Annotated in this window: 56 protein-coding genes, 1 pseudogene and 2 riboswitches (1 of these 59 only partly in view); of the genes and pseudogenes, 21 read left to right on the forward strand and 36 right to left on the reverse strand. The window is 65.6% G+C overall.

The features are described from left to right. A partial coding sequence (locus tag E3O23_RS07100; protein WP_134489544.1) for an IS3 family transposase occupies positions 1-529 on the forward strand: 529 nt, incomplete at its 5' end. Between the two features lie 337 nt (positions 530-866). After that, positions 867-1,754 carry an alpha/beta fold hydrolase gene (locus E3O23_RS07105; RefSeq protein WP_134489545.1) on the forward strand — a complete coding sequence of 296 codons (888 nt, stop codon included), beginning with the start codon at positions 867-869 and terminating at the stop codon, positions 1,752-1,754. Positions 1,755-2,255: 501 nt separating this feature from the next. On the opposite strand, the gene E3O23_RS07110 is transcribed toward E3O23_RS07105, so the two are convergent. From E3O23_RS07110 to E3O23_RS07120, 3 genes are all read right to left on the reverse strand, one after another. Next, complete coding sequence (locus E3O23_RS07110) at positions 2,256-2,627, reverse strand: hypothetical protein (protein ID WP_166790440.1); 372 nt, start codon at positions 2,625-2,627, stop codon at positions 2,256-2,258. A 473-nt stretch (positions 2,628-3,100) separates the two neighbouring features. Then, positions 3,101-3,174, reverse strand: a riboswitch (cyclic di-GMP riboswitch). A 421-nt stretch (positions 3,175-3,595) separates the two neighbouring features. After that, entirely contained in the window at positions 3,596-4,018 is a 423-nt protein-coding gene (locus tag E3O23_RS07115) for a hypothetical protein (RefSeq protein WP_134489549.1), read from the reverse strand. 258 nt (positions 4,019-4,276) lie between these two features. Continuing rightward, positions 4,277-6,925, reverse strand: coding sequence for a sensor domain-containing protein (locus tag E3O23_RS07120; RefSeq protein ID WP_134489551.1), 2,649 nt, complete (start codon positions 6,923-6,925; stop codon positions 4,277-4,279). Between the two features lie 92 nt (positions 6,926-7,017). Here E3O23_RS07120 and E3O23_RS18680 point away from each other — a divergent pair. Further along, positions 7,018-7,110, forward strand: a pseudogene (locus E3O23_RS18680) (ATP-binding protein); the annotation flags it as partial. Positions 7,111-7,430: 320 nt separating this feature from the next. Here E3O23_RS18680 and E3O23_RS07130 read toward each other — a convergent pair. Then, a complete protein-coding gene (locus E3O23_RS07130; RefSeq protein WP_134489553.1) occupies positions 7,431-8,159 on the reverse strand; it encodes a hypothetical protein in 729 nt (242 codons plus the stop codon). Beyond that, positions 8,156-8,800 carry a helix-turn-helix domain-containing protein gene (locus E3O23_RS07135; protein ID WP_134489555.1) on the reverse strand — a complete coding sequence of 215 codons (645 nt, stop codon included), beginning with the start codon at positions 8,798-8,800 and terminating at the stop codon, positions 8,156-8,158. Before E3O23_RS07135 ends, E3O23_RS07130 begins: the two co-directional genes overlap by 4 nt. A gap of 491 nt (positions 8,801-9,291) precedes the next feature. Here E3O23_RS07135 and E3O23_RS07140 point away from each other — a divergent pair, with 491 nt between their 5' ends. Both E3O23_RS07140 and E3O23_RS07145 read left to right on the forward strand, forming a co-directional pair. Further along, complete coding sequence (locus E3O23_RS07140) at positions 9,292-9,882, forward strand: recombinase family protein (protein WP_134489557.1); 591 nt, start codon at positions 9,292-9,294, stop codon at positions 9,880-9,882. A gap of 436 nt (positions 9,883-10,318) precedes the next feature. Continuing rightward, complete coding sequence (locus E3O23_RS07145) at positions 10,319-10,789, forward strand: hypothetical protein (protein WP_134489559.1); 471 nt, start codon at positions 10,319-10,321, stop codon at positions 10,787-10,789. Between the two features lie 233 nt (positions 10,790-11,022). Here the strand turns inward: E3O23_RS07145 and E3O23_RS07150 are convergent, their stop codons facing one another. Together E3O23_RS07150 and E3O23_RS07155 are read right to left on the reverse strand one after the other, a co-directional pair. Further along, the gene (locus tag E3O23_RS07150) at positions 11,023-11,262 is read right to left on the reverse strand and encodes a hypothetical protein (protein WP_134489561.1); all 240 of its coding nucleotides are present in this window, start codon (positions 11,260-11,262) and stop codon (positions 11,023-11,025) included. 193 nt (positions 11,263-11,455) lie between these two features. After that, a riboswitch (cyclic di-GMP riboswitch) is annotated at positions 11,456-11,529 on the reverse strand. A 667-nt stretch (positions 11,530-12,196) separates the two neighbouring features. After that, the gene (locus E3O23_RS07155; RefSeq protein WP_241983367.1) at positions 12,197-12,901 is read right to left on the reverse strand and encodes a TetR/AcrR family transcriptional regulator; all 705 of its coding nucleotides are present in this window, start codon (positions 12,899-12,901) and stop codon (positions 12,197-12,199) included. 128 nt (positions 12,902-13,029) lie between these two features. On the opposite strand from E3O23_RS07155, the gene E3O23_RS07160 reads away from it, so the two are divergent. Beyond that, positions 13,030-13,662, forward strand: coding sequence for a GntR family transcriptional regulator (locus tag E3O23_RS07160; protein WP_134489563.1), 633 nt, complete (start codon positions 13,030-13,032; stop codon positions 13,660-13,662). Beyond that, positions 13,659-14,129: an OsmC family protein gene (locus tag E3O23_RS07165; RefSeq protein ID WP_134489565.1), complete on the forward strand. Its 471-nt coding sequence runs from the start codon at positions 13,659-13,661 to the stop codon at positions 14,127-14,129. Before E3O23_RS07160 ends, E3O23_RS07165 begins: the two co-directional genes overlap by 4 nt. 737 nt (positions 14,130-14,866) lie before the next feature. On the opposite strand, the gene E3O23_RS07170 is transcribed toward E3O23_RS07165, so the two are convergent. The 5 genes from E3O23_RS07170 to E3O23_RS07190 form a co-directional block, all read right to left on the reverse strand. Then, entirely contained in the window at positions 14,867-15,517 is a 651-nt protein-coding gene (locus E3O23_RS07170; protein WP_134489567.1) for a hypothetical protein, read from the reverse strand. A 406-nt stretch (positions 15,518-15,923) separates the two neighbouring features. Beyond that, positions 15,924-16,157, reverse strand: a complete 234-nt coding sequence (locus tag E3O23_RS07175) for a hypothetical protein (RefSeq protein WP_134489569.1) — start codon at positions 16,155-16,157, stop codon at positions 15,924-15,926. A 279-nt stretch (positions 16,158-16,436) separates the two neighbouring features. After that, positions 16,437-16,691: a DUF3263 domain-containing protein gene (locus E3O23_RS07180; protein ID WP_134489571.1), complete on the reverse strand. Its 255-nt coding sequence runs from the start codon at positions 16,689-16,691 to the stop codon at positions 16,437-16,439. A 179-nt stretch (positions 16,692-16,870) separates the two neighbouring features. Next, complete coding sequence (locus E3O23_RS07185) at positions 16,871-17,542, reverse strand: hypothetical protein (protein WP_134489573.1); 672 nt, start codon at positions 17,540-17,542, stop codon at positions 16,871-16,873. Positions 17,543-17,964: 422 nt separating this feature from the next. After that, the gene (locus tag E3O23_RS07190) at positions 17,965-18,543 is read right to left on the reverse strand and encodes a hypothetical protein (RefSeq protein ID WP_134489575.1); all 579 of its coding nucleotides are present in this window, start codon (positions 18,541-18,543) and stop codon (positions 17,965-17,967) included. A gap of 504 nt (positions 18,544-19,047) precedes the next feature. On the opposite strand from E3O23_RS07190, the gene E3O23_RS07195 reads away from it, so the two are divergent. From E3O23_RS07195 to E3O23_RS07205, 3 genes are read left to right on the forward strand one after another with little or no spacing between them, the layout of a single operon-like run. Further along, positions 19,048-20,049, forward strand: coding sequence for a coiled-coil domain-containing protein (locus E3O23_RS07195; protein WP_134489577.1), 1,002 nt, complete (start codon positions 19,048-19,050; stop codon positions 20,047-20,049). After that, complete coding sequence (locus E3O23_RS07200) at positions 20,049-20,342, forward strand: helix-turn-helix domain-containing protein (RefSeq protein ID WP_134489579.1); 294 nt, start codon at positions 20,049-20,051, stop codon at positions 20,340-20,342. The genes E3O23_RS07195 and E3O23_RS07200 overlap by 1 nt, the downstream gene beginning before the upstream one ends. Next, the gene (locus E3O23_RS07205) at positions 20,339-20,875 is read left to right on the forward strand and encodes a DUF1643 domain-containing protein (protein ID WP_134489581.1); all 537 of its coding nucleotides are present in this window, start codon (positions 20,339-20,341) and stop codon (positions 20,873-20,875) included. The genes E3O23_RS07200 and E3O23_RS07205 overlap by 4 nt, the downstream gene beginning before the upstream one ends. A 366-nt stretch (positions 20,876-21,241) precedes the next feature. On the opposite strand, the gene E3O23_RS07210 is transcribed toward E3O23_RS07205, so the two are convergent. Together E3O23_RS07210 and E3O23_RS07215 are read right to left on the reverse strand one after the other, a co-directional pair. Beyond that, positions 21,242-22,357, reverse strand: coding sequence for a CU044_5270 family protein (locus E3O23_RS07210; protein ID WP_134489583.1), 1,116 nt, complete (start codon positions 22,355-22,357; stop codon positions 21,242-21,244). After that, the gene (locus E3O23_RS07215; protein WP_241983368.1) at positions 22,323-22,919 is read right to left on the reverse strand and encodes an RNA polymerase sigma factor; all 597 of its coding nucleotides are present in this window, start codon (positions 22,917-22,919) and stop codon (positions 22,323-22,325) included. The genes E3O23_RS07210 and E3O23_RS07215 overlap by 35 nt, the downstream gene beginning before the upstream one ends. Positions 22,920-23,344: 425 nt before the next feature. Between E3O23_RS07215 and E3O23_RS07220 the strand changes: the two genes are divergently transcribed. From E3O23_RS07220 to E3O23_RS07235, 4 genes are all read left to right on the forward strand, one after another. Then, positions 23,345-24,052 carry a hypothetical protein gene (locus E3O23_RS07220; RefSeq protein WP_134489585.1) on the forward strand — a complete coding sequence of 236 codons (708 nt, stop codon included), beginning with the start codon at positions 23,345-23,347 and terminating at the stop codon, positions 24,050-24,052. Then, complete coding sequence (locus tag E3O23_RS07225; protein WP_241983369.1) at positions 24,049-24,567, forward strand: RNA polymerase sigma factor; 519 nt, start codon at positions 24,049-24,051, stop codon at positions 24,565-24,567. The genes E3O23_RS07220 and E3O23_RS07225 overlap by 4 nt, the downstream gene beginning before the upstream one ends. Before the next feature lie 199 nt (positions 24,568-24,766). Next, a complete protein-coding gene (locus E3O23_RS07230; RefSeq protein WP_134489587.1) occupies positions 24,767-25,993 on the forward strand; it encodes an MraY family glycosyltransferase in 1,227 nt (408 codons plus the stop codon). Positions 25,994-26,179: 186 nt separating this feature from the next. Beyond that, positions 26,180-26,689: a hypothetical protein gene (locus E3O23_RS07235; RefSeq protein WP_134489589.1), complete on the forward strand. Its 510-nt coding sequence runs from the start codon at positions 26,180-26,182 to the stop codon at positions 26,687-26,689. Between the two features lie 552 nt (positions 26,690-27,241). On the opposite strand, the gene E3O23_RS07240 is transcribed toward E3O23_RS07235, so the two are convergent. Further along, a complete protein-coding gene (locus E3O23_RS07240) occupies positions 27,242-27,736 on the reverse strand; it encodes a WapI family immunity protein (RefSeq protein ID WP_134489591.1) in 495 nt (164 codons plus the stop codon). A gap of 131 nt (positions 27,737-27,867) precedes the next feature. Here E3O23_RS07240 and E3O23_RS07245 point away from each other — a divergent pair, with 131 nt between their 5' ends. Continuing rightward, complete coding sequence (locus tag E3O23_RS07245) at positions 27,868-28,293, forward strand: hypothetical protein (protein WP_134489593.1); 426 nt, start codon at positions 27,868-27,870, stop codon at positions 28,291-28,293. A gap of 178 nt (positions 28,294-28,471) precedes the next feature. Here E3O23_RS07245 and E3O23_RS07250 read toward each other — a convergent pair whose 3' ends face one another. Continuing rightward, positions 28,472-29,905: a DUF2079 domain-containing protein gene (locus tag E3O23_RS07250; RefSeq protein WP_134489595.1), complete on the reverse strand. Its 1,434-nt coding sequence runs from the start codon at positions 29,903-29,905 to the stop codon at positions 28,472-28,474. Between the two features lie 232 nt (positions 29,906-30,137). Here E3O23_RS07250 and E3O23_RS07255 point away from each other — a divergent pair, with 232 nt between their 5' ends. The 4 genes from E3O23_RS07255 (at position 30,138) to E3O23_RS07270 (ending at position 32,831) form a co-directional block, all read left to right on the forward strand. Continuing rightward, positions 30,138-30,629, forward strand: a complete 492-nt coding sequence (locus E3O23_RS07255; protein WP_134489597.1) for a GNAT family N-acetyltransferase — start codon at positions 30,138-30,140, stop codon at positions 30,627-30,629. 100 nt (positions 30,630-30,729) lie between these two features. Next, positions 30,730-31,359: an RNA polymerase sigma factor gene (locus E3O23_RS07260; RefSeq protein ID WP_166790441.1), complete on the forward strand. Its 630-nt coding sequence runs from the start codon at positions 30,730-30,732 to the stop codon at positions 31,357-31,359. Next, the gene (locus E3O23_RS07265) at positions 31,356-32,447 is read left to right on the forward strand and encodes a CU044_5270 family protein (RefSeq protein ID WP_134489601.1); all 1,092 of its coding nucleotides are present in this window, start codon (positions 31,356-31,358) and stop codon (positions 32,445-32,447) included. Before E3O23_RS07260 ends, E3O23_RS07265 begins: the two co-directional genes overlap by 4 nt. 168 nt (positions 32,448-32,615) lie before the next feature. Continuing rightward, entirely contained in the window at positions 32,616-32,831 is a 216-nt protein-coding gene (locus E3O23_RS07270) for a hypothetical protein (protein WP_134489603.1), read from the forward strand. A gap of 98 nt (positions 32,832-32,929) precedes the next feature. Here the strand turns inward: E3O23_RS07270 and E3O23_RS07275 are convergent, their stop codons facing one another. The 15 genes from E3O23_RS07275 to E3O23_RS07345 all read right to left on the reverse strand — a co-directional run bounded on the left by E3O23_RS07275 (position 32,930) and on the right by E3O23_RS07345 (position 50,263). Next, the gene (locus E3O23_RS07275; protein WP_134489605.1) at positions 32,930-33,931 is read right to left on the reverse strand and encodes a hypothetical protein; all 1,002 of its coding nucleotides are present in this window, start codon (positions 33,929-33,931) and stop codon (positions 32,930-32,932) included. Beyond that, the gene (locus tag E3O23_RS07280; protein ID WP_134489606.1) at positions 33,928-34,281 is read right to left on the reverse strand and encodes a PadR family transcriptional regulator; all 354 of its coding nucleotides are present in this window, start codon (positions 34,279-34,281) and stop codon (positions 33,928-33,930) included. Before E3O23_RS07280 ends, E3O23_RS07275 begins: the two co-directional genes overlap by 4 nt. A gap of 101 nt (positions 34,282-34,382) precedes the next feature. Continuing rightward, a complete protein-coding gene (locus tag E3O23_RS07285) occupies positions 34,383-34,679 on the reverse strand; it encodes a hypothetical protein (protein ID WP_241983370.1) in 297 nt (98 codons plus the stop codon). Positions 34,680-34,748: 69 nt separating this feature from the next. Further along, complete coding sequence (locus E3O23_RS07290; RefSeq protein WP_134489608.1) at positions 34,749-35,228, reverse strand: GNAT family N-acetyltransferase; 480 nt, start codon at positions 35,226-35,228, stop codon at positions 34,749-34,751. A 97-nt stretch (positions 35,229-35,325) separates the two neighbouring features. Next, a complete protein-coding gene (locus E3O23_RS07295) occupies positions 35,326-36,090 on the reverse strand; it encodes a hypothetical protein (RefSeq protein WP_134489610.1) in 765 nt (254 codons plus the stop codon). Between the two features lie 147 nt (positions 36,091-36,237). Next, positions 36,238-36,600: a GntR family transcriptional regulator gene (locus E3O23_RS07300; RefSeq protein ID WP_092321677.1), complete on the reverse strand. Its 363-nt coding sequence runs from the start codon at positions 36,598-36,600 to the stop codon at positions 36,238-36,240. Next, positions 36,597-37,568, reverse strand: a complete 972-nt coding sequence (locus E3O23_RS07305; protein ID WP_134489611.1) for a hypothetical protein — start codon at positions 37,566-37,568, stop codon at positions 36,597-36,599. Before E3O23_RS07305 ends, E3O23_RS07300 begins: the two co-directional genes overlap by 4 nt. Positions 37,569-38,279: 711 nt before the next feature. After that, the gene (locus tag E3O23_RS07310) at positions 38,280-39,242 is read right to left on the reverse strand and encodes a DUF4131 domain-containing protein (RefSeq protein WP_134489613.1); all 963 of its coding nucleotides are present in this window, start codon (positions 39,240-39,242) and stop codon (positions 38,280-38,282) included. Continuing rightward, positions 39,239-39,991 carry a ComEA family DNA-binding protein gene (locus E3O23_RS07315; RefSeq protein ID WP_134489615.1) on the reverse strand — a complete coding sequence of 251 codons (753 nt, stop codon included), beginning with the start codon at positions 39,989-39,991 and terminating at the stop codon, positions 39,239-39,241. Before E3O23_RS07315 ends, E3O23_RS07310 begins: the two co-directional genes overlap by 4 nt. A gap of 161 nt (positions 39,992-40,152) precedes the next feature. Then, positions 40,153-42,744 (reverse strand): leucine--tRNA ligase, encoded by a 2,592-nt coding sequence (leuS, locus tag E3O23_RS07320; RefSeq protein ID WP_134489617.1) that lies wholly within the window; start codon positions 42,742-42,744, stop codon positions 40,153-40,155. Positions 42,745-42,824: 80 nt separating this feature from the next. Then, positions 42,825-44,294 carry an anthranilate synthase component I family protein gene (locus tag E3O23_RS07325; protein ID WP_134489618.1) on the reverse strand — a complete coding sequence of 490 codons (1,470 nt, stop codon included), beginning with the start codon at positions 44,292-44,294 and terminating at the stop codon, positions 42,825-42,827. Between the two features lie 35 nt (positions 44,295-44,329). Next, entirely contained in the window at positions 44,330-46,090 is a 1,761-nt protein-coding gene (gene cydC / locus E3O23_RS07330) for a thiol reductant ABC exporter subunit CydC (protein ID WP_134489620.1), read from the reverse strand. Beyond that, positions 46,083-47,834: a thiol reductant ABC exporter subunit CydD gene (gene cydD, locus E3O23_RS07335; RefSeq protein WP_134489622.1), complete on the reverse strand. Its 1,752-nt coding sequence runs from the start codon at positions 47,832-47,834 to the stop codon at positions 46,083-46,085. The genes cydC and cydD overlap by 8 nt, the downstream gene beginning before the upstream one ends. Positions 47,835-47,839: 5 nt before the next feature. Further along, a complete protein-coding gene (gene cydB / locus E3O23_RS07340; protein ID WP_134489624.1) occupies positions 47,840-48,844 on the reverse strand; it encodes a cytochrome d ubiquinol oxidase subunit II in 1,005 nt (334 codons plus the stop codon). 9 nt (positions 48,845-48,853) lie between these two features. Next, positions 48,854-50,263 (reverse strand): cytochrome ubiquinol oxidase subunit I, encoded by a 1,410-nt coding sequence (locus tag E3O23_RS07345; RefSeq protein ID WP_134489626.1) that lies wholly within the window; start codon positions 50,261-50,263, stop codon positions 48,854-48,856. Between the two features lie 90 nt (positions 50,264-50,353). On the opposite strand from E3O23_RS07345, the gene E3O23_RS07350 reads away from it, so the two are divergent. Both E3O23_RS07350 and E3O23_RS07355 read left to right on the forward strand, forming a co-directional pair. Continuing rightward, complete coding sequence (locus tag E3O23_RS07350) at positions 50,354-50,740, forward strand: BlaI/MecI/CopY family transcriptional regulator (RefSeq protein ID WP_134489628.1); 387 nt, start codon at positions 50,354-50,356, stop codon at positions 50,738-50,740. Between the two features lie 40 nt (positions 50,741-50,780). After that, complete coding sequence (locus E3O23_RS07355; RefSeq protein WP_134489630.1) at positions 50,781-51,737, forward strand: M56 family metallopeptidase; 957 nt, start codon at positions 50,781-50,783, stop codon at positions 51,735-51,737. Between the two features lie 134 nt (positions 51,738-51,871). Here the strand turns inward: E3O23_RS07355 and E3O23_RS07360 are convergent, their stop codons facing one another. From E3O23_RS07360 to E3O23_RS07380, 5 genes are all read right to left on the reverse strand, one after another. Beyond that, on the reverse strand, positions 51,872-52,795 hold the full coding sequence (locus E3O23_RS07360) for an ABC transporter substrate-binding protein (RefSeq protein ID WP_134489632.1): 924 nt from the start codon (positions 52,793-52,795) through the stop codon (positions 51,872-51,874). Then, positions 52,796-53,536: an ABC transporter permease gene (locus E3O23_RS07365; RefSeq protein WP_134489634.1), complete on the reverse strand. Its 741-nt coding sequence runs from the start codon at positions 53,534-53,536 to the stop codon at positions 52,796-52,798. Further along, positions 53,533-54,249: an ABC transporter permease gene (locus E3O23_RS07370; RefSeq protein ID WP_134489636.1), complete on the reverse strand. Its 717-nt coding sequence runs from the start codon at positions 54,247-54,249 to the stop codon at positions 53,533-53,535. The genes E3O23_RS07365 and E3O23_RS07370 overlap by 4 nt, the downstream gene beginning before the upstream one ends. Next, the gene (locus E3O23_RS07375) at positions 54,246-55,127 is read right to left on the reverse strand and encodes an ABC transporter ATP-binding protein (protein ID WP_134489638.1); all 882 of its coding nucleotides are present in this window, start codon (positions 55,125-55,127) and stop codon (positions 54,246-54,248) included. Before E3O23_RS07375 ends, E3O23_RS07370 begins: the two co-directional genes overlap by 4 nt. 118 nt (positions 55,128-55,245) lie before the next feature. Continuing rightward, on the reverse strand, positions 55,246-55,914 hold the 3' portion of the coding sequence (locus tag E3O23_RS07380; RefSeq protein ID WP_241983371.1) for a TetR/AcrR family transcriptional regulator. 18 nt of this gene lie beyond the right edge of the window; only the last 669 of its 687 coding nucleotides appear in the window; the start codon falls outside the window, past its right edge; it ends in the stop codon at positions 55,246-55,248.

Consider the following 55,914-nt stretch of genomic DNA (forward strand, 5'->3'; position numbering starts at 1 on the left):
TGATCTCGTGAAGCGGAAGTTCACCGCGACACGCCCGAACCAGCTGTGGCTGACCGACATCACCGAACACCGAACCGATGAGGGCAAGCTCTACCTCTGCGCGATCAAGGACGTCTACTCGAACAAGATCGTCGGCTACTCGATCGATTCGCGGATGAAGGCGTCCCTGGCCGTCGCCGCGGCCCGGAACGCGATCGGCCAGCGCACCATCAACGGCACGATCCTGCATTCCGACCGCGGGTCCCAATTTCGCTCCAACGCCTTCCTGCGGGTGCTGAAGAACAACGGCATCACCGGGTCGATGGGGCGCGTGGGCGCTTGCGGCGACAACGCCGCGATGGAGTCGTTCTTCGCGCTCCTGCAGAAGAACGTCCTCGACCGGCAGCGCTGGGCGACGAGGGAGGAGCGGCGCCTCGCGATCGTGGTCTGGATCGAGCGGACCTACCACCGGAAGCGCCGGCAACGCCGCCTTGGCAAGCTCACCCCGATCGAGTTTGAGACAATACACATGGCCCTCACGGCCGCCTGAAACCACTAACCACTTGAGTCAACTGAACTCGGGGCAGTCCCTCGATCCACCGGTCGGCTATGGGGTCGTGTCTGATTTCGGGTTGAATCAGTCGGGTGCGCTCGGGCGGGATGCCTCGATGACCGGCCAGACGTAGGCGCGCGAGTTGCTCGGACCAGCCGCGCGCGAGTACGGTGACCACTCCGGGGCTCCCGGTGCAAAGTATTTTTCGCGCCATCCGCTGACCTGGACATTTAGCGCAACGCTTAGCCAGCTGAAGAACAGGGCACCCCTTGACCATCTGACCAGCTGCCTCGGCGCGATAGCGCACAAGCGGGAACACGCACCCCGGAAGACCATGACCACAGAACTATTCGCCACCCTCCCCGACGGGCGCCGGCTCGCCTACTTCGATCTAGGAGACCCGGACGGCCACCCGGTCATCCACTCGCACGGCGCGCCAAACGGCAAGCTGGAGACAGCATTCTTCGACCTGGATGGCGCAGCGAAACGTAGCGGCATCCGCCTGGTCGCCGTCGACAGGCCGGGAGTGGGCGGTTCCGACCCGGCACCGGGTCGCACCCTGCTCGGCTGGGCGGACGATGTCGCCGGCCTCGCGGATGCTCTCGGCCTCGACCGTTTCGCCGTGTTCGGCTACTCCATCGGTGGCGCCTCTGCCCTCGCCTGCCTGCATCGTCTGCCCGACCGGCTCACTGCTGTGACCATCGTGTCAGGCGTGGGACCGGCAGACGTGGCGGGAATCGCGGTCCGCCGATCGAAGGATGTCGCCCGTGTCATGCATTTCGCGCGCAACTGGCCTCGGATCACGAGTCTCGTGCTTGCCTTCATGAAGTTCGGCACCAAAACGCCCGAGAAAATGATCGCGGCATCGGCTAAGGGCATGCCGGCCCCGGACCGCGCCATCGCGGATCGACCGGAAAGTGCCGCCCCCTTCGCAGCGTTCATAGCGGATGCCCTCCGCAACGGTACCGACGGAGTACGCGATGACCTGCGCCTGGCTGCGTCACCGTGGGGTTTCACCCCGGTCGAAAGCAAAGTGCCGGTTTCCATTTGGCACGGCACCGCAGACACCAACGTTCCGGTCGCCGCCGCACAGTGGCTATCCGGTCTCCTGCCCAGTGCGACCGTGACGCTCGTACCCGAAGGCGGCCACATCTCCGTACTCGATGAGCGCGCCGAGGAAGTCCTGCTGCAACTCACCGAGATGCAGGCGTCCGCCGGCTGAATTCGCAGGGAGGCGCCGAGGTCGGACCGTCCTGCCCGATCATCCGTGGATCAGCCATGAAGTTCCGTTGGCGGCTCGTACTGGGCGTCGCCTCCCATTCGAACTGAACGCGGGGTTGAAGGTTACCGCGCTGGCCGCCGTAAGGCTCGGGAACCGTCAGCCGCTCGTCAGCCAGCTGGGCGAGCCCCGGTTGATCCGGGAGTTCGGGGCAACCCTGATCAGCACTGCTGAGCATGCCGCAGAACTCACCGGCGGGTAGACCCGGGTGCCGGTCGGCCGCCCGGCCGGGCGGTGAGGGACCAGGCGCCCCTCACACTCCCCCGCCCGCCCGGCTGCGCCGGAAAAGTGCCCCTGGCGGAGCTGTTTCTTGTCCGTTTTTTCCTTTCGGCAGCCGATCGTAGTTCGCTCCCGGCCCTGCGTGTCTGGTTTCCCGGACGCGGTCGCTGCGCTCCCTTGTTTCGCCAGGGAGACCAGGCACTTCGGTCCAAAATCTGTCCGGGTTTATGTGGTGGTGGCGATTTCGTGCCTGTCGGAGTCAAAGTCAAAGTCGGGGTCAAAGTCGGTGACGGCGCCGGTTTCGTAGAAGGCGAATGGTTCGGGTGGGGTGAGGGTTTGGGTGCGGGCACGGAGGTAGGCGAGCGCCGCGGCGGTGTCTGCTATTTCCCCGGGTGATTCCTCGGGGATGCTGATGAGTTCACTCTGGGGGCCAACGACGAGTTTTACGGTCATTGGTTTCCCTGTGCTGTTCACCGCGGGGAGTTCGAGTGTTTCCGTGGTTTGGCTGATTCCGAGTGCGATGACCAGCGGTAGGAGTGCATCTGCGACGGCGGCTGTGGTCAGGAATGACGCTCCGCTGTATGAAATTCTTCTCATCGCTTTCGTCTCGGGCGTGCATGTGGAAGTCCCTTGCGGTGAGCACACGTGGGATACCTCCAATTGCATTTCGATGCCTGGCGTTGGGGTGGATTCACGGGCGCGGTGCCTGGCGATCGTGGGCATTGCCGCGTCGGAGACTGAGTTGATGTCCGCGGTGTTTGTCACTGTGCAACCACGTCTGGTCCCACGGGCTGTCGCGGGGTATTGCGGGTGCGCGCGAAGACCGAACCCGAATCGGCCCCCGCCCGCACTTCAGCGTCAGGTCGACATCAGTGGTCGCCGTGACTGCTCGCTGATTCGTTGTCGATTTATGGTTGCCCGGCGACGAATCAGTGTCGTGGCGGTGTCGGTGTCGGTGAGGGCGCGTGAATGTTCAGCGCTTCCGCTTGGCCAATAATTCAGGCCTACCGGTCCGGTGCGAAGGTCAGACTCGAGGAATGGAAAGCTCATTTGGTGCCGGTCCTTTTTCATTCGGTGGGACGGCTAACCCGAAGGTCCCGTGCTTTTGCGACCCCGCCTCTCCACGGGTGTGCCTTTGCGACTGGCCTATGGAACCGCCTCGCCTTTATATGACCACCTGCGCTGAACATAGCACCGGGGTGAATGGTTTGTGCCGACGATTGTGGGAACCGTACCCCCAAAGAGAGGGTCGCCGGTGCGTCAGCTGTGGGACGGCACCCGGCAGATTTGTGGCACCGCCGTGCGATTATCGGCCGGCATTCACGGTCCGCCGGTGATTGCCAGTCCGACGCGGACATCCTCCTCCTGAACTCAGGAGAAAAATGAAATCCGCCAGGAACGAATTGAGGTTGCGCTGATGCCTTCCCAGTGAGCCTGTTGAGGAGCACACTTCTCTCATTGACCCGGGCCGACACCGTATGGGGCGGGCAGAAGAGACCAAACCCGAAATGGTCCCCGGTGCAATTTGGGTCAGGGTGACACCCGAATGTCCCCTGACCCACTCCTCAGAACACGACGTCGAAACCCTGCCAACAAGTCGGCATTGTGACGGACGCGAAGACATCGCCGTCTACGTCACTCAAGATGCCGAGGCGGAAGAGGCCCTGCCTGGTCGCCGGCATCGTGTCGCGGTAATGAGCCCAGCTCGCCCCTGTGCATTCGTCTCGGGCAACACAGGCCGACGCTAGATCATCGAAGTCGGTGGTCGTGAGGTCGTCCAGGGGCCGCCCCGAGCCGATCAGAAGCCGAAGGACGATTTGGGACGCCATCGCTGAGGTGACTCGCTCGCTGCATCCCTGACCGCGGGCTGCGGTCGTGAATGCGACCACGTCATTCTCCAGCGGGGTGCCGCCGATCTCCCGCCAGACGCTGCTGAACTTGCGGCCGAGGAGGTAGTCATAGCCGGGTTGCAAGGGCCGGGTCAGCATCAGGAATGTTAGGAACGGCCGTAATGACTGGCTCGCTGAAAGCCGAACCTCCAAGGGTCAAACCGCTTGTACTCAGATTGTGGGCCCGGAGTCAGGCCCGTCGCTGTCGGGTCCACGCATGAGGCCGGTTCGCCACCGGGGGTGCCAGCGGACTGCAGTGGACGGGTTGCCGGAACTCCCGACTGACTGCGAGACAATGTCGCGGGCATGTGCTTCCTCGATGTTGGGCTGTGGCAAGTCTCGTAGACACTTCTTTGGTCAGAGACCCCTACGCTGCCCCCGACCGCCGCTGGGCGCCCCCAGCCACTCCGGGATCTCCTCCGGCGCAAGCGGCCGGGACCACAGGAACCCTTGGGCCAGACGGGATCCGATCCGGCGCAGCTCCCGCAGCTGCTCCGCGGACTCCACCCCCTCCGCGATGACGTCAAGGTCCAGCGCTCTGGCGAGACTGACGATCGCATCGACGATCGACGAAGCGTGCGGGTCGTCCCCGCCCAAACCCTTGACGAAGGACTGGTCGATCTTGATCGTCTGCACCGGCAGACGGCTCAGGTAGCTGAGCGCGGCATACCCGGTGCCGAAATCGTCAATGGACAGCCGCACCCCGAGTGAGCGCAGCCCGTGCAGGGTTCCCATCGCCGCCTCAACATCGTTCATCACCATGGTTTCCGTAATTTCGAGGTGCAGTGCCATCGGGTCCAATCCGGTCTGCGTGAGGGCGTCCTCGACAACCCCGAGGAAGTCTGGATCCTGCAATTGCAGGGTCGACAGGTTCACGGAAATCGACAGGTCTTCAGCCCCGGGGGCCTCCGTGCGCCATTTCTGTGCTTGTGCGAGAGACTGCCGCAGCACCCACTCGCCGATCGGAATGATCATGCCGGTTTCCTCCGCGACCGGGATGAACTCAATCGGCAAGATCAACCCGCGCTGCGGGTGCACCCACCGCACCAGCGCCTCGAAGCCAACGACATCCTCGGTCGACACCTCGACGATGGGCTGGTAGTAAACGCGCAACTCGTCCTTGTCCAGGGCGCGCGCTAGTTGGGAATCGAGGTCGAGCCGACTCGACGCTTTGCGGTGCATCTCCTCGCTGAACACCATTGCTTGCGCGCGACCGTTATCCTTCGCCTGGTACATCGCGGTATCCGAATTGCGGAGCACGGTCACCGCTTCTTCGTCCCCGTTGGCGAGCACAATGCCCACGCTGACGGTGACGAACACCTCCCGGCCCTCCAACACGAACGGTTCCTTACCCGAGGCCGCGATTCGCGTGACCAGCCGTTCGGTGTTCTCCCGTGTCATGTTCTCGCAGACAATGACGAACTCGTCGCCGCCGAACCGGGCTACCGTGTCGGTGGGCCGCACCATGGACTGCAGCCGCCTGGCCATCTGCACGAGCAGCTGGTCGCCGGCCGTATGCCCCAGGCCGTCGTTGACGATCTTAAACTGGTCGGCATCGAGGAGGAGCACGCTGACCTGACCGCCGGATTCTCTTGCGTCGGCGAGGGAACGGTCGAGACTCTCGGTTAGCAGCAGCCGGTTGGCTAGGCCGGTCAGCGGATCGTGGAAGGCCTGGTATTCGAGCATCTCCTCGGCCTGCTTACGGGAGGTGGTGTCCTGCAACTGCACGAACGTATATGCCGGTTCCCCGTCTCTCCCTGGCACGAGCGAAACGGTCTCCTGCACCCACACCACGTCGCCGTCCGGCCGCAGATACCGCCGTTCTTTGTGGACGGACTCGGTCTCGCCGGATCGCAGGCGAGCGGATCGCCCGGACCGGTCCCCGGTGTCCTCCGGGTGGAGGAAATCCTGGGTCCGCTTACCCAGAACCTCATCCTCCCTGCGCCCGAGGATCTCACACACGGCCGGGTTGACCCGCTGGAACCGCCCGTCAAGATCGGCCATGCCCATGCCGATCGGCGAACGATCGAAACCAAGGTGGAAATTAGTCTCGGCCTCCCGGCGCTTCGCGACCGCCAGATACAGATCCGTCACGTCCATGGTCGTGCCAAGGATCCGGGCGGGCGATCCATCCTCGGCGTATTCAAAGCTCAAGATTGACCGCACCCAGCGCATCTGGCCGGACGGGAGCACAATGCGGTAGCCAAAGTCCAACGCAGGTCCGCCGGAGTCAAGCTTCCGCCACACCCCTTCAACCCGGTCTCGATCATCGGGATGCACAGCAGCGAGCATCAGTTCCCGCGACGCCGGCTGTGTTTCGTCGACCCCGAGAATCCGCCAGTACTCAGCGGACCACGACTGTTCACCGGTGGCCATGTCGATCGCGAAGCTGCCGACATGCGCCGTCTGCTGTGCTGCGGCCAAACCAAACCGGTCGGCCTCCTCTGCCGTGTAACCGAACATGGAGCCGGCCGCCGCCTTCCACGTCGTAATCGCACCGTCGACGGCATATCGGAAGATGGCGTCGCTCGACGACTCGACCAAAGTCGACAGCATCCGCATGTCCGCTTCGGTGCGTTTGCGATCGGTAATATCACGGATGGCGCTTGAGAAGAGCATTCCCTGGTCGGTCTTGAGCGGGCTGAGCGAGATCTCGACCGGGAACTCCGACCCGTCCCGGTGCCGGGCGAGAAATTCGAGATTCGAGCCCATGTCCCGCACGTGCGGGGCGTCGGCGTAGCGCGTGAGATGCCCGGCATGCTGGGCACGGAACCGTTCCGGTAAGAGCATCTCAATGCGCTGACCAAGCATCTCCGCACGGGAATGACCGAAGAGCCGCTCCGCCTGCGCGTTGACCAATACGATCTCGCGGTCGGTGTTCACGATGACCATGGCATCCGGCGCCGCTTCGAGGAGCCCGCGGAATTGGTTGATGGACTGCACACGCGCACCCAGCGCCTCGATCACGTCTGGATGCGTGCCATCGGCTACCACGAAGTCTCCCACGGGGGCACGCTATAGCGGTGCCCGCTCGCCTCAGCATACTGTGACCCTGCAGGCGTGTGCAATCGTGGCCTCACCCAACCCTGACACGTAGGGACGCGATCATGGACCGGATCATCCACAACACGATCTGGGTCGAGACCGGCAACTACAACATGCGCGAGCACACAGCACTCGCCACCGCCTAGCCACCGTGACGGAGGGCGTCAGCGGCACCATGCCACCCGACCACTGGCGCTCTCTCGCACGAACCCCGGCGCTGAACCGCACGAACAGGCGGCGCTCAAGGCTTCAAATACTCACTGCGATTATCGGGGGTAAGAAACCACCCCCTTGAACCGAGATGAGGCTGAGCAGAAAAAGGGGCTGGGGACCTTCGAGTCGGGCTGTCCACGCGGCCTGGCCGGCCCGGCCGGCCCGGCCACCTGGCCAGCATGACCAGCTGGGGCACTCAGGCCGGACAGCCCTCTTCCGGCCGACCATCCGGCCACCGGCCACCGGCCGCCTTCTACGCGCCTAGCGCGACGAGCAGCCGTTCGATTCCGAGGTCGGACCCGTCGATGGCAGGGATGATGGTCCCGTCCATGCGGATGGCCCCGATCGCGTTCTTGAGCCGCTCGCGGTCCCGCTTGGTTATCTGCGCCGCCAGCAGGTCGCCACGGGCGATGAGGGTGGTGAGCACAGCGAAGTCTATGAGGTGCCGTTTGACGCCCTGGTCAAGCGGGACGGTGAACGCGGCAGCTTTGAGGACGAGCGCTCCGAGCAGGTTCGGCCGCCAGATCTGCGCCTGGCGCCCTTCGTGGCTGACGGTGACTATCTCAGCCCGGTCGATTGCTTGATTGGATCCTCGGGCTTCCAGGGCGGTGCCGCCGGTGACGCCGCGCCGGGCTGCCGCCCTCTCACCGACGTGTTCGGGGATGAGGAGGTCGATGGTGGCATCACCGCGGGTCCACCGGTGCTGATGACCTTCGGGGCTTTCGCCGGCGGACTCGAAGCCGATGTCAACGAGGGCCTTGGTGACCTGATGGAGGATGGTGGGCTGCGCGCGCACATCCAAGACGGCGTCCGCGTCGTCGGTCGGCCGGTTCGGCGTGATACCCCGTTCAATGCACCAGAGGTGCACCATCTGGCCGCCGACCAGGCACCAGTTGTTCGGCACCTTCTCGGCCAGGTCGAAGAGGGCGTGCCAGGCCAGCGAAGACCTCTGACCGAGCACCGGCATTTCGATGACGGTCATCGGTTGCTCAGCAGCTCTTTGACCCGCTTGCTTTCGCGTGGACCGGCGTGGTCGGCGAGGTCAGCGAGGACCAGTCCGAGCGGCGCTCGCCCGTCGGCGTCCGCTTGGACGCGAGCAAGATGGAGCCAGACATTCGGCATCTTCGCCTCGACCAACAAGTACTCGCTTATCAACCCATCGGCGAACTCGGGCGCGACATAGCCTTCAACCTCATGCTCGCTGCTGAGGCCCGCGCGGTCGTCACTGATCCCGGAGAGGACAATGCGCTTGTCGCTGCGGAGGTCCGCTAGATCACCAGCGTTCGCGTGCAGGGCACGGACCGGTGCGCGATTCCGGAGCCAGCTGGCAAGGAGGGGCGCCGGCGCGGCGTTTTCGAGCAGGGCAGCGCACTTGCGGTCCAGAAGCCAGCGGGCCTTCGCCTCCATGTTCTCTGGTTCGATGCCGGACAGCAGAGCGATGAACGACCATGAGTTGGCTGGGCTCAGCGGGCGGGAGAGCGGAGGCTGCCGGCGGAGTTCTGACTCGTCGATCCCCCAGCTCGAGCCGATCTTCTCGGCATCGACCTTGCCCTCGCGGATCAGCTGGTGCACGCGCGCGACGGAGATGTCCTGGCGGGCGGCATACTCTTTCACACTCAACATGTCACAAGGGTATAACCGCTGAAAGGCTTGTGACAAGTATCAGAAAGAATGGGCAAGGTGACGGCTCATCGGAGAATGAACGCGTTCGTGCGGATCATCACAGAGGCCAGCGAGCTGCCACGGAGCACCTTCGCCGTCTATCCAGACTCTTCGAGAGCCTCATCCAGCTCACGAGGCTTGTCGAATTCCTCTGCGGTTGGACCGCACGTCACCACGCAAAGCCGTGCTGCCACCAGACACTCTCGCCTTCCGGTGACCGCGAGCGACCGCAACCCCGTCACGGGCGCGAACCAGGTGGCGCAGACCATCTTCGGCAGCACTGCGTAGACGAGCCCATCAGCAGGGCCCAGCCTGGAACGGGTGACCGGGCTGGCCGATCGCGGTCCGTCCATCAGGGTGTACCCCATCGAGCAGGTCGAAAACCCTGAGAACTGCGTCCAACAGGGTGGGTGTCCGATATGGTTGGACAGAAGCGACGGGGGATCCAAATCATGACTGGACACAAAGGGCAGGTGGTCGGGTACGTGCGCGTCAGCGCCGCCGACCAGAACGAAGCGCGGCAGGTCGAAGCACTCGGCACATTGGACAAGATATTCTCCGAGAAGGTTTCGGGCAAGAACGCCCACGACCGAGTGCAGCTCCAGGAAATGCTCGCGTACGTGCGCGATGGCGACAAGGTACGGGTGAAGTCACCGGACCGCCTGGCCCGTTCGACGACAGACCTTCTCGCGCTCGTCGAACAGCTCAAGGGTAAGGGCGTCGCTCTGGAGTTCGTTGACAACCCCGCCTTGAATTCGGACACCCCTCAAGGGGAATTCATGCTCACGGTTCTCGCCGCCATCGCTCAGTTGGAGCGCAAGACCATCCGCGAGCGGCAGGCAGAAGGCATTGCCATCGCCAAGCGGGACGGAAAGTACGAGAAGGCTCCGAAGCTCGCACTGGAGCAGATCGCAGAAGCCCGCGAGCGAGTCGACGCTGGTGTGCCGAAAGCGTTGGTGGCCCGAGACCTCGGGGTGTCACGACAGACGCTCTACGCCGCGCTGAACAGTTCCGGGAAGTACGCTGCGTTGGCGGGAATCTAGAGCAGTGTTGCCTCCCACGGACTAGGGCGAGCACCTCTGCCGGAGTGTGGCGGCAGCTGCCGGCCGGAGACGTTCCTGGCCGCCGTCCGTTGGCGCGGGCGAGCCCCGAGCGCGGCCTCTTGCACTTTCCGCGCTTGCACACAACTCATCCGCACCGAGGTCGACACTCGTTGTCGTCCCGTGCGGGGAAACCCTCAGCGGGACATCGGATTTGTCCGCAAAGCGGATTCCCTACCGGACTGCTTGATCTTTGATAGCCAGGCGAATCACGCGGGTTGTCGTATACCTGGGCTTGAGTTCCACTCGTGCGACGGTGGTGGGGCGGAGACGCTGCGACTTATCGCGCTTGATGCGGGACTACAAGTGGAAGGCGGGATCGCCGAGAGCCATAGGATGAGCGTAGTAATCCACATCTCTACTCTGGGGGAATCACAGCATGAACCGTCGCATCGTTGCTCTGACCATCGCTGTCGTCGCAGTACTGGGGCTCACCGCTTGCTCGGGAGGGTCGGACGACGCCCCGTCCAGCGAACCGGCTGCCACGTCGGCTCCTGCCGAAGACACGAGCACCGAGCAGACGGTCGCCGAAGCCTGCGTGAGCATGGCTGGACCGTTGCAGGAAGCGGCTACCACGATCTCCGAGGTCGCCAATGCTGCCTCCGACCCGCAGTCTGCCGTTGACGCCTGGACCGCCAACGTCGATGCATTCCGCACCGTCTCGGAGTCCGTGACCACCCCGGAGGTCAAGGCGGCCGCGACCGCGGTGTACGAAGACACCGCCGCCGTGCGTGACGCGATCGCGAAGATTTACGTCGATGGGGACACGGGCGCGGTGACCGAACTCACCACCGCGACCAGTGACATGCAGACCTCGTACATGGCGCTGAACACGCTCTGCGCGGGCTGATCCAACGAGAGGTCTTGTAGTCCTCTCTTCGGCCGGCGCACCGCTCAACCACTCGACGGATCAGAGGCTCTTCCCACGAGGAGACGACCCTGGTCGGCCTATCGGCAGTCGATACGCCGCCCGGTGGTTCAGACGATGACGCCCAGCCGCCAGGCGCCCGTATGTCGAACCCTCTGCGGGACCGCGCTGAAAGCGCCGGCCTCGAGGACCGGGATGCCCGGCGCACCAATCGTTCAATCGCCGGGTTTCCCTTTCACCGGCGTCGCGACCTGCTTTGCATCTGCGCCGCGCCTGCTAGTGAGCTCATACGTCGTTCCGTCGCAACCGTCGCCGAGCCACATGCCAAAGGCCACCTGCCCATTGACATCAATCGGGTCGACGAGAACCGTGGGTAGCTGACCGTATCGATTCGGTTCAAGGATCACCGCCGATATCGGTTCCAACGAATCCACACCGTAAAGAGTGACGGTCATCGTGCTTTTGGCTCTGAGAAGAGTGCCGGTCCAAACTCCATCGCTGTCGGTGATCGAACTTGGTGCGCGTCGTTTTCGGCTCGGTAACCGCGTGAATGCTGCCAGGACCCATCCGGGAAGTGCGCGTGGTCCCGGCTCAGGCCGAGCACATGACTCGACAAAGGGGAAGTTCATCTGGCATTGGTCCTATTCGTTCGGCGGGCCGGCTGACCCGAGGGTCCCGTGCCTTTGCGACGCCGCCTTACGACGGGTGTGCCTTTCGCGATCGACGTGAGTACCGCCACGCCAGCGGCCTGCGACCGCCTGGGGTGAACGTAACAGCCCGATCTTCGTTGTGGAGAGCCCCAGAACGGGGTCTCCGCAGGACGTGACCCGAGTGGAGTAAGCGAATCCCTTCCGGTCGCGGGCTTCGGGGCGTAGAGTCCCGGAATGGACGACCTCGAGCCCCTCTATCCACCGAACTGCCTAAACTGTTCGACCAGATGCGAAACGTCAGGGACAACTGCTCACCCCTACTGGGTGTGTCCGGGTTGCCACACGGCGGTGCTGTCCAGATTCTAGACAGATGCGGCGGTCGCGGACTTACAGTTACGTTCCTACGCAAGCACGTCGCTTTTGCGCTCGAGATACACACTGAAGGAGAAGGATAAAGGTGAGCTTCCACCCCCGATGTCAGGGAACGGGATGCGAAGGTGGCATGCGCGTGCTCGACCCCTCAACGCTGACCCTCTTGGACGAGGAAATCTGGTTCCAATGTGAGCAATGCGGAACCCACACGCATTCGGCGAACCTGGATGTCGACGACAACAACCGTTGGAGCCATCGTGTGGTGTGCTTCGTGAGTTCTTCAGTCGCTACTCACTGACCATCCCACTGGCTCTGTGCAGCTTCCGGATTCGTTGGGTCTCGCTGACATCGGAGTCGTTTTTCTGAGCTAGAGAACGGTGGGCTGTACCTCAGCCCAAGCTCGGAGCGTCGGCGGGGCGCCGGCGCTCGGCCCATAGAAGCCAGCCAGGTAGTCATGCATGATGCGTCGGCTCTCAGCGATGAACCGCGGGTCGCCCTGCGGGTTGGACTGGAACGCGCGCGACAGAAGCGCGTCGGCTATCTCGACGGTGATCTCCAGTCGAAAGATCAGGTCCGGACCTGCCGGCAGTCCGAATTCGTCGACGAGCACGTTGGCGAGCTGGCGGGCGAAGAAGCCAGCGACGTCGTCGGTCGCGCTGATGGGTGCTCGGTCGCGGTCGGCGAAGTGCAGGATGCGGAAGCCCGGCTCGAAGCGGTAGAGGCCGACGAACGCGGTGACCGCGCAATCGACGGCATCCCACCAGGTCTTCGGTTGCCTGGCGCCTAGTTCCTCGGCGACGCGCTGTCTGCAGCGCAGCACGGCGCGTTCGCGTAGGGCGTGCAGTACGGCCACCCGATCAGGGTAGTACCGATAAACGGTGCCGATCGATGCGCCGGCACGCTCGGCGACCATCGCCGTCGTGATGCGGTCGAAGCCCACCTCGTCGACGACGGCTGCGGCGGCATCCAGCAGCGCAGAAAGACGTGCGGCACTGCGCTGCTGCATGGGCTCGGTGCGAATTTGCTGGCCCGGGGCCCCGGGCTCATGACCAAAGGCGCCATTTAGCGACACTTATCCTCCTTGACGATTCAGCACAACACTAGAGGAGTGACTCCTGGTGAACCGCGAGGCGAGGTTCAGTGCCGTCTCCCTCACAAGAATGTATCCATTGGCAATTCCTTGCATGCAATAATTCTGGGATGAGCGTGTACACGGATATTCGAGCCATGGTCCTTGCGGGCGACTTCGACGAGGACTCGAGGGTGAGCGAATCGTCGCTGGCGGCTCGCCTGTCTGTCAGTCGGACTCCTGTGCGGGAAGCGCTCCAGCGGCTGGATGCCGACGGACTTGTGCACTCACAAGGACGCGGCATTCGCGTGCGCGTCCATCGTGATGCCGAGCTTGCCGCAGTGTTCGAAGCGCGTGCCGCACTCGACGGGTACGCGGCAGCGACGATCGCAACCCGCAACGGTCTCGGTGAGATCGCGCCAGCTCGCATCGACGAACTCCTGACCCTTGCGGACACCGCGCATGGACAGACCATGACCGGAGACCTTACCCTGGCGACAGGTCAGAACCGGGCCTTTCATCAAGGAATTGCAGCTTTGGTGGGAAATCCCGTCATTGTGCAAACGCTTGACCGTTTTTGGGACCAGATCTTGGTCTCTACCCGTCGCGGCCTGGACGAACAGTCGCGGGCAGAGGCGGTCGATGCCGAGCACCGACGCGTCCTCGATGCCATCAGGCGTGGAGACTCAGCCGCCGCGTACGCAGCCGCCGCCGAGCACGCCATGACTACTCGCGACATCACGACGGAAGGGAACAAGAAATGAGCAAGCAGCACGCCTACGCCCTCGATCTTCACTGGACCGGCAATCGAGGTAACGGAACGACCTCGCCACGCGCCTACAGTCGCGACCACGACGTCAGCATCGACGGGGTGGGGACGATTCAGGGCTCATCGGACCCGTCTTTCCGGGGCGACCCGACTCGGTGGAACCCCGAACAACTATTGGTTGCATCCGTGGCTCAATGCCACATGCTCTGGTATCTGGGCCTCGCTGCGTCAGCTGGCGTCGTCGTGACAGCCTACGAAGACCACCCTTCGGGGACGATGAGTGAGGAGGCGGACGGCAGTGGTCAATTCACCGAGATCACCCTGCGCCCGCGAGTCACAATTAGCGGAGAAAGCCACACCACGATGGCGAGAACTATCCACGACCGTGTTGGCGATTTCTGCTTTATCGCGCGGTCGATCAACTTCCCTCTGCATCACGAGGTCGAGATCATCGTCATCTGACAGTTTTGAGAGTCCTGAGTCGCGACTCATTTCTTGAGCCCGTAAGGCGGACGCCCTGCGGACACTCCCCCGCGACGACTGGGTTGCGCGTCGCGCTTGGGCGGTTCGTGCCCGTATGACTCGCCCGTTGAGGATTCGCCCTCAGGTGCTTTCAACGCGACACCCGTTCAACGCTCCAGCTGTGATACCGCACTGTTTCGTCGTGGCTCCATTTGCGCACGATGGGTGCCGGGTCCGTGGGAGCGACACTTGTATGAGGGCTTCCAGTCGGCGGCGTTGGCGCCGGTGGCGTCGAATAGGCTCAGCAGCTCGTCAGTCGTATTGGGGACCACGTATCTACCGCACATGCAGTTGAAACTAGCTCTCCCCCGGCCTCGTCAGCATTGAAATCATCCTGTTCCCTTCTGAGCTCCATCGGGGAGAGGGTCGTCATGCGAGCCGAACGATGCGGCACCCCGGGCAGCACCAGTAGGGGCCTTCATCTGCGCCCTCGATCACCATGGGCACTAGGCACCGTTCGCAGTTCGGCACGCCCAGATCGTCGTCCATGACGGCCACACTACGCGCGCACCCGTGCCTGGCCTCGAGATCCGCCACCGGGACGCAACCCCCGCGACAGCGGATTCCACGCGGCACGTGACGAGGACCCTTTCGTATGCACGTATGCACGATCGGAGTCGCAACAATCGGCCGGCCGGCCCGTGCGCGTATCAGCCACGACCGAGGGACGGACGTGTTCAAGGCTGCGCCCGCCCGCCCAGCAGCGACGGGAATGCCGCAACGAGCTTGTCGCGCGAGGCAGCCGGGTTTTCGACGAACGGGTAGGGATCATATTGCGCCAGCCCAGCGTCCACATAGTCGTGCTGCGACAACCGCGCGATGGTCGCGTCCCAAGGGCCCTCCATGTGAACAACGTCCTCGTCGCCGACCCTCCGGAAGAGCGCAGCGACCCGCGCGAACGGGATCGAGTAGAGCCACTTGTGCCGATCACGTTCAGACACGACCCAGATCATCGCTGGCCCATGCTCCGATTGAGGATGGAACTCGAGCACGAAGGAGTGGATGAACAAGCTGACGAGCTCGCGAACGGTCAGCTGTGTCTGACGCTTCGAATCCATGTCGTAGTACTCCCAGTATGCCCACCGGTCATAGATCCCGGGAACACGACCTGTCAGAGGATGCATCCCGAACGACACCCGCTCGCGTGGCAGCAGCGACGACGTCTTCGCGGACTCGACCAGGCGCCGGATGGTGAACATGCCGACCATGAGGTCACGCTCGACGAGGAATCCCGTCCGTGCTGTCCATCGTTTCAGCTCAGCCCGTCGTTCCAGCGCGGTTGCCAACTTGAGGAGTTCTTCTCGCCACGGCACGGAATCTGCGATCACAGTCGAAGTCTCGCAGGCTAATCTCCGCCGCTACGGCTGCGGAGGCGCCCACGCTATCCCCGACGTGAGGTGAATTACTACCGCGCGAAATCGGTCCCTTCTGGGCGCGGTGTCGCGGCCGCGCCAGCGTCGAAGGCATCGACCCCCTTGCAGAATCGTCTACTTCCAGGACCACGGACACCAGGCGCCGTGGCTCACACGGTGACCGGTCAGTCGTTTTCGTCCACTGGCATCTTTCCGACCACCCGGCGCCACTCAGCGTCCCGCTGAGCTTGCTCAGCCGCCATGGTTGGAATCAATACCAAGGGAGTCTTCGCCGGAAACCGACCGAAGCGAGCACCCACCTTCACTTACCGCGCCGCTGCGCCCGAGCGGTTCGATGCACCCGACACGCACCGCGGCCGGTTTATCGGTATCGCGCTCTGCGCTCCCGCTCACGGTGCCGTTCGTACGCCGAAGCGGACAATTTCTCGTCGAGCCAACTCCACAGTTTCCCGAGGAAGAAGGCAGGGGCGCCGAGGAGGAGCGCCGCAACCAGGAACGACGCAGTTGGATCGCCGCTGGTGGCAACGGGCACAAGAATCAGACTCGCGCCCCACAGGTAGAGTCCGAAGATGCCATAGAACAACAGGTAGATCATGGATACGAGCGTATGACTACGCGCCGCTCGGTGGCTCGATCACCGGAGGCCCAGTTCGAGGGGCAGCGCCGCAGACATGCGGGCGCCGTCGCAATCGACGCGCCTCGTGGGTGCGACCGAGCCTCAGCTGCCCAGCTGGTAGCCGCTGCCGCGGCTACTTCCGGTTGAGCGGGGGCCGGTACGACAGTCCCAGTCCAGTTCCCGATTCCAGCTGTCAGCAAACCGCCCGACGACTCCTCGGACAAGAACAGTAACCAGCACTCAGCGGCACGCTTGGCGCTACGTGTTTCGAGTCGGATCCGCAGCGGAGGTCAGCTGCCGCACCCTGACGGGCTGCCGGTCGAGCCACGGCTCGGTGAATTCGGGGGCGAAGTCGCGGGCCTCGGGCTGGAAGCAGAGGTAGCGCAGGATCTGGTGGTATCTCGAAACCCCGATGCCGAAGGTGTCTCGGATCGCGTCGCGCTTCGATTCGCCGGCGCCGGGCGTCCACTTCATCTCGAACTCGAGAATCGCTCTGTGTCGTTCCGTGAACATGCACTCATGCTGGCATCGATGACTGGCATTGAGAATGCGTGTTGATATTGACTGGAAGTCGTCCAGTCAGACCGGCCGCGAGACGGAATGTCGAGAGCTTGCCGACTCGTAAGTCGTCGTTGAGGCAGTCCGTTCCTAGGGCTCGCCGGGATGACTCACGGCCAGGCGTCGACCGGCGCCTATTCGTAGATCTCGACCAGACTGGCGGACTTCAGCTCGATCTGTGCGACGCCTTCGTACAGTGTGATCTCACCCGTCGTGCACAAAGTCGTCCCGTGCGGGATGGGCTCCACGCCGCCGACGTCCCAGAGCACGATCTGGAATCGCCCGGTATCCGGGTAGTCGCGCCCGAGGTTCAGGAAGACATCGTCTTTCGAGTTGCCGCTGCCAGCAAGCGGTCCGCACACGCGCTGAGTCGTGCCGGCGTAGTTGACAGCCTCGTTCCACGCGATCCCGCCCCCGGGCTGGCTCTCCCCGACAGGGGCGTCGACCGGCGACCCGGCAGCGCCGCTCGAGCAGAGCCCGTCTTCGCTCAGAAGAACTATGGCCTCCCGTCCGATGTACTGCGTCAAGGAGTCGCAGGCATCCGGGCCGAACTGCTCCGCACTCCCCTTCGTCGACGCATAGTCAACGAAGACGTCGTATTCGGCCGAACACTTGCTACTGAGCCAGTCGATCTCTGAATTGATGGCCCCGGCAGTGTCACCGACCCTTTCTCGATCCACCACCTTCGCCAGCACATCGTCACAGGTGATCGACGGCTCGGACCGATTGGTGCTTCCTCCATAACTGCTACAGCTCGTGAGTAGCAGGACGGTCAACGGCGCCGCGATGAGGATCGGGGAAGCCACGTCTCGCATTCGCTTAGCGTGATCGAACGTTGTCATCGGGAATGCGCCTTACGTTCGGAGCGGTGGGGTTCTGGCCTTCCACGCCTTTCAAAGGGTCAGTAATGGCTCAGGTTAGCGACCAGGCAAGCCGCGCGGGCCCACAGGCTTCCCCCCAATTCAGGGATGACAGCGGACTGATTCGAATCCGGTCGACCTATCGCACCCGCCTCCAGGCAGGGAAGGCAAGCAACGATGCATGTGGCATCGTGAGGCCTGATGCCGCAAGGCGTTGCCCGTCCCGAGCGGATGAGTTGCAGCCAGCACCGCCGTCACCGAGGAGCTGCCGCCACCCGAGCTACGGGCTGCGCTCGTCGTGGCGGCCCGCAGGGCTGAGACGGTGACTGAGGCAGCCACCGGCACCCCGCAGCGCGCGGGTGAACGCCCTAGTCGTGCCGAACGGTGAGCGTCTCTGTCAGGAGCGGACCGAGCTCATCCCATATCGCGTCGGCCCTCTGCGGCTGATCACTGGCCTCGTAGAGGCCCGCGAGCTCTCGCAATGACTTCAGAAGTCGATCGCGAGCATCGGCCTTCTTCATCGTTACTCCACGCGCCAAATCGGCCTTGGTGATGTGCGCCTGTTTGCGGAGTGTCGGCAGGAGCGACCCAATCGGATGCAAATCCTTGCTGCCCGAGGCGATTTTGTGCCTTCCTTTCGGGAAAGCGTGAAACACTTCCCAATGGTCCACGCCTCGAAGGGCTGCAACGGCCCACGACTGGCATTCTCCTCTGGCTTGAAGCTGCATGGCGAGCTGGCACATAAGGGGGATGGCGCCTTCTGCTTCCGTCAACGGGAAGCTGGCATCACCCAAATTGCCAGCGATGGTCTCCGGCGTGTGGACGCTAACCCCGGTCCCGTCGTCGCCGAGCAACACGAGTCGAGCCTCGGGATGCTTCGTTTGCACGCGCGGAAGCATCTCGATGAGTTTCTCATCGCTGATGAAGGTGCTCTCCCTCTTCCACATTTCCTAGCTGACCTCGCGGCGGCGGGCATCTTTCGGCATGCGGTTCCCCTCGATCAAGCGGCGCCAACCGTTCAAGTCATTCGCACCGCGGCCAGCATCGCTCATCCTAACGTCAGCCGCCGTCCACACACCGGAAGCTACCCGCAACCAACGCGACAACGAACCCAGAACCTGAACCGAAAGACCCGTCACCTTCTGAGCAACATCGCTGAATGGGTCGTCAATCGAGGCGAACGATGCGGCACTCTGGGCAGCACCAGTAGGGGCCCTCATCGGCGCCCTCGATCACCATGGGCACCAGGCATCGTTCGCAGTTCGGCACACCCAGGTCGTCGTCCATGTCGGTCACCCTACGCGTGTACCAGTGCTTGGCCTCGAGATCCGCCAACAGGGCGCGGCACCCGGTGGCCGCCGCTTCCGCGCTCAGCGTGACGGGATTACAGTTTCGTCATTTTGTTTACGTATTTCGTTTACGTATTACGTCGATTGCGATACGATATTGCTATGAGCACCCCCGAAGTCACCGATGTGCGCACCTGTCGTTTCCCAGGCTGCGACGAGCCCGTTGAGGCCACGCCTGGCGTTGGGCGACCCCCCGCCTATTGCACCGACCCCGCTCACAACAAATCCGCCGCATGGCAGGCACGCCGCGCCGAGGCCGGCCAGCGCACAGTCGAGGACGAGAAGTTCCCCGTCGATGCCGCCCGTCAGCGCGCCAGCATGCTGAACGCACAAGTCGCTGGCATGGCCGAGCACTTTCAGCAGCAGTTCGCACTCCTCGTCGGGGAGCTGCACACGGTCGCGGATCCCGACGCGGCCGAAGCCCAGATCGAGGCAATGAAAGCTGACGCAGCCGAGCAGGTCGCGTCCGCAGCCGCCCGCGCCAACCGGGCCGAGACCGCCATGCGTGAGGCCGAAGCCGACCGCGCCGAGGCCGATGCGGCCGCTGAGGAATCCGCCGCCCTGGCCGTCGAACTCCGGACGGCCCTCCAAGCACTCCAGCAGCGGGCGGCCACCCTGGAGGAGGATCTGTTCACCGCGAGCGAGGACGCAGTGCGGGCCGCCACGGAGATTGCCACCCTCGCGGACCAGAAAGGCACTCTGAGCGCCGACAACACAGCCATCACAGCGCAGCTCCTTGAGGCCCGGGAGATGCTCACAGCGACCGCAGCCGCCAAAGATGAGGCTGTGGCGGCCGCGCGGGACGCTGCCGTACTGGCCAGCAGTGCCACGGCGCGCGCCGAGCACGCCGAGACGGAGACTGCGAGCACCCGCAATCAGCTGGACCAGGCCCGGACCGAGCGCGAGGCCGCGCGGGCGGAAGCGCTCGTGCTCACTGGGCGCCTGGAAATGGTCATCAGCGAGCGTGACAGTGCCGTGGCCCAGGTCGCGAGGGAACGTTCCTACGCCGAGCAGCGCGTCACCGACGTGCGCGCCGCCCACGAGCAGCAAGTCGCCCTGCTGCGCGCCGAATTGGAGCAGTCACACATGGGTGAACGCGAATAATGCACCAGCGCCGATGCACAGTTGCCACGCCCCATACGGGAGTAGACCGCCGCATCCCCCGCCGGCGCGAGATCAGCAGGACCACCAAGAACGGCCTCGACGCCGCTCGCAAGCGCGGCAGGGTCGACGGGCGCAGCCGAGTGACCGACGACGACAAGCGCGCGGTGATCCTCGCTCGGCGCGAGAAGGGCCAGTCGATCAGGGTCATCGCCCGGGTGCTCGATGTGTCGGTCGGCACAGTGCACACGGTGCTCACCGAAGAGGCTGCAACGACCGAGGCGGTCCAATCGTGATCGCGTACCCGACTGGAAACGAGCCCGACCTCTGGGATCCGAACCCCGGCCAGAGCGGCTACCGCTTCGCGCTGGGGAACGCGGCGCTTGCAACGTCCAAGAATCCACCGCTTATCGCGATCTGCATGAACCCTTCGCACGCCCGCGAGGACCAGTCCGACAAGACAATCAACAGGCTCATCCGGGCAAGCGAAGAGCGCGGCTATGCGGGATGGATCATGCTCAACCTCTACCCGGAGCGCTCCCCCAAGCCGAGCGCTCTCTCCGCGTTTGATCCAGCTCTTTCAACCGCGAATAAGTTCGCGATAACTCAAGTGCTCGCTCGGTTCAGGGCGACCGAGGTCCTCGGCGCGTGGGGCAACCTCACACATGCCACGCTTCGGCACGCGAAGCTCGACGTTCTCCCGCTTCTGGCCGGGCTCGGCGTGCGGGTGTTCACCTTCGACCCGCCCACGAAGGACGGCAACCCTCGGCATCCGAGCCCACAGGGCAGCTATCTCCCGATGCTCGGCCCGAAGGTATATCTGACATGAGGAGCGACCCAGGCTCGACGCTCGACAACGAGTGCTAATTGCTCGAATCGTCGGTAGCCGGCCAGGACCGACGCCAAGTGTGTCGCAGGGGAACCTCTTGCGGGCATCCCGGAGCCGCAGTGGCGATGTTCGGCACCCAGCCACCGGATCGTGGACCACGCGACCCAGTGGCCTGACGAGGCAATCAAACGATCGGACTGACAAGCACAATGAGCCGGATGTGCTGTTCGGATATTCTCCAATGCGCACCCGGCTCAATACCTCACTCTCTAATAGGAGCCTCGACCGGCGGCTCCAAGGGCAACGGGATAGGTTGAGAGAAAGTCCCGGCGCAATCGATGCGGCTGATGAGCGGCGGGTGGCCCATTACTTCTTGTCCTCTGGTGGGCAGTACATCTCGCCTGGACGCTCGCCAGGCACGCAGCCCGCAAGGTCGCTGGCTCCGTTCGGGGTTCCACCGGCAGGGGCCGCATCGACGACGGAAGTATGTACGCTCGACCAGCGCCACACGTCGCCTGCGGCAATGCTCGATTCCGGTATCGCGACCACGGCAACCTCACGTTCGCCGATCAGGCGTCCGGAAGTAGGGTCGATGATGATCTCTTGGCGGAGTCCATTTTCGCTTTCGACCCGTCCGATGGCGGTGCCTGTCTGGCCGTCGAGGGTGGCTTGATCATCGGTGATCGTCACGCCGGGAATCATCGCGGCGGCGCGGAGTAGAGCGGCGCGCAAGTCTGCGGGAGCCGTACCCTGTCGAAGGGTGTCGGCAATGAACACGAGTGCCTCGCCGTCTGGTGACGATCCGGCGCCGATGGTAGTGAGGTAGATGTGGTTCAAAAGCCGGTAAGGATCCCGGGGCATCGAGGCAAAGTCGCCCCACTGACTCTCTGCGGTGTTCCCATAGAAGGAGCCGAAGGGTGCCCGCAACAGCTCGGGGTCTCCGGCCTGCGCGCCGGACGGGTAGAAGCGCTCGACCATTGGCTCACCGCCTGGGGTGAGCACGTCGACGACGCTGATCGGCTCGCGGACCCAAACCCAGTCGTCAGATCGGTCCGCCGGCACATACAGCTCGCTCGACTCTTTGATCCGGAAGGCAATGACGGGACCGTTCTGCTCCTGCCCGTCGGTGACATGCACTGTCTGGCTCGAAACTCGAAGGTACTGCCCCGCGGCGAGCGGGGCGTCTTCGAAGGTCATTGCCGCGACGGCGGCGCGTTCGAGAACGGCAGCTGCGGCCGCGTCGGCACCGCCGCGCCAGCCACCGAACCCGAGCACGTTCGTGGCGACGAGGACCCCCACGATGGCGAACGCTCCGGCGGCACCGAGACCGGCGAGAGTGAAGCGACGACGGGCAGTGGTCACACGCTCCTTGGGTGCGACTGCGTTGATCTTGTTGAACAGTGCCGCCCGTCCACGGGTCACTGATTCGTCTGTTGGATTCCGGTCTTCACGCAGTCTCCGCAGCAACGTTATTTCGTCCATGCTCCACCTCCTGATCCGGGGTCGAGCCCCGGTGGCTAGCCGCGCGCAGCGTGCGCCGTGCGCGGTTCAGACGTGAGCGGACGGTTCCGACCGGGATCTGCAGCGCCTGGGCAACACCCTCGTAGTCCAAGTCAGCCCAGGCGTACAGAAGTAGGGCATCACGATCACGCGTCGGCATCTTTCGCAATGCGGCCGCGATCGCCTTCACTGCAAATTCCGCGTCGATTCGCGACCCGATGGCCTCAATAGCGTCATCAGGCACAGCCGCTGCGCCGTGGGCGACAAGACCCTTCCACGCCTTCGCCTCCACCCGGGAGTGCTTGCGCATTAACGTTGTCGCTATTCCGAACAGCCACGGCCGCGCGTCTCCAATAGTGATGTCGAATGACTCCCGCCGTTCGAAGGCCACAAGGAACGTTTCCGACATGATGTCGTCGGCATGGCCATTGCCCACACGACCGGCGGCATAGCGGAATACAGCCCGCGCATACCGGTCGTACAGCTCGGCGAACGCCGCGGGTGTTGCCCCGGACCTTCTGATGATGTCGCTATCTTCGCTCACAAAAGGTATTGCTCATTTCCCTAACATTGGTTCACGCTAATTGTGTCGGCTTCAGGGAGACCTGGCATGCACTGAGAACGAGCTACTCGTCCGAGCGACTTACGAACGTGCACGGACCGCCAGAGGAGCACTTTCCCGGCAGCATCAGCATGACGGCACGCCTGACCTCTTACACGTGAGGGTACCTCCTCGGTCCGCACCAGACCCCACGCGGCCCGCCCGCAAGGGGAACCCCTAGCGCGCGCGTCAGTGCCCGTGTCGACCCGCGGAATATCTGCTTGCCGGCTACGGGCAGTCCCTGTCGACCCTTGACGCCCGTGAAAGGATCTGGCGAGTCGCGAAATAGGATCTGCGTGAGGGCAACGCTTCGGCCCGGTGTGGACATGAGCTGGATGAGAGCAGTTTCACAGACATCGGAGGAACACATGACTCAAGACAAGGACCACCCGGCCGGGACAGACCGCGAATTGGGAGCGTTGCTAGCCCGGGGTGCTCGCCCAACGACCGAGGCGACAACAGAGGTCCGTGACCAGCTGGCGGAGATGGCTGCCGCGATCGTAAGCACGAACCAGGCCCGTTCTCGTCGGCGCGCGGGCCTGATTTCTGTGATCGTCGCCCCGATCTTGGTGCTGGGCGTGGCCGGCACGGCGTACGCGGTGACCAATATCGATTGGTCGCAGCTTTGGCACAACACGCCCGAATGGGCCGAGTGGGCGCAGGACCCGGACGCGACCGTCCATTACGCCTTGCCCGGCGGAGGCACGTGTGAGTTGCGTCTTGGCGAGGTTGTTTACAGCCCTGACCCGAATCGCCCTGCCGACGTCGCCGCCGATCCTAGGGCGGAGCAGGCGGCCCGAGACTTCTTGCGCACGGCGGACCTGCTGACGGTGGCGGATGTGGACGCCATGATCACCGCGATGCGCGATAAAGACGAGAACTGGGCTCAAGCAGACGACGGAACTGCAGTGCCATTCGGTTACGGCACGGACAACTACAACGCCGACGTCGAGTACAACATGGCCGTGAAGCAGGCCATCCAAGTCGCCGTGACTGACCACGTCGAGTCGATGGGTATCCCCTCGACGGGACTGGGTTTTCAAAGTCAAGAGCAGTGCACCGGGGCCGACCAGTGAGAGGTCGCGCGCGGGACGGTGACGAACAACGATTCCTCGACATCACCGGCGAAATTGGCCCCGAGCTGCTGCGGTACTTCCAACGGCGAATCGGCAGCGATGCCCCTGACCTGGTCGCGGAGGTGATGGTCACCGTCTGGCGCAAGCGTGCGCTACTCCCGTTAGAACACGAGCACGCCCGGATGTGGTGTTTCGGGATTGCCCGCAATCTGCTCCGAAATTACTCCCGAGGCGAGCAACGACGCAGCGAGCTCAGCAGAGCACTCCGAGCGACCGTCTCCGTGACAGATGTCGAGCTCGACAGCGAGGAGGCCGTCGCGATCCGGGACCTCATCTACCAACTGGGGCCGGACCTCGCAGAGGTCGTCACGCTCACCCATTGGGAGGGATTCAGCCTCGCCGAAATCGCACGATTGCAGGGGGTGCCCGCCGCGACTGTGCGGGGAAGATACCGTCGCGCGCGCCTAGCGCTGCTTGCCGCTTTGTCAACCGATGTAGCTCCGACTCTTCTCTAGGCATCGAACTCACATATGGGTCCGTGCAGACCGACGCGTCAGCTAGGAACGTCCAACGGGACAGCGCCCTCACGGGAGCCGTTTGGCGAGTCGACAGCAAAACAACAGTCCACAGAATAAATCCGTGGGAGCATGCGTGCATGTCTCCAGCTAGCGACGACACCGCCGCCTCGGCCGACGAGGCCGTCGTCGCTAACCCATGACCCTTTTCATTCTGCTTGCGCTCGTCTCCGCCGTCGTGACTTTTGGGCTCTCAATCGTTGTTCTCAAGCTGAGCCACCGCTATCGCCTGTATCCGAAGATCCGCTCACGGGACGTGCACAGCACCCCCACCCCGCGCCTCGGCGGAATCGCGATGTTCATCGGCATCCTCGTGGCCTTTGGCGTTGCCTACCTCGTCGCGTCGCAGTTCGCGCCGCTGCGGATCATCTTCGCTGAACCGGAGAGGATCCTCGCGATCCTGGGCGCCGCGCTGCTGATCGTGTTGCTCGGCGTGACGGACGACATCTGGGACCTTGACTGGATGACGAAACTCGCCGGCCAGTTCATCGCCGCTGGCCTCGTCGCCTGGCAGGGCGTGCAGATCTACTCGCTTCCGATCGGCGGCCTCATCATCTTCTCAGGGTGGATCTCGGTCGGGCTCACTGTAATCACCATCGTGATCGTCATGAACATGATCAACTTCATCGACGGCCTCGACGGCCTCGTCGCCGGCGTCGCCCTCATCGCAAATGGCGTGTTCTTCCTCTACAGCTACCTTCTGGTCCGGGACACCTCGCCCACCAACTACTTCAACCTCGCCTCGCTCATCGCGGCGATCCTCGTCGGAGCCTGCCTGGGCTTCCTGCCGCTCAACTGGCACCCCGCGAAACTATTCATGGGCGACGCCGGAGCGCTACTCGTCGGCCTGCTGATGGCGACATCTGCCATCGCCGTCACCGGTCAGATCGACCCGGCCGCCATCACGAACTCCACGCTGTTCCCCGCATTCATCCCGATCGTCCTGCCGGTCGCGATCCTGATCATTCCCCTGCTGGATTTCGGGCTGGCGGTGTTCCGCCGAGTGCGCGCCGGCAAGTCGCCGTTCAGTGCCGACCGGAAGCACCTGCACCACCGGCTCTTGGACATGGGGCACTCGCACCTGCACGCCGTGCTCATCTTCTACGGCTGGACCGCAGCAGCCTCCGTCGGGTGCCTGCTGTACTACGTGCTGCCCGTCTACTTCGGGCTGCCTACCTGGTACGCCACGGTCTTCCTGGTGGTCGCGCTGCTCGCCTGCACCATCGTCACCCTCGCCCCGCTCAGCCGGCGAAAGGCGGTCGAGGCAGCCAGCCAGCTCGCGCACGCCGAGCCGGGACGCCTCCAAGAATTCGCCCAACTCGACCCCCTCGATGCGGCCTCAGAAAATGCCGAGGGAACCGCATAACACTCACCAAGCCGACCTCGAACCCGCTGCGGACGACCATGAAGGGAACCCTCAGCGGCACGGTCCAGGTCGCCAGTCTGGTGGCTTCCATCTCCGGACCGAGAAGTCCTCTCACTCTGGCAGACCCGTTCATGGTGCGTGCGCCCAGGGCTGGTACTAGTGGACGTTAGGAAGCATCATTGTCGAATGGCAGACGATGATGACGTTGAGCTGGCGCCGATTGAGGCGCAGGGTTTCGCGTACTACAGGTCCTATGGGCCTCCGGTCCCGCTTCCCGATGACGTACTTCGCGCAGCCGCGGGTTCCGACGACGTCGCTGTCAGGTCGGAGCTTGGAGCTTACGCCTTCGTGTTGCCCACCGATGCGTTCCTGGCCCTGATCGATGACCCGGACAAGGGGGTGAGGGAGTCGACAATCATGCATTGGCCAGCGACAACGAGTCAGCTTGAACTCGCGTTGACGCTGCGGCCGGAGTTCGAAGGGCACGCCATCTTGCATGATCACGCACCGCTGAGGTTGATGGACCGTCGTCCAGTGGGTGTGACCGATGGCCGCCTCCGACAGCACTACCTTGATCAGCACGGCGCGAGTGAAGCCGAGCGCAGCAGGTTTTTCTCGTTGTGCAACGAGTGCCCACCTGATGAGCAGCTCACCGTGACCCTCGGAGATTTGTGGGAAATCGCCCACGCGGGGTGATCGGCCGGAGGTGGCCGTCGAGATCCACGCTCGCACGTCCGTAACACGCGTGCCAGAGGCCGAACCGTCAGAGGACGACGCTCGCAGTGATGAGCGCTGCGGTGACGCCCGCCACTACGACCAACAGGAGAACGGCGCGATTGATTCTCTTGCGGCTGACCGTTCCTTTCCGAAACGCTGATCGTGAAACTCTGTCCAACCCTGGAAGCAGAGCCTGAAAGGGTGGGTCCTGCGGTGCCGGGCGGACGGGCTCTTCGGTCGGACGGCCATCATTATCGATTTGCGCCATGGCCCGATCGTACCCACGGCGACCGCGTGCGGGCCGCTGGGGAGACCACTCATTGCCATTCCCGAGGATTGGCGCGACTTACTCACCGCCCAGGCTGCGATATTCGAGAGCATCGCGAATCACCCTTATAACGACGTATGAGCAATATTCCCGAGCGTGGTCCACCGCAAGGGACCCCTTCGCGTTCGAGCGCGGCCCGAAAGCCGGACGCTGAACGGACGCGCCGCTCGGGTAGGGAGCGGGATTCCTGTCCAGATCAGCTCTCACCGTCTTGGAAAGGCGGCGAGTTCCGTTCGCCAGGTCGCAGCGGCGGTGGCAGCATCTGCGAGAGTGATCTCCGCTTCGACCCAGAAGGCGTACTCCGCAATGTGATCGACATTCGGCCCACGTCGATCGGGAGGCAATGCCTCCGCTGAGAGATGAACTCGAATGACGGCTGTGTCATCGCCGTAGTTGTGGACGCTGAAGGCAAGGTTCGGCTCGGTGAAAGCAAGGGACGGGTCAATGTCACCGCTCTCGCCCACTTCGGTGGGCTCCTCAAGCCGAGCCGCAACCCGCTCAAGCCAATCGGCGATCTCAATCGCATCGTCGACGAGCAAGGAGGGGTCTCGGAAAGACCATTCCTCTTCTCCGGAGACAACCTCACCGGCAATGATGAGCCAGTTGTCCTCCCAATCATCGCCAACCACCGATTCGAACTCGTAGCCCGCCGGATGAAGAACGACCCGCGCTGGTCCCGAAAGGTCCTTGAGTTCCATGGCAAGATCATCCCATCGCGCTCGGTTTCCGTCCGTCGGATCCGCTCCTAATTCTCGCGTCTCGCCCAGCAAGCAGCACAGCGACCGAGTCAACGGGGTCCCAGTGCCATGACGAAGAAGCAGGATCAACGGTGATAGACGAAAATCACCTTGGAGCAAGGCTTGTCCACGCGGTAGGGGATGAGATCAAAGCGCGATATGGCGACCGCGTCGCGATCGACTACCCGACGGTGGATCAGCCGTTTTCCATGGTCACGTTCACGCCGCGCCGTGCGGGGGCTGTCTACGTGAGTCTGGACGGCCACGCCGACTGGAGTTTCCAAGTCGATGTCGACGAGGTATCCATGTTGGAAGACCAATTCTTCAACCCGCCCGAATCCGAGCACATCGCGCGAATCGTCTCCATCGTCGACGCATTCGCAAGGCACGGACTGGTGAAGGTTCGAAAGCATCGTTTCTGGGGCCCGTTCTCGCCGACCGCATACGACTCCAGGAATGATCTGCAAGACCTCTTGGCCAAGCCGTCGTCAAAGATTGTGAAGGAGTGGCTGCCTTGATAGTCGCCGCGACTCGGCACGCGGCTCGATCAGCGATCAACCGCTAACCGGTGGCGCTGGGACTTCTCAACGAAGGGTGACAGATGACACTGCCGTGCGCCTGTCCGTAAGCGGGACCACCCCTCACGCCCCCCTACTGGTCTCGCTCGCGAGCGAGGCGCATGTCTCGGCTTCGTACTCAGCCAGCTATTCGCTTGGCTACTTCGTAGCCGTCACGAGAGAAAATGGTCTGAAAGGGCACTCCTGGGTGCTTTTGTGCAGCGACCTCCCCGACTGAATGCCACTCTTTGGGCAGGCCTCCGGATTGCAAGTCGATCACAATGAATTCCGGGGTGGGGTTCTCATTGCCGATCCAGTAAACCGTTGCTCGATCAACGAGGTATCCCATCAAGCCGACGTCGGATTCCACCAGCGAGGACTCAGGGACAATCTTGACTGCAGCTCTGGCGGCCTCACTGCGCGGGCTTGATTCTCGATCCGGGCTGAAGAGGTTGGCGAGCGGAAGCTGGGGCCACAAGGCTATCGCGGCGATCATGACTGCTGCCGGCGCAATTCGTCCGTATGCCCGTACCCATCGAGCCTGGCTTCTCCGACAGCCCCCGATCGCATCCAGCGCGGCGCAGAACAGGATTGGCATGAGCACTGCGCTGTAATGCCAGGTATGGCCCCAGTATCCCGGATTATCGGACAGGAATCGCCACGCAAGCGTGGGCAGAAGCACCAGGGCCAGAGGCGACCGGAGGGCAACGGTGCCGGACGCCACGATAAGGAGAGCGAGTGTCAGGGCCTTCTCGGGTTGAAGGAAGGCGGCCAGAAACGCAAACAGGTCAATGCTCTCGGTGTAAGCCCAATGGCCATCTGGGTTGAGGGCGGGCAGGACGATCAGACTTGCGATACCGAACCATGCAATTCCCCAAGCCGCGAGCCAAATTCCTAAGGGCTTGCGGCTGCGGTAGGCAAGCACGATCCCGAGCGCGGCAACTGTGAAGCCCAAATCTTCCTTCACAAACACAAGAGGCATGGCCCACAGCATGCAGGCGATCCACCGCCGGCCCAGAAAGGCTGTCAGCGAGAATGCCAAAAGAGGCACCGCAAAGGCGATTTCGTGAAACTGAGCCTCGACTGCACCCTGCAAGCCCCAGCTAAATGCAAAGGCCAGTCCAAACAGCAGTGCCGCAGGCCGGCCAAGCATCCGACCTGCCGAGTAAGTGATGGCCGCAGTAGCCATTCCAAACAGCACATTTTGGACGACCAACAGGGTGAAGGCGCTTGGGAAAGCTGCATAGATAGGTCCCAGAACAACAAGCAGCGGATGAAAGTGATCCCCGAGAAGGTTGAAGTCGCCACCCTTGATAGTGACGATTGGTGCATGAAATGACGCGTACTGCTTCGCGAGTTGCGTGAAGATTCCCAAGTCCCACGATCGCACCTCATAGGCGTCCCACTGAAACCACGAAAACAGGGTGTAGACCGTGGCCGTGAACAGCCCGAGCAGTGCCGCTGGTCCGACACCTCGAGTCAGCGCCCGCGACCCTGCGAAGGCGCCCTCGATCTTTTCAACGCTCGAAGCGCCGACATCGGGCGGGACGAGTCCAGACGATTGGATCGCCATCGCGCCCCCGATTCGTGCATGGCCTCACGGTTGAACTCGAAAGATACCATCGCGACAGCACGTTCCGGTCAGGTTCGGCCCGCAAGCCGGACCTCAGCGGGCATCGCGCTCAGTCACTCTCGGGAGTGAATCACCTCGGCTCCGTTGTGCGTGGGAGAAGCGTCCTGGTCTTGCAAGTGCCGGCGGTTCAGATAGGACACCTGATGACCACCTTGCGCCATAGGGTTTCGGTATGGATGCCAAGGTGATCGTCCGCCCCGCGTCATCGAATGATGTCGAAGCGCTCGCGCAGTTGCATGTGTCGACCTGGCGGGAAACGTACTCGGAGCTCGTCCCCAAGAGTTTCTTTTCCGAGAAGGTCGTGGACCATCGTCGACGGATGTGGGCGGAGTGGATTCAAGACCGCGAATCGGATCGAGTGATTCGTGTGGCGGAGATCAACGGAACCGTCGAGGGGTTCGCCGCCGCAGGTGCAGCGATGTCTGATCCCGCGCCGCGTGCGCGAGAGCTGTACATGATCTACGTTGCGAAGTCCTGGCATGGTTCCGGCGCAGGACAGTCATTGCTCGATGCCGTGCTCGGCGAGCAATCGGCGTTCCTCTGGGTCGCCAAGCAGAATCCTCGCGCCCACGCGTTCTATACCCGCAACGGCTTCAAACCAGACGGCGGCGAGCAGGTTGATCCACGAGCGGAGAAGTTGGTTGAGGTCCGTCTGGTCCGGTAGAACGCAACACAGGAGTGTCGACCCCTAGCCATTCACGATGTCCTCACCCACCGCACCTGGTGAGGGCGAGACGATTTCACCGCTCAGGACACTACTGAATATGACCGCGAATACTGAACCAACGGATCTGCTGACGTCAATGCCGGCCCTAGCCGATGCCGTTGACTCCGTCGTCTCAGATCTCGCAAGTCTCACGGCAGCACAGGGCGGCGATCGCAAGGCCTTTGCCGCGCTGTACAACGCCCACGTTCGGGCGGTGTACTGGTTCGCGCTCAAAATGGTCGGATCGATCGCCGACGCCGAAGACCTCACCCAGGACACCTTCGTCATCGCCTGGAGCAAGCGACAAGAGATCAGACCGGTCGACCAATCCGTCCTGCCGTGGCTCCTCGTGACCGCACGCAACGTCGGCAACAATCGGCTCCGCAGCCGCGTGCGCGAAGATCGGCGCCGCGCCGACAACGATCACTCAGATTTCACTGACCCGCGAAACCGGTCGGTAGCCGACGAAGTCCAGGGCCGGCTGCTATTGGCGGCGATCGACCAAGCCGTCGGTCAGTTAACCGAGACCGACCAAACCCTCTACTTCCTCTGCATTGACGAAGGCCTGAGCTACGACCAGGCGGCACACGCGCTGGGCACGTCTCATGGCGCCGTTCGAAACAGGCTCGCTCGAGTCCGCATCACTCTCCGACGTAAACTCTCCGCACAGAAAGAAGCCCTGTCATGAACAGATCAATCGGTCCCTCCGATACTCAAATCGACCAGATGCGGGAAAACGTCTTCGCGAGAATAGGCGAGTCACTGCCGGCACTCGAGCACGCCGCCGGTCGCTCCCGACAGGTACTCGAGGGGCCAACGCCTATCGTGCTCGACCGCAGGCCAGAAGCAACGCCACATGCAGCGCAGAAGCGGCGCAACGGATCGTTCCTCACTCGCCGGCTCTCCGCCATCTCCCTTGCTGCGGCTGCGCTGGTCGCCATCCTCGTCATCGGAAATGCGTTCGGGTGGGGACCGAGCGGAGGCGCAACGGCCGAAGCCGCCAGCTTGCTGGAACAAGCAGCCGTTGCAACGATCCAAACCTCGGACCCCACGGTCGGACCTGACCAGTTTCTCCAGATCAGCACCCATGCCGTTTTCGCGACCTACGCGGTCGGGCCCAACGACGATCCAAAGAATCTAGCCAGCCGGTCCGTCTTCCTGACCCCCTCCACGAGCACTCTGTACATGCCGGCCGACAAGTCAGGCGAATGGGTATGGCAGCGCACAGCCCTGAAGCCCGATACCTTTTTCAGTGAAAAGGCCAAGGTCTATGCCCTCGACCAGTGGAAGCACCTCGGCCCCGACGAGCGCACGGGGACCTTCCGAGCCCCCGATGGCAATTTCGACGGTTCGCCCTGGTTAGGCGAGGACCTCGCGGCCATGCCATCCGACCCAGGTGCCCTCCTTTCCTACTTCTATGAGACGTCCAATGGCGGGTCAAACTCACCCGAAGAAAACGCAATGGTCCGGATTTCCGACGTTCTCCGATCCGGGCTGGCCCCGGCAGAACTGCGCGCAGCGCTCTACAGGGCGTTTGCGATGATTCCCGGAGTCACCGTCGTCGAACGCTCGGCGACGCTCAACGGCCAGGTTGGCGTGGCCATCGGCCGGCAGGACCCCACGCGTGACTTCAGACAAGACATCATCGTCGACCCGGCCACGGGACTCCTGATCGGTGAACGACAGGTCCAGGTCAAGGCCGACGCAAACGTGCCCGCGAACACTGTCATCGGTTGGACGTCGGTCACGACCACGGTCGTCGATTCCGCACCGTAACGCTGCCACACAGCGACCGGCGTGACGCCCAGGACAGACCTGCCCGGGCGTCACGCCGGTCAGCGGCCGTTCCTCTCCATGGTCAAGCTGCTGGATTGGCCGTCGCGCCGGGCCTAGTCTTTCGGAATGGCGACAACGTTGGGCAAAGCTGAGCCGATACTCGGTTGGGTGATCCTGATCCTGCTCCTGGTTGCGGTCAATTTCCTGCTCTTCGGCTATCGGGTGGGCGAATGCACGGACTACACCGTGGAGTCGGGTGCGGAGAGCACCTGCACCAGCGGCCCGCTCTTGGGTGTCCTCGGGACAGGGGCGTTCGGGATCCTGAGCCTGTTCGCCTTGGCCTACTTCGTGTATCGAATCGCGCGGCGCCGCGTTTCTCACTGATTCTCCTGGCCCATGGCGCGGTGGATCGCCAAGCTTGCGACGGGAACGAGAGCACCCGCAATGCGAACCCCGCGCGGTCAGACTTGCAGCCCAATCCGCTACCAGTTTGTCGAATTCCACACGGTGGCGCCTGGTCGAGCATTCACCTTTGCGTTCTCTGGAGGCGGGCCTTGGCGCGAGCGACGTATGGCGAGTCGTCCAGCAAGTGCAATTCCCGCCGCAACGATCACAAGACACGTGACCCCCAAGGTGTTCCACGCATCGGATCGGAACGCTCCGGCATAAGCGATGATCGCCCAAGGAACAAGAGCTCCGAGAACCAGCAGTGCCAGCTCCCGCTGTCTCGCGATTCCGAGAAAGATCGCGGCCATCAGCCCGACGAATATCATCAGCACCACGCCATAGCTCCAGGCCATGCCCGACCAAAAGTATCGGTCGTCGACGTAATGCGCTTCCGGCACCCCGTTCATTGCGTAGACGATGTAAGCCGCGGCAAGGGTCACAGCCGCAATTACGGCGATGCGACTAGGGCTCGCGGGGGTGCCAGCGAGCACGCAGAAGGCCAGCAGCAAGAAGAACCCGAGAGTGGTGGTGGCGGGGCCGGGCCAGGTGTCACCCTGCAAGTGATTAACCAGTCGCAGTGTCATCGGGACAATTGCCGCCGCGATCATCGTGTATTGCAGAGCACGATTCCACGCCAGTAAACCGAAAACGAGGCCGACTACCCAGATCCCGTAGAGGAGGACGCCGGGGTTCGCAAACGGTCCGAAGGTCGGGAACGCGTCAGCGATATCGATACTGAGGTCTGCCCACGGAGACCAGGTGTGAACGATGAGGAAGACCACGGCAAGAACCGCACCGCTCCCAAGCGCCACGGTGGAGATCCTGTCTCGTGCCCTCGCAGGGACGACGCGGCCGACTCTCGTGGCGATACCTGTCGCAACGAGATTGAGGAGCTCTGGGAGTCGCGTCGTTGTTCGGTCTTCTCCATCGGCCACGGCCAGGAGTGTTGAGATCACAACATCGCCTTGTTCCTCGCGCCACTTGCGAGGGTACCACCGCAACGCACGCCGGTAGCGCTGCTCCATCGCGTCGGTCATGCGTGCGCTCCGGCGACGAACCGGGGCGCCGGACGCATCCGCAGTCGGGCTCTCGCCTGCTGGGCGTTGCTTTCGAGACGGGCCGCCTCGTGAGCCAATTGCTCGGCGCCGGCGTCGGTCAGCTCGTAGTAACGGCGCAGTCGCCCATCGACGACCTCCTCGCCCGCTGATGCAACAAGTCCGTGGGATTGCAGCCGATCAAGTGCAGCGTACAAAGTTCCAACCTTCAGCTTCACCCGACCGTTGGACAGTTTGTCTGCTTCGCCAATGAGCGCGTAACCATGTTTCTTGCCATCCGCCAACGCGGTCAGAACCAGAAAGGTCGGTTCGCGCATATCCAGAGTTGTCATGGCTCGAAGATACTCAATCCATCGATATATAGCGGCTGAAAATCGGCGTGTCGCAAATCCACGCCCAGAAGCCCTGCGCCCGCGAGCCGAATGGTGTTCGGTCACGCACCCCAGCCGAGGACCGCGCCACCGAACCACATCACGCCAAACCATGTTGTGACGGCAACGACAGGCACTAGGAGCAGCAAATAGGATCTGCGCGTCATAAGAAGCACGCCGACAAGAGTGAGCGCCAGCCACCACACCAAGAACAACGCGACCGCGCCGATGGGTGCAACGAGACCGCTGACTAGGTAGAAGTACCCGACCACCAGCTGCGCGATCGCGGCGATCACGACCGCTGCAACGAACAACACGGAACGGCCGTCACGGACTGCGACCGGTGGACGGAATACCATTCTCTGAACCTAGCTCCGAAGGCGGGCGATTTCAACCGTTTCCCAACCCAGCGCCCGTATGCGGGACCTTCAGCGGACCATTCTGATTTCACGGACATTGCCGAAGTGCTCGTCAATCTTGTCGGTTCCGTCTGGCGAGAATCCATTGCGGGCATAAAACGCGTGTGCTCGAGGATTGTCGTCCAAGACCCAGAGCGACGCCCCTCGACCGCCAAGTGAGACATCGAGGAGTTCCTGGCCAAGCCCCGACCCGTGATGCGCGGCGAGCACGTAGATGCTGCCAAGCTCAACATCCCTAACCGGCGGATGTTCGCGAGGAGGACCCGTCGAGGCAAAACCTACGATCCGGCCTTCAAGCTCCGCTACCCACAACTCGCCGAAGTTCGCTGTCAGGAACCGGGTCCACATCTTGGCCCGCTCAGTGGCGGGAAAGCTCTCGATGACTCCTTCGGGAAATATGCCTGAGTAGGTTTGGACATGCGCCTCGTAGTGGACATGACCAATCTCGTCCACGTCCTCCAGTGAAGCTTTCCTCACAGCGCCAGCCATAGGGACAGACTAACCACCGACCAGTGTTGGAAATCTCCCGACGCGCGCGACAGACGCCGATCTACTGAGCTCCTCAGGGTGCCCGCACGCCGGACGTCTACTGCCGCAGATTCCGCCTGGACTTGACCAGCAGCACAACGCCGAGCGCAAGCCACCAAAGCATTCCCAGTGGGATCAGGGCCATGGAGCCAAGCCAGAGAAACGCGGGCAAGTCGATACTTGCTGCCGTCAGGAGTGGACCAGTGATGAGCATCACGAGCCGGAGGCCGGTGACGACTCCCAGGACGCATAACCAGATCGGCAGGGCGTGGGAGCGTGCCCCGGCGACACTGATACCCACGGCCCAGACACAGAGCGTAAGGAGGCTCGCTTGGGCGAAACCATGGGTTCCCAGCATCTGAAGGGTGAGGTAGGCGGACTCGCCCCATCCGCTGTTCATTCCGTCGATGTAGAGCAACGGCCCCAGCGACTCGCGCAAGACGCCGTGCATGAATAGAAATGCAGCCGACATGAGACCGAGCGCGCTCAGGCTTCGGCGAGTGATACTGCTAGTGCGTGGTGCAAGCGCATCTGAGACGGCGAAGCTCGCCACGACGAACGCGATCGCCATGATGAAAAGTACGACCCCGGCAAGTGGGTAAAACTGCGGATACTGGCGCAGATAATCGAGGCTCACTGCGGGGTTGTCGGTGTCGTCGAAGCCGAGAACCGGCGGCAGGAGCTCGAGCGTAAACCACGTGATGCCTCCGAGCCCGGCAATGACAACCGCCATTCCGCCTGCCCGCAACGCTGCCCGATTGGTGTTCGTAACCGCGGTCTTCGCCGGCGCGGAACCGCTGTTGCGTTCGCGGGTTGCACGCATGGTGCACTCCTCTTGGGTAGCCCCGCGCTGGCAGTTATGGCGAGCCGGCCACGGTTGAGCGATGCACGGAATGGTACCCGCAAGGGCGGCCGGGCGGAATGGATTCACCAGGTGCCTCACCGGCGCCGCCGCCACCGACGGCCCCACCTAGCGGGTCGCGGCTTCCTCGGTCGTTTTCCACTCCGCTCGTACGGCACGGATGGCGTCCTCCAGGGTCAGGCCGTTAAGCGAAGCGATGTAGGCGCGGGCCGCTTCGCGGGCCTGGGTAGGAAAAGCGTCGATCTGTTTGACTCTCGTGCCCGTTCGGTTCGATTCCAGCAGCCCGTCTGCCTCGAGTTCGGAGTAGGCCCGCGCGACGGTTCCCGCCGCAAGCCTCAGGTCGCCGGCGAGTTGGCGCACCGAGGGTAGCTTGTGTCCTGGCGCAAGATTGCCCACGCGGATTTCGTCGGCGAGCTGTCTGCGAATCTGCCCGAAAGGCGGGGTCGGGTCGGACTCGTCGATCGTGATCATGCCAGCACTTCGGCGACGGGAGCGATCTCGAATGGCTTGCGCGTAGCATCTCCGATCGCGCCTACGACGAAGGCGATGGCGGCAGCCACGAGCGCAACGCCCAACCACAGCGCGATGGTGCCGAGGGTCCCGATGGCTTGCATTGTTGCATCCGCCGGAATCGGGTTGCCGCGGCCGTCGACACTGGTGCCGCGGTTGATGGATTCCGCCGTGTTCCCGGCGAGAATACAGACTGACCCCGCTGTCACCAGCAGGGCGGATGTCGCGGTTTTCGTGACCACGCGGATTCCGAGGAGCCGCACGGTCGAATCGGCCTCGCGAAGTGACGCGTCCGTGGGACGAGGTGCTGAAGCGATGCGCTTGAGTGCAACGATGAGGACGCCAGCCAGAAGCACCATCCCGACGAGGAGGGGAATGCCGTAGACAAGGCCGGGGAATGTGCCACCTCCGCCACCCATTTTTGCGACGTCGGGTGAGTAGCTGAGCATGCGCCCATCCGGGTCGGCCACAGCCCCGAGCAGCACAATGAGAAATGCCAGGAGCGCCGCGGCAGCGACAGGCGCCACGAACACCGAGCGAGGGCCGAACGTGAGCGGGGTCCGCCGAGTCAGGTCCGCCGTTCTCGACGCCGATTCCTCCGGGAACGCCGGCAGGAAGGCGAAGAACGCGACTGCCGTGACGGCCGTCAGGATCGGAGTGAGCAGGAGCAGGTGAAGGGCGTCCAGGGGCTCCTGGCGTTCCGTCGTAATCGAGCCGATAAGGCCCGCGACGGTGAGCAACGTGGCGCAAGCCACGGTCGCTGCGATAGCGCCCACGTTACGCAGCCGCAGCCGACGGTTCGTAGCTTCCGCCGAAGCGGCGGCGGCTGAAGAGATATGGAGGGCCCGGAAAGGGCCGCGTCTGGCCACCGCCAGCGCGATCATGGCGACGACGACGACAAGCGGGAACAATAGAGCGAAGTGGAGCACGGCCGCAACCTTTCGTGTGTCAAGTACGTGACACAGACGTTAGCACGTGTATCGGCCTGTTGGTACAGGTGTTGTGCGAGAAGCATAGACAACGGTGCGGCGAAGCCCGTCCGGTTGCGGTGATCGGGAGCTCATGCTGAACGACTCTTCCTGAGGGACGACGACGCGTTTGCGGGACCTCTTACGGACACTCCCCCGCGGAGACTGGACTGCGCGGGCCGCGTGGGCAGGAGAGTCGCATTTGACCCGCCCGCACGAAAATCCCGCTCCCGTACGTCTTACGGGACGCCCGGTGAGACACTGGCTGTTTGTCCGAGGGCCCGCATTGGGAAGCGCAACGGAGCTTTGCCCGAAACGCAAACCTAGACCGGAGTTTAGAGCGGAGCTGAGTGGCATCCGAGAAAAAAGAAAGGCCCTGTGACCGATAGAGTTGCTGGCCAAAAAGGCCTTTATGTGTAGCGTGAGCGGGTATTTAACCCGCGACACCACGAGCATGCGGTTCCGAAGCGATCCCAATAGCGTGTCGGTCATGTTGCCCGCGAGCATCCGCACTCGCGTGGCAGGCTCGCATCCGTTCGCATGTCAGGAAAACGCACCACTCGCATCCTTCGGCGGACGGTCGAATAACCCGCAAGACCGAGTGCGCGCGCCTGAGACTGCCGTCAAACTCCGCATCTATCCCGCAAATTCAGTGGCAGCCAGTGAAAGCAATTAGCAGCGGAAAACGCCAGTGATCAGGGAAGATCGAAGATGCTGGCACTCCGCAGAAACCCCTGACAGAGCCGTACTCTTACTCGACGAACTGCACTCGGTATACCCATCCCTCATTACAACTGTGTCTCCGGAGACGGCCGGGAGGTGGTTCAGCGAACTCGTCTTCATCGACGCGTCGAGCTCCTCGCTCACCGCGCCGGTGTCGCCGACGGCGAGCCCGGGCAGCAGGTCGCCGCCGTCCCCGGGCAGCCGGGAGGCCGCGTCGGAAAATCCGCGCCGCAGTTCCCCGGCCCAGGCGAGCCACCACGACGGGCCCGTGCCGGCCTCCGGTGGGGAGCGTCCGAAGAAGAGGACCGCCGCGGCATCTCCCGGCCGTGCGACCTGGACCGTCCCGGTCAGCCGCACGGAGGAACCGATCTCCAGCGCGCGCGAAGCGGATGCCGCAGACTCGGCGAACACCACCACCGGCACGGAAACCCGCACGGTCCGGGCGCCCAGCCGCAGTTCGGTGAGGGTGCCGCGGAAGCGGATCCGGCTGGAGAGGCCGGTGAACCCGCGGAACGATTGCGTCTCGGCGGGCGTCGTGGTGATCGTGATGGTGCCGGTGACGACCGCGTGGCGTTCGGCGGCCGACCGTACCTCGCCCGGCAGCCGCGCGGACGCACCGGCGGCGATGACCGTGGCGACGAGCGCTGCCGCCGCGAGACTGACGCCCACTGTTCCCCACGGGGACCGCCGACGCGGGCGGTCCTGGGCTCGCCCCTGGGCCCGCGCCGGGGTCCGCGAACGCCACCACCCGGGCCGCGGCCGGCGATCGGCGAGGCCGATCCCGATGGCGGCCGCCGACCCCAGCCAGAGCAGGCCCGCCGCTGCGGCCACCTGCTCCGGCGCCGCGCAGAGCACCCCGGCAGAGAGCCAGCAGGCCGCGGCCGGGACGGCCAGGCGAAGATCGACCGTCACGGCGTGATCAGCTCCTTGAGGCCGTCGAAGGTCTTGTCGCCGATGCCGGTCACATTGCGGAGGTCTTCGATGGCGGCGAACGGGCCGTTGGCCTCCCGGTAATCGATGATCCGCTGCGCCATCAGCGGCCCGATCCGCGGGAGCGTGTCCAGTTCCGAGACGCTCGCGGAATTGAGGCTGACCTTCCCGCCCGGGGCGTGCGGTGCCCCCACCGCCCCGGTGCCGCCCGGCGGGGCGCCGGGCTGCGCCTCGCCGAGCTTCGGAATGTAGACCTGCTCGCCGTCGCCGACGAGCCGGGCCAGGTTGACGCCGGCCGGGTCGGCCGTGGCCAGGAGGCCGCCGGCGGCCGCGACCACGTCGATCACCCGTGCCCCGTCGTGCACCTCGAACAAGCCCGGCCGCCGCACCGCGCCGAGCACGTGAACGAACAGGATGCCGCCGCTCGCGGAACCATCCGGGCTGCCGGAGGCCGACCCCGTGCCTCCGCCCGAGCCGGAGCCCGAGCCTGTTCCCGCCCCTGTTCCCGCCCCGGCGCCTGGTCCCGTCCCTCCGGCACCCGCGCCGCCGCCGACGGGCGCGACAACCTGCCCGGTGGGCTGGCCGAGCGCGGACACGGCGACGGCCGCCACCAGGGCGGCAATCAGCAGCACGACCGCGGCGCCCACCCCGACGCGACGGCGCGAACGCTCGGGGGCGCGCGCCGAGGGGGCGAGGCGCGCGAGGGCATCGATCGGCTCGTCGGACTCCATGCCGGAAGGCTAGGCTGCGCCCGGGCGCCGATCCCGCACCCGCCCCAAACGGTGCGCAACCGCCCCCGCGCGCGCCTGTGGAGGCGTCCCGCCCTCCGCGAAACCGCAGTTGTGCGCGCTAAACGGCGCTCATAACCTGCACAACTGCGGTTTCGCGGGGGCTAGTGCTTGGTGACGATGCTGACCAGGCGCGGGGCGCGCACGATCACGTTCACGATGTCGCGGTCGGCGACCGAGCGGATGACGGCGGCCGACTCGCGGGCCAGCTTCTCCAGGTCCTGGCCCGAGACCTTCGGCGACACCTCGAGGCGGTCGCGCACCTTGCCGTCGACCTGCACGACGCAGGTGACCGCTTCCGCCACGAGCAGCGTCGGGTCGGCCTTGCGCCAGAGGGCCAGGGCGACGCACGGCTGATAGCCGAGGCGCTCCCACATGTCCTCCGCCGTGTACGGCGAGAACAGGTTCAGCGCCATCGCGGTCGTCTCGGCGGCCTCCCGAACGGCCGCGTCCCCTCCCCCGGCACCCGTGTCGATCACCTTGCGGGTGGCGTTCACGAGCTCCATCAGGCGGGCGACGACGACGTTGAACTTGAAGGCCTCGATCAGCGACGGGGCGTCGGCCAGGAACCGGTGCGTGACCCGGCGCAGGGCCTGGTCGCCCGTCTTCCACTCGATGCCGGGCTCGCTCGTGACATCCCTGGCCACGCGCCAGGCGCGGGCGAGGAACTTGGCCGATCCCACCGGCGAGACATCCGCCCAGTCGATGTCGTCCTCTGGCGGGCCGGCGAAGGCCATGGTCAGGCGGACGGCGTCGACGCCGTGCCGCTCGACCTCCTCGGTGAAGTAGACGAGGTTGCCCTTGCTCTTGGACATCTTGGCGCCGTCGAGCACCACCATGCCCTGGTTGAGCAGCGAGGTGAACGGTTCGGTGAAGGTGACGTGGCCGAGGTCGAAGAGCACCTTGGTGATGAAGCGCGCGTAGAGCAGGTGCAGGATCGCGTGCTCGACGCCGCCGACGTACTGGTCGACCGGCGCCCACTTCTCGGCTTCCTTCGGGTCGAACGCCTGGCTGTCGTCGTTCGGGTTGAGGAAGCGCAGGAAGTACCAGGAACTGTCGACGAAGGTGTCCATCGTGTCCGCGTCGCGGCGGGCGGGCGTGCCGTCGATCGGGTTGGGCACGTTGACCCAGTCGGTCGCCCCGCCGAGCGGCGAGGTTCCCTTGGGCTTGAGGTCCAGGCCCTCGCTGGAGGGCAGGAGAACGGGAAGCTGGTCCTCGGGGACCGGGATCTCGGAGCCGTCAGCGCCGTGGATGATCGGGATCGGTGTGCCCCAGTAGCGCTGGCGCGAGATCAGCCAGTCGCGGATGCGGTAGTTCTTCGCCGCCCGGCCGGTGCCGTCGCTCGTGAGCTGTTCGATCATCCGCTTGACGGCGTTGTTCTTGCTCAGGCCGTTGAGCGCGCCGGAGTTGACCAAGCGGCCCTCCCCGGCCAGCGCGATGCCCGTGGCCGCGGGGTCCAGCGGCGGGAGTTCCTCGCTGCCGTCGAGCATGGCCTCGGTGATCACCGGGATCGTGCCGGTGACCGGGGCGGTCGTGTCGACGACGACCCGCACGGGCAGGCCGAAGGCGCGGGCGAAGTCCAGGTCTCGCTGGTCGTGGGCGGGGACGGCCATGACCGCGCCGTGCCCGTAGTCCGCGAGCACGTAGTCGGCCGCCCAGATGGGCAGACGCTCCCCGTTGGCGGGGTTGATCGCGTAGCGCTCGAGGAAGACGCCGGTCTTCTCCCGGTCGGTACTCTGGCGCTCGATCTCTGTGCTGTTCTGCACCTGGGTGAGGTAGCCCTGGAAGGCCTCCTGGACAGCGGGCGAGGCGCCGGCGGCGAGTTCGGCGGCCAGGTCGGAGTCCGGGGCGACGACCATGAAGGTGGCGCCGAACAGGGTGTCCGGACGGGTCGTGAAGACGCTGATCGGGGTGTCGTGGCCCTCGATCACGAAGTCGACGTCGGCGCCGATCGAGCGGCCGATCCAGTTGCGCTGCATGGTGAGCACCTTGGCCGGCCAGCTGCCCTCGAGCTGGTTGAGGTCGTCAAGCAGCCGGTCGGCGTAGTCGGTGATCTTGAAGTACCACTGGGTGAGCTTCTTCTTCACGACCACGGCGCCGCTGCGCTCGGAGGTGCCGTCGGGCAGGACCTGCTCGTTGGCCAGGACGGTCTGGTCCACCGGGTCCCAGTTCACCCAGCTGTCCTTACGGTAGGCGAGGCCCTTCTTGTAGAGCTGCAGGAACAGCCACTGGTTCCACTTGTAATACTCGGGGTCGCTGGTGTGCAGCTCGCGCTCCCAGTCGAAGGATGCCGCGTAGAGCTTCATGCTCTTCTTCTGCTGGGCGATGTTGTCGTAGGTCCAGGCCCGGGGGTCGATGCCGCGCTTGATCGCGGCGTTCTCGGCCGGCAGGCCGAAGGAGTCCCAGCCGATCGGGTGCAGCACGTTGAATCCCTGCTGGCGCCAGTAGCGGGCGACGATGTCGCCGAGCGCGTACACCTCGGCGTGGCCCATGTGCAGGTCACCGGACGGGTACGGGAACATGTCGAGTACGTACTTGCGCGGGCGGGTGTCGTCCGGGTCGCTCGTGCGGAACGGCTGGAGCTCCTCCCACACCGGCTGCCACTTCGCCTGGATGGCCGCGAAGTCGTAGAGGTCTTCGTCGGTCTCGCGGCCGCTCTCGGCGCCGGTCGGTGCGGTGTGCTGCTCGTGTGCCACGTGGCTCTCATTCGGTGCGGTGTTGGGGGACGTCCGGCTCGACGGCTTCTGCCGACGGCGTTGGCCAGGTTCTAGGTTACTCAATCCCGGCGGGACGGCGGCGCGGGGGTGCCGGCTGCGGCGCCGAGGGCGCCGAGCAGGGCCGCGGCCTTGATCCGGGTTTCCTCGATCTCGGAGGCCGGAACGGACAGGGCGGTGATTCCCCCGCCGGTGCCGATGGATGCTCCGTCGCCGTCGAGGACGATGCTGCGGATGACCATGGCCAGGTCGACCGCGCCGTCGAGCCCGAAGTAGCCGAACGCTCCGGCATAGACGCCGCGCGGGCCGCCCTCGAGGCCGTCGAGGATGGTCATGGCGCTGATCTTCGGCGCGCCCGTCATCGACCCGGCGGGAAAACAGGCGGCGACCGCATCCACCGAGGACAGGCCGGCGGCGAGCCGGGCCTCGACGGTGCTGACCAGCTGGTGCACGTGCGCGTAGCTCTCGACGGCGAGCAGGCTGGAGACGGTGACCGACCCCAGCCGGGCGATGCGGCCGAGGTCGTTGCGCATGAGGTCGACGATCATCAGGTTCTCGGCGCGCTCCTTCTCGCTCGATTCCAGCCCGGCGCGCAGCTCGTCGTCGAGCGCGGCGGTGTCCGATCGCGGGCTGGTGCCCTTGATCGGTTTCGTGGTGACCAGGCCGTCGCGGGTGACGGCCAGGAACTGCTCCGGCGAGGCGCTCAGCAGGGCGGTGGAGCCGAAGCGAAGCAGGCCGCCGTGGTGGCTGGGACTCCCGGCGCGCAGGGCGAGGTAGGCCACGACCGGGTCCGGCCGCGCGTCGATCCTGATCTCGTTGGTCAGGCAGAGCTGGTAGGCGTCGCCCTCGCGGATGGCCGCCTGGCAGCGGAGGATCAACTCGGCATAGTGTTCCGCGTCGTGACGCCAGTGCGCCACCGGCGGCGCGGTTGTCGGCGAGGTTGTCGGCGACGTCTGCGGTGCCGGGGCTGTCGACGCGCCGAGGATGGCCGTGACCGACTGTGCCCAGTCCCTGGCCGCGTCCGCCGGGTCACCGGGGGCCCGACGGACAAGGGCCGTGACGGTGCGGGCCGCGTGATCGAAGACGAGGGCACGGTCGACCTCGAGGAGCGCGGCATCCGGGTACCGGGATTCGTGCACCGGCGTCCCGACCGTCTGGGCGCCGAGCTCGTAGCCGAGCCAGCCGACCCAGCCGAGCCGGAAACCGTCCTCGGTCGTGTCGTCCAGGGCCACGCGGGTCGCGAGGTCCTCGCGGAGGAACTCGAAGATGGTTTCCGGCGACGTGACCGCCGGCGCCGCCGGGCCGGTCTGATCCTCGGCGCCCACCACGGTGACGGTGACCGTCCCGTCGGGAACGGAGGCGGTCACGAAACGGGAGCCCGGGGAGGCCTCGCCCAGGTAGCTGACGCCGGACTCTGCGCCCTCGCCGGCGTCCAGCCAGAAGGCGTATGGGCTGTTCGCATGGAGGGCGAGGAACGCGCGCGCGGGGTCCCACCAGTGGGGCAGCACAGCACTTTGGATTGACCCGGTCACGAGCCCAGCCTAGGAGACAGCGAGTGACGGGGAGATCACTCCGGTCGTTGCCGCGCCGCCGCGCGATCCGGCAGGGTGACTCGGGCGGTGATGAGCTCGGCCGGGACCGGCGTGTGCGAGATCAGCAGCACCGCACGCCCGCCCCCGGCGGCGGCGGCCAGGATGTCGCGCACGAGCACCTCGGCCTGGCCGGCGTCGACGTTGGCCGTCGGCTCGTCGACGACGAGCACGGGGAAGTCGGCGAGCAGGGCGCGGGCCAGCGCGATTCGTTGCGCCTGGCCGCCCGACACGAGGGCGCCGCGCTCGCCGACCTGCGCGTCGAGGCCGCCGCGCTGCTCCGCCCAGGCGCCGAGGCCCACCCGGTCGAGCACGGCTCGCAGCTCGTCGTCGGTCGCGGTTTCCCTGGCGAAGAGCAGGTTCTGGCGGATGCTGTCGTCGAACAACCAGGGATGCTGCTCGCACAGCCCGACCAGGCGTCGAACCTCGGCCTGCGGAAGGTCTCGGACCGGGACTCCCCCGAGCCGGTAGGACCCCGTGTGCTCGAGGAAACGGACGAGCGCCTGGGCCAGGGTCGTCTTGCCGGAGCCGCTCGGTCCGGCCAAGTGGACCCGGTCCCCCGGCGCGAGCCGGAGGGTCACCCCGGAGACCGCCGGCGCGGCGGAGCCCGGCCAGGCCGCGCCGACGTCGTCCAGTTCCAGCAGGGGAACGGTGCCGGCGGGCGCGGGCTGTGCGGGCTGTGCAGGCGCGGACGCCCGATGCGTCTCCGTCGCAGGTCCAGTCCGGGACTCCGCCGGGATCTCCGCCGGGATCTCCGCCGGAAGCGCGTCGGCGACGCGCCCGGCACTGGAGCGCACCTGGCGCCAGGCGCTGAGGGCCGGCGGGATCAGGCCGAAGACCTCGAACACCGCCAGCGGTACCAGCACGATCACGGCGACGGCCGGGCCGGCGATCGCCGACGAGCCGTGAGCCGGGATGCCGACGACCAGGGCCGCCACGGTCGCCGCGCCGGCGAACAGGGACAGCACGGCGCCCTGCACACCCACCCCGAGCGACCCGCGGAGCGTGGCCCGCCGCAGGCGCTGGTCCGCCCGGGCGAGCGACGCCAGCCGCTCGTCGAGCACGTCGAAGGCGCGGAGCACGTCGAGGTTCTCCACGACCTCGAGCACCTCGTCGGCGAGGGCCCCGCGCAGCGGCGCGAGCTCCCGCTCCGACCGCGCCGCGACCGCCCCGGCCGACAGCGTGCCGAGGATGCCGGCGAGCAGCAGGCAGAGCCCGAGCGTCATCCCGGCGGCCGGCAGCACGAGCCAGACGCCCACGACGCTCAGCACCGACACGAGGCCGGCCGTGGCCAGCGGCTGCACGACCCGCAGCGGCAGGTTCTGGAGGTCGTCGACGTCGCGCACGAGCCGGCTGAGCAGGTCGCCGCGCCGGGTGTTCGCGAGGCCGGCGGGGGCGAGCGGCACGATCCGTTCGTAGACGCCCAGCCGCAGATCGACCAGCCGGCGGAACGCGGCGTCGTGGCCGGTCAGACGTTCCAGGTAGCGGAAGGCCGAGCGCGCGAGGGCGAACGCGCGCACCCCGACGACGGCCATCGAGAGGTACAGGATCGGCGGCTGCTCGGCCGCCCGGGTGATCAGCCAGGCCGAGGTCGCCAGCAGCGCCACCGCGGACAGCGCGCTCAGGACGCCGGCCGCGAGGCCGGGCAGGAACCAGCGCGCCTTCGGCTGGGCCAGCCGGAGCACGGCCCGCGTGGCGGCCGGGCGGGCGTCGGAGGGGCGGGCGGGAACGTCAGACATGGCTGGTCTCCCGCATCCGCACGACCTGATCGGCCGCGGCCGCCAGCGCCGGCCGGTGGCTGACGACGATGACGATTCGCCCCGTCGCGGCCAGCCGGCGGAGGCCGTCGACGAGGACCGCTTCGGCCTCCGCGTCGAGCGCCGAGCTGGGTTCGTCGAAGACGACCACCGGGCAGCCGCGCACCAGCGAGCGGTAGATGGCGCGGGCGGCCGCGACCCGTTGGGCCTGCCCGCCGGACAGGCCCTGCCCGGCGACGCCCAGCCGCGTGGCCGGGGCCAGGTCCGCAGCACCCGACCAGGCCAGCGACCGGGTGAGGGCGTCGTGGTCGACGGATGCCTCGCCCAGGGTGACGTTGCCCTCGATCGTTCCCGCGAACAGTCCGGGCCGCTGCCCGGCCCAGGCCAGCCAGGGCCTCCGCCCGCCCGGTCCGACGGGCTCGCCGCCGAGGGTGATGCGCCCGGTGAACGGGACGAAGCCCTGCAGCGCCGCGACCAGCGTCGACTTGCCGATCCCGCTCGGACCGCTGATGACGGCCAGCTCACCCGGGCCGAACTCGGCGTCGAATCCGTCGACCGTGCCAATGCCGCCCCGCGGGATGGTGACGTCTTCGAAGCGGAGCACCGAACCCAGCCCCAGCCCCGAACCCAGCCGCGGACCCCGCACCGAGCCCTGCCCCGACGAGTCCGCGGGCGCGGGGGCGGGGCGCTCCGGGAGGCGGCCGCCGGCGGGCGGACCTGCTGCCGCACCGGCGGCATCCGCGTGCTCGGTGTCGCTGTCTGTGCCGCTGTCGCCGTCGGCGCCCAGGATCTCGAACACGTCCTCGGCGGCCGCGAGACCGTCGGCCGCCGCGTGGAACTGCGCGCCGACCTGTCGTACGGGCAGGAAGGCCTCGGGGGCCAGCAGCAGCACGAAGAGCCCTGCCCCCAGGGCCAGGCTGCCGTCGACGAGGCGCAGCCCCACGGAGACGGCGACGAGCGCGACGGACAGGCTGGCCGCCAGTTCGAGCACGAACCCGCTGAGGAAGGAGACCCGCAGCACCGTCATCGTGCGGGTGCGGTATTCCTCGGTGATGGCCCGCAGCCTCGCGGACTGGCGGCGCTCCCGGCCGAAGATCTTCAGGGTGCCCAGCCCGCCCACCAGGTCGAGGAACCCCGTGCCGAGCCGCTGCAGGGACTCCCACTGCCGGCGTTGCACGGACTGGGTGGCCCGGCCGATCAGCACCATGAAGACCGGGATGACCGGCAGCACCACGATGACGATGATGCCGCTGGGCAGGTCCTGCCAGAGCATCACCGCGACGAGGATCGGGGTGGCGATGACGGTCAGCAGCAGCTGCGGCAGGTACCGGGAGAAGTAGTTGTCGAGCGCGTCGAGCCCCACCGTGGTCACGGTTGACAGCCGGGCGCCCTGCCGGCCGGCCAGCCAGTCCGGACCTCGCTCGGCAATCCGGGCGAGCACCTGGCCGCGCAGCTGGCTCTTGACCTCGGCCGCGCCCCGGTTCGCGGCGACCTCGAGCAGCCAGACCAGTCCGGCGCGCAGCACGACAGCAGCGGCGAGGGCGCCGATCGTGCCGGCCAGTTGCTCGAGCGGTTTGCCGTCGATCGCCTGGCTGATGCCGCGGCTGAGCAGCCAGGCGACGGCCACGGTGACGACCGTCTGCGCGAGGCCGAGCACCGCCCCGACGACGAGGAACCGCCGGGCGGCGCTCGCGTAGCGGAGCAGCCGAGGATCGAGGGGGCGCATCCGGTCTAGTGTACGGCGGCTTCGATGGTCTTCCGGCTGAGCCGTTTGCGCAGGATCCAGTAGGTCCAGCCCTGGTAGAGCAGGATGACCGGCATCGCGAACAGGGCCGTCCAGCTCATGACCTCCAGCGTGTACGGCGTCGACGAGGCGTTCGCGATCGTCAGGCTGTTCGCCGGGTCGTTGCTGGCCGGCATCACATCCGGGAACAGGGAGGCGAAGAGCGTGAGCACTGCGAGGGCGATCGTGGCGGCCATCAGCCCGAAGGCCCAGCCCTCAGCCTCTCGAAGGTTGGCGATGAAGGCGGCCACCAGGGCAACGGCGGCCAGGGCGGCGAGGATGCCGGTGGCCGGGCTGCCGTACGCCAGCACGGTCCAGGCCAGGAAGGTTGCCGCGACGACGATGGTGGCGACGCCAGATCGGACGGCGAGGAGCCGGGCGCGCCGGCGGATGTCGCCTTCCGTCTTCAGCGAGACGAAGACCACCCCGTGCGTGAAGAACAGCAGCAGCGTGGTCAGACCGCCGAGCAGGGCATACGGATTCAGCAGGTCGAAGAACGTGCCGGTGTAGTTGAAGCCGGCGTCGAGGGGAACGCCGCGGACGACGTTGGCGAAGGCCACGCCCCAGAGCAGCGCCGGGATGGCGGACCCGGCCACGATCATCCGGTCGAAGCCGCGCTTCCACTCCGCCCCCGGCCGCTGGTGCCGGTATTCGAACGAGACGCCGCGGGCGATGAGCGCCAGCAGGATCAGCAGCAGGGCCAGGTAGAAACCGCTGAACATGGTCGCGTACCACTCGGGGAAGGCCGCGAAGAGCGCGGCGCCGGCGACGATGACCCACGTTTCGTTGAGGTCCCAGACCGGGCCGATCGTGTTGATGAGCACGCGGCGGTCGACGTCGTCCCTGCCGAGGAAGGGCAGGGACATGCCGACGCCGAAGTCGAACCCGTCGAGCACGAAGTACCCGACGAACAGCGCCGCGATGATCCAGAACCAGAGTGTGTTGAGTTCCATCATTCGCTCCTAGTAGACCGTTGTCCGCGGCGTGATTTCCCCGGAGACCGGGTCCGGGGCGGCCACATCGTCCGGCCCCTTGCGGATCGCCCGCAGGATGAGCCCGAATTCGACCACGGCGAGGGCGCCGTAGATCGCGGTGAAGGCGATGAGAGATATCAGGATTTCGAGGCCGGAGACGTTGGGCGAGACGCCGTCCTGCGTCTTCAGCAGGCCGAACACGAGCCAGGGTTGCCGGCCCATCTCGGTGAACACCCAGCCGACGCTCATGGCCAGCAGCGAGAACGGGAAGGACCAGATCGCGACCCGCCACATCCACCGGCGGGGAACACGCCCGCCGCGGGTGAACCAGAGCCCTGCCACGGCCACCAGCATGTGCGCGAGGCCGAGGCCGATCATCCAGCGGAAGGACCAGTAGGTGACCCAGATGATCGGCGTGTAGTCGCCGGGCCCGTAGAGCTGCGTGTACTGCGCCTGCAGGTTGTTGATGCCCTCGACGGTGCCGTCGAACGTGTGCGTCGACAGGAACGACAGAAGGTACGGCACGCGCACCGAGAAGAGTTCGTGCACGCCGTCCGGTGTGCCCAGGGTGAAGATCGAGAAGGATGCGTTCGCGCCGGTTGCCGTCGTGTACAGGGCCTCCGCCGCGGCCATCTTCATCGGCTGGGCGTCCACCATGGCCAGGCTGAGCTGGTCACCCATCAGCGTGGTCAGCACACCGGAGATGACCATCATCCAGAGGCCGAACTTGAGCGCCGGACGCATCGTCTCCAGGTGCTGGTTGCGGGACAGGTGCCACGCGGCCACGGAGATGATCAGCCCCGCGGACACCATGAAGCAGGCGGCGATCGTGTGCGGGAACGCGGCCAGGGCGATCGGGTTGGACAACAGCTCGCCGATGCTGGTCAGCTCGGCGCGGCCGCGTGCCTCGTTGATCTGGAAGCCGACCGGGTTCTGCATGAAGGCGTTGGCGGCGATGATGAAGTAGGCGGACGCCGTGCTTCCGATCGCGACCAGCCAGATGGTGGCGAGGTGCAGGCGGCGCGGGAGCTTGTCCCAGCCGAAGATCCACAGGCCGATGAACGTCGCCTCGAGGAAGAACGCGACGATGCCCTCGAACGCCAGCGGGGCGCCGAAGACGTCACCGACGAAGCGGGAGTAGTCCGACCAGTTCATGCCGAACTGGAACTCCTGCACGATCCCGGTGACGACGCCCATGGCGAAGTTGATCAGCAGGATCTTGCCGAAGAAGTGGGTGAGCTGCAGGTATTTCGCCTTGTCGGTGCGCACCCAGGCCGTCTGGAAAATGGCGACGGTGAGGGCCAGGCCGATGGTGAGCGGCACAAACAGGAAGTGGTAAATGGTCGTCAGGCCGAATTGCCAGCGGGAGAGCAGTAACGGGTCCAGCCACTCGGTCATCGTCTCTCCACATTCCGTTTCTACTGTGGGTAGAACATTACACTTCTACGAAGCGTAGAAACAACACTCCGGCGGCGGTAAACTGAACCAATGGGCAATCTGGGCACGTTGGAGAGAACGGTGATGGATGTCCTCTGGGACATCGATGGGTCGCTGAGCGCCAACGAGCTCAGGGACCGCCTGGCCGACGCATCCGCCACGCCAGCCGGGCGCGGCACCCTCGCCACGACGACGATCCTCACGGTCCTCTCCCGGCTCGAGAAGAAGGGCTTCGTCATGCGCGACCGGGGCAGCCGGCCGCATCTGTACCGGGCGACGACGACGCGCACGGATCACACCGCGGACCTCATGCTCGAGGTCCTCGGCTCCGCCTCCGACCGGCAGGCCGCGCTGGCCCGGTTCATCGGCACGGTGAGCCCGCAGGAGGCCGAGGCCCTTCGGCAGCTCCTCGGCGTCGGTTCACCCGGCCGCGAGTGAGCTCGCACCCCGCGCGGCACCCGCCGCGGCCGGAGTAGGCGTGTTCGCGGCAGCGGCGAGCCTCGGGATCGTGGCGGTCGCCCTGGCCTGGCCGGTCCCGATCCTGCTCGCCGCCAGCCGGTGGCCGGCCCGCGCGCCCGGGGTCGCGCTCGTGCTGTGGCAGTCGATCGCGCTGGCCGGCGGGCTCGCGATGATCGGTTCGTTGCTCGCCTACGGGCTGCTCCCGTTCGGGACAACGCTGCCGGGCGGCATCCTCGGCGTGCTCCGGCAGCTCTCCGGCGGGCCGCTGCCGGCCGGCACGTCCTTCGCCCATCTGCTGGCGCTGTGCGCCGCGCTCCTGCTGGGCGGGCACCTTCTGCTCAACCTGGCGACGACCTTCGCCAGGGCCGAGCATCAGCGTCGGCGGCACCTCCATCTCATCGGTCTGCTCAGCGAACCGCTGCGGGATCGCCCCGGAACGCGTGTGATCGCGCACGCGGCGCCGGTGGCGTACTGCCTGCCCGGGGCGACCCGGTCGGCCACGGTGTTGTCCGAGGGGCTCCTCCGGCTCCTCGACGCGGACCAGCTCCGCGGGGTCATCGCGCACGAACGCGCGCACCTCCGGCAGCAACATCACCTGGTGCTGCTCGCCTTCAAGTCCTGGCACAGCGCCCTGCCCTGGTTTCCGATCGCCAACCGTGCCGAGAACGCGGTCGCGCTGCTCGTCGAGATGCTCGCCGACGACCAGGCCCGGCGCCACGTCGACGATCGCACCCTGGCCACGGCGATCGCGCTGGTCGGTTCCGCCGGGCACGCCCTTCCGGGCGAGGACCCGGCGTTCGCGGGATCCGCGGCTTCGGCGGCCACGGCGGCCGAGCCGGGCCACGCGCCGGTCGCTCCGCGGGTGCGGCGGCTTCTGGCCCCCGAGCCTTGCCTGACCCGGGCCGCCGGTGTGGGGGCGGGCGCCGCCGCCGCCGGCCTGCTCGCGCTGCCGGTGCTGCTCCTGCTCCTCGCCTGACCGCGCCGGCCGCGCCGGGAAGACCGACGGTCTGCACACGCACGAATTCGACGGACATTCCCGTGAATCCGGGCGGCGAGGCCCGGAAGACCGGCCTGCGGCCGAGAATGTCCGTCGAATTGGTGAGGAGCGGGTTAGAACAGGTTGGCCTGCTTGAGCCAGGCGGCAGCGATGTCTTCGGCCTTCTTCTGGTCGTTGGCGCTCTCCGCGTTCAGGCTCACCAGGTCCTCGGCGGACAGCGCAGCGCTGACCGTGTTGAGGACCTTCTCGGCCTTGTCGGTGACCTTGTCGGAGACCACCGGCACGACGTTGTCGGCGAAGAAGAGCCCGTCCGGGTCGGCGAGGGCGACGAGCTTGTTGGACTTGATGTTCGGGCTGGCCGTGTAGATGTTGGTGATCTGGATGTCTCCGTCGACGAGGGCCTTGACGGTGAGCGGGCCTCCGCCATCCTCGATCGGTTTGAAGCCGGCGGTTTCGATGCCGTACTTCTCCTTGAGCGCCTTCGGCCCGTAGGGACGGGTCTCGAGCTCCGCGTTGCCGCCCACGACGATCGGCTCCGTGACGTTCTTCAGGGACTCGATGTCGGTCAGGTTGTACTTGTCGGCGAAGGCCTGCGTGACGGTCCAGGAGTTCTGGTCGGAGGCATCCGCCTTGTCGAGGACGCGGAGACCCTCGGGCAGGGCTTCCTGGAGGGACGCGTAGATCTCGTCGCTCGTGCCGCCGGCCGCGTTCTTGTCGAGCGCCTGCAGCAGGCTTCCGGTGTACTCGGGGAAGACGTCGATCTTGCCCGCCTCGATGTCGGGCAGGTAGACCTCGCGCTGGCCGATCCGGAAGTCCCGCTCGACCGCGATGTCGTTCGCCTCGAGCGCCTGGGCGTAGATCTCGGCGATGATCTCGTTCGAGTAGTAGTCCTGCGAGCCGACGATCAGCTTGTCGCCGGACGCCTTATCCGACCCGCTGTCCAGCGGATTGCCGGACGCACACCCTGCGAGGGCTACGACGGCCCCAACCCAGGCCGCGCTGACAAGCGCGAGCCGGCCTCTTTTTGCTGTGAACATTTAGTTTCTTCCTTCCGCGATGGTGGATTCCATCCCCGGGCGTGGTCTGGCTGACCGGGCCCGGACTTCTGTGGGGTGTCCCGCGGCGACGCCGCGCGGCAGGACGACCCTGTCGATGACCGAGAAGATACCCTCCAGGGCCAGGGCGAGCAGGATCACGAGGATCGAGCCGCCCAGCATCTCGGCGTAGTCCCGGGTCTTGAGCCCGGTGAACAGGAAGCGGCCGAGCCCGAAGTCCGCGACATAGGCGGCCAGGGTGGCCGTGGCGACGACCTGCAGCGTTCCCGAGCGGAGGCCGCCGATCAGCAGGGGCAGCCCCAGCGGGATCTCCACCTTGCGCACGATCTGCCACTCGGACATACCCACCGAGCGCGCGGCGTCGATGGTGGTCCGGTCGATCGCCTCGAACCCGGTGTACGCGCCGGCCAGGACCGGCGGGATGGCCAGCACGGTCAGCGCCACATACGGCGCCTCCAGCCCGATGCCGACCCACAGCGCGACCAGGGTGAGCAGGCCGAGCGTCGGCAGGGCCCGCAGCCCGCCGGACACAGCCACGGCCAGGCCCCGGCCGCGGCCGGTGTGGCCGATCAGGAAGCCGAGCGGCACGGCCAGCGCCGATGCCATCAGGATGGTCACGAGGGTGAAGACCAGGTGCTCGAGCAGTCGGGACGGGATGGAGCCGTCCCCGACGTTGTTGGCCGGGTCGAAGATCCAGTTCAGTGCGTCCAGGAAGAGGGTCACTTCGGCGCCTCCACACCGAGCACGGCCGCGTCCAGGGCCTCCGGCCCTGGCGCCGCCCGGGCCGGTGAGCCCGACGGTCGCGCCGGGCGCGACCACGGCATCAGGAGGCGCCCGAGCGCGACGAGCGCCCCGTCGAAGGCCAGGGCGAGCAGGACGGTGCAGACGATCCCGGCCACGATCTCGGCCTCGATCCCGCGCTGGAAGCCGTCGGTGAACAGGCTGCCGAGGCTCTGCACGCCGATCACGGCGCCGACCGTGGCCAGGCTCACCGTGCTCACGGCCACGACGCGGAGGCCCGCGAGGAGCACCGGCCCGGCCAGCGGCAACTGCACCTGCCAGAAGAGGACCCGGCCGGAGAAGCCGACGGCCGTGGCCGAGAGGCGCACGTCTGCGTCGACCGAGGCCAGGCCGTCGGCGACGACCCGCACCATCAGGGCGACGCCGTAGATCGTCAGGGCGATGACCAGATTGAGCGGGTCCCGGCCGCTGGTGCCGACGATCGCCGGCAGCACGACGAACAGCGGCAGCGAGGGGATCGCGTAGAGCAGGCCCACCGAGATCAGGATGAAGCCGCGGCCCAGGCGGAACCGGCGTGCCAGCCACCCGATCGGGAGGGCGATGAGAAAGCTCAGGATGATCGGGGGCACGCTGAGCAGGAGGTGATCAAGGGTGCGGTCCCAGATGACGTCAAGGTTCGCCCAGATCCAGGTCACCGGGAATCCCCACCCTGCGCCGCAGCACCCGAACCCGGAACCGGGGCAGCCTCGCTCTGGCGTGACCCGTCGGTCAGTACCCCGGCCAGCCGGCCGTCGCTGTCGACGAGGATGTCGCGGCCGCCGTGGCTTTCGAGGTGGAGCGCCCGCCTGCCGCGATCGGCGCCGACGAAGCTGGCCACGAAGTCGTCGGCCGGATTCGCCAGGATCTCCGCCGGGGAGCCGACCTGCGCGATCCGTCCGCCCTGGCGCAGGATGACGACCTGGTCGCCCAGCAGGAACGCCTCTTCCACGTCGTGGGTGACGAAGACGACGGTCTTGCCGAGCTCTCGCTGCAGGCGGATGAGTTCCTGCTGGAGCTCGGCCCGGACGATCGGGTCGACGGCGCCGAACGGCTCGTCCATCAGCAGGATGTTGGGGTTCACGGCCAGCCCGCGCGCCACGCCGACGCGCTGCTGCTGGCCGCCGGAGAGTTGGCTCGGGTAGCGGTCCGCCAGGGTCCGTTCGAGGCCGACGGTGTCCAGCAGGGCCAGGGCATCCGTTCTGGCCTGCTTCTTCGGCACGCCGCGGAGCAGCGGCACGGTCGCGACGTTGTCGACGACGGTGCGGTGCGGCAGCAGCCCCGAGTTCTGCATCACGTAGCCGATGCTGCGGCGCAGCTTGACCGGCTCCAGGCCGGCGATGTCGACCCCGTCGATCTCGATGGCGCCGCCGGTGGGGTCGACCATGCGGTTGATCATCCGCAGCAGGGTGGTCTTCCCCGAGCCGGAGGACCCGACCAGGACGGTGGTCTTGTGGGAGGGCAGCACGAGGCTGAAGTCATCGACGGCGAGCGTGCCGTCGGGGAACTGCTTGCTTACCGAACGGAACTCGATCATGGACGTGGCTCATTCCTCGCGGGGGCCGGATCAGCGCGCGGCGGACCCAACCACACTGTATTCGTAAGTCACGCGCAAACGGATTGGTCGCGCCGAAACGAAATCGGGCCCTGCCCGCTCAGGAGCGCTGCGAGAGGACCGGGGCGTTCGAGCCGACGCTGGGTCCGTAGAAGCCCACGAGGTAGTCGTGCATGATCCGACGGCACTCGGCGATGATCCGCTCGTCGCCCTGCGGGTCGGACGCGAAGGCGCGCGACAGGAGGGCGTCGGCCATTTCGATGGTCATTTCCAGCCGGAAGTTCAGGTCCGGCCCGGCCGGCAGGCCGAACTCCTCGGCGAGGATGTCGGCGAGGCGTCGGGCGAAGAAGCCGGATTCGGCGTCGCCGTCGGCTTCCGGGGTGCGCTCGCGATCGGCGAAGTGGAGGATGCGGAAACCCGCCTCGGAGCGGTAGAGACCGACGAACGCGGTGACGGCGCAGTCGACGGCATCCCACCACGTCTCCGGTCGGGTGAGGTTCATCTCCTCGACGAAACGCTGACGGAAACGCAGCACGGCCCGCTCGCGCAGCGCGTGCAACACGGCAACGCGGTCGGGGTAATAGCGGTAGACGGTGCCGATCGAGGCCCCGGCGCGTTCGGCGACCATCGCGGTCGTGATGCGGTCGAAGCCGACCTCGTCGACCACGGCGGCGGCAGCGTCGAGCAGGGCAGACAGGCGGGCTGCACTGCGCTGCTGCATGGGTTCGGTACGGATCTGCTGGCCCTGGCCGGTTGATCCGTCCCCGAT

The sequence above is a fragment of the Cryobacterium tagatosivorans genome, assembly GCF_004402215.1.
Lineage (GTDB): Bacteria > Actinomycetota > Actinomycetes > Actinomycetales > Microbacteriaceae > Cryobacterium > Cryobacterium tagatosivorans.

What these genes read in the sequence shown, in the direction of transcription:
- E3O23_RS07105 (WP_134489545.1), top strand. Translation starts at nt 867, where the DNA reads ATGACCACAGAACTATTCGCCACCCTCCCCGACGGGCGCCGGCTCGCC.
- E3O23_RS07110 (WP_166790440.1), bottom strand. Translation starts at nt 2,627, where the DNA reads ATGAGAAGAATTTCATACAGCGGAGCGTCATTCCTGACCACAGCCGCC.
- E3O23_RS07115 (WP_134489549.1), bottom strand. Translation starts at nt 4,018, where the DNA reads ATGCTGACCCGGCCCTTGCAACCCGGCTATGACTACCTCCTCGGCCGC.
- E3O23_RS07130 (WP_134489553.1), bottom strand. Translation starts at nt 8,159, where the DNA reads ATGACCGTCATCGAAATGCCGGTGCTCGGTCAGAGGTCTTCGCTGGCC.
- E3O23_RS07135 (WP_134489555.1), bottom strand. Translation starts at nt 8,800, where the DNA reads ATGTTGAGTGTGAAAGAGTATGCCGCCCGCCAGGACATCTCCGTCGCG.
- E3O23_RS07140 (WP_134489557.1), top strand. Translation starts at nt 9,292, where the DNA reads ATGACTGGACACAAAGGGCAGGTGGTCGGGTACGTGCGCGTCAGCGCC.
- E3O23_RS07145 (WP_134489559.1), top strand. Translation starts at nt 10,319, where the DNA reads ATGAACCGTCGCATCGTTGCTCTGACCATCGCTGTCGTCGCAGTACTG.
- E3O23_RS07150 (WP_134489561.1), bottom strand. Translation starts at nt 11,262, where the DNA reads ATGACCGTCACTCTTTACGGTGTGGATTCGTTGGAACCGATATCGGCG.
- E3O23_RS07160 (WP_134489563.1), top strand. Translation starts at nt 13,030, where the DNA reads ATGAGCGTGTACACGGATATTCGAGCCATGGTCCTTGCGGGCGACTTC.
- E3O23_RS07165 (WP_134489565.1), top strand. Translation starts at nt 13,659, where the DNA reads ATGAGCAAGCAGCACGCCTACGCCCTCGATCTTCACTGGACCGGCAAT.
- E3O23_RS07175 (WP_134489569.1), bottom strand. Translation starts at nt 16,157, where the DNA reads ATGATCTACCTGTTGTTCTATGGCATCTTCGGACTCTACCTGTGGGGC.
- E3O23_RS07180 (WP_134489571.1), bottom strand. Translation starts at nt 16,691, where the DNA reads ATGTTCACGGAACGACACAGAGCGATTCTCGAGTTCGAGATGAAGTGG.
- E3O23_RS07190 (WP_134489575.1), bottom strand. Translation starts at nt 18,543, where the DNA reads ATGTGGAAGAGGGAGAGCACCTTCATCAGCGATGAGAAACTCATCGAG.
- E3O23_RS07195 (WP_134489577.1), top strand. Translation starts at nt 19,048, where the DNA reads ATGAGCACCCCCGAAGTCACCGATGTGCGCACCTGTCGTTTCCCAGGC.
- E3O23_RS07200 (WP_134489579.1), top strand. Translation starts at nt 20,049, where the DNA reads ATGCACCAGCGCCGATGCACAGTTGCCACGCCCCATACGGGAGTAGAC.
- E3O23_RS07210 (WP_134489583.1), bottom strand. Translation starts at nt 22,357, where the DNA reads ATGGACGAAATAACGTTGCTGCGGAGACTGCGTGAAGACCGGAATCCA.
- E3O23_RS07220 (WP_134489585.1), top strand. Translation starts at nt 23,345, where the DNA reads ATGACTCAAGACAAGGACCACCCGGCCGGGACAGACCGCGAATTGGGA.
- E3O23_RS07230 (WP_134489587.1), top strand. Translation starts at nt 24,767, where the DNA reads ATGACCCTTTTCATTCTGCTTGCGCTCGTCTCCGCCGTCGTGACTTTT.
- E3O23_RS07235 (WP_134489589.1), top strand. Translation starts at nt 26,180, where the DNA reads ATGGCAGACGATGATGACGTTGAGCTGGCGCCGATTGAGGCGCAGGGT.
- E3O23_RS07240 (WP_134489591.1), bottom strand. Translation starts at nt 27,736, where the DNA reads ATGGAACTCAAGGACCTTTCGGGACCAGCGCGGGTCGTTCTTCATCCG.
- E3O23_RS07250 (WP_134489595.1), bottom strand. Translation starts at nt 29,905, where the DNA reads ATGGCGATCCAATCGTCTGGACTCGTCCCGCCCGATGTCGGCGCTTCG.
- E3O23_RS07255 (WP_134489597.1), top strand. Translation starts at nt 30,138, where the DNA reads ATGGATGCCAAGGTGATCGTCCGCCCCGCGTCATCGAATGATGTCGAA.
- E3O23_RS07260 (WP_166790441.1), top strand. Translation starts at nt 30,730, where the DNA reads ATGACCGCGAATACTGAACCAACGGATCTGCTGACGTCAATGCCGGCC.
- E3O23_RS07265 (WP_134489601.1), top strand. Translation starts at nt 31,356, where the DNA reads ATGAACAGATCAATCGGTCCCTCCGATACTCAAATCGACCAGATGCGG.
- E3O23_RS07275 (WP_134489605.1), bottom strand. Translation starts at nt 33,931, where the DNA reads ATGACCGACGCGATGGAGCAGCGCTACCGGCGTGCGTTGCGGTGGTAC.
- E3O23_RS07280 (WP_134489606.1), bottom strand. Translation starts at nt 34,281, where the DNA reads ATGACAACTCTGGATATGCGCGAACCGACCTTTCTGGTTCTGACCGCG.
- E3O23_RS07285 (WP_241983370.1), bottom strand. Translation starts at nt 34,679, where the DNA reads ATGGTATTCCGTCCACCGGTCGCAGTCCGTGACGGCCGTTCCGTGTTG.
- E3O23_RS07290 (WP_134489608.1), bottom strand. Translation starts at nt 35,228, where the DNA reads ATGGCTGGCGCTGTGAGGAAAGCTTCACTGGAGGACGTGGACGAGATT.
- E3O23_RS07295 (WP_134489610.1), bottom strand. Translation starts at nt 36,090, where the DNA reads ATGCGTGCAACCCGCGAACGCAACAGCGGTTCCGCGCCGGCGAAGACC.
- E3O23_RS07300 (WP_092321677.1), bottom strand. Translation starts at nt 36,600, where the DNA reads ATGATCACGATCGACGAGTCCGACCCGACCCCGCCTTTCGGGCAGATT.
- E3O23_RS07315 (WP_134489615.1), bottom strand. Translation starts at nt 39,991, where the DNA reads ATGGAGTCCGACGAGCCGATCGATGCCCTCGCGCGCCTCGCCCCCTCG.
- cydC (WP_134489620.1), bottom strand. Translation starts at nt 46,090, where the DNA reads ATGTCTGACGTTCCCGCCCGCCCCTCCGACGCCCGCCCGGCCGCCACG.
- cydD (WP_134489622.1), bottom strand. Translation starts at nt 47,834, where the DNA reads ATGCGCCCCCTCGATCCTCGGCTGCTCCGCTACGCGAGCGCCGCCCGG.
- cydB (WP_134489624.1), bottom strand. Translation starts at nt 48,844, where the DNA reads ATGGAACTCAACACACTCTGGTTCTGGATCATCGCGGCGCTGTTCGTC.
- E3O23_RS07345 (WP_134489626.1), bottom strand. Translation starts at nt 50,263, where the DNA reads ATGACCGAGTGGCTGGACCCGTTACTGCTCTCCCGCTGGCAATTCGGC.
- E3O23_RS07350 (WP_134489628.1), top strand. Translation starts at nt 50,354, where the DNA reads ATGGGCAATCTGGGCACGTTGGAGAGAACGGTGATGGATGTCCTCTGG.
- E3O23_RS07360 (WP_134489632.1), bottom strand. Translation starts at nt 52,795, where the DNA reads ATGTTCACAGCAAAAAGAGGCCGGCTCGCGCTTGTCAGCGCGGCCTGG.
- E3O23_RS07375 (WP_134489638.1), bottom strand. Translation starts at nt 55,127, where the DNA reads ATGATCGAGTTCCGTTCGGTAAGCAAGCAGTTCCCCGACGGCACGCTC.